Here is a 53,001-nt window from a genome sequence, read left to right on the forward strand (position 1 = left end):
ATGCGTTGCGGCTTGCACGCGGGCGCGCGCACCGCCACAACGGAGGGCGAACGACGGGGAACGGGTGGAGGACATGAGCGAACATTCGGCCACCGGCGCGTCCGGCCCGGCATCCGGCCGCCCTCCGCGGGTCGCGCTGTTCGTCACCTGCCTCGTCAACGTCATGCGCCCGGCGGTCGCCGAGGCGACGCGCGAGCTTCTCGTCGCCGCCGGCTGCACCGTCGACGTGCCGCTCCGCCAGACCTGCTGCGGCCAGCCCGCGTTCAACTCGGGCGACACGGCGGACGGGCGGGCGCTCGCGCGCCACCAGATCGCGGTCCTGGAGGGTTACGACCACGTCGTCGCCCCGTCCGGCTCCTGCATCGGCACGATCCGTCACACCTACCCCGAGACATTCGCGGACGACCCGGACTGGGGTCCGCGCGCGCGCGCCTTGGCCGCCCGCGCCTTCGAGATCACGAGCTTCCTCGTCGATGTGATGGGCTTCACCCCGGCGCCGACGCGCCACGCCGCCAGGGCCACCTATCACGACACATGCTCCGGCCTGCGCGAGCTTGGCATCCACGACCAGCCGCGCCGGCTCCTCGGCAGCGTCGAGAACCTCGACCTGGTCCCGCTGCCCGACGCCAATGTCTGCTGCGGCTTCGGCGGCACGTTCTGCGTGAAGTATCCCGCGATCTCCAACGCGGTGGTGGACGAGAAGGCGCGCGCGATCGAAGGAACCGGGGCGGACGTCCTTCTTGGCGGCGATCTCGGCTGCCTCATGAACATGGCCGGCCGGCTCGGGCGTCGTGGTTCCCCTGTCCGCGTGTTCCATACGGTGGAGGCACTGACCGGCCGGCTCTCCACGGCCGGCGTCGGCGAGGGGCCGAAGGGAACCCGTCGATGAGCGCCACCAGCCAGCGGGCCGAGCTCGACTTCCACGCCCGCACGAGCGAAGCGCTCGCCGACGAATGGCTGAAGGTCGCGATCGACCGCACCACGGGCACCGCGCGCACCAAGCGCGCGGCCATCGTCGGGCAATGGCCGGATTTCGCGGTGGCGCGCGAGCGCGGCAAGGCGATCAAGGACCACGTCGTCGCCAACCTCGGACACTACCTCGCCGAGTTCGAGCGCAACGCCACGGCCAGTGGCGCCACCGTCCACTACGCCGCCACCTCCGACGAAGCCTGCCGCATCGTCGTCGGTCTCTGCCGGCGCGCGGGTGCCCGGAGCGTGACGCGCTCCAAGTCCATGCTGGGCGAGGAGATCGGCCTGCCGCATGCGCTGGAGGCGGCCGGCATCGAGCGCGTCGAGACCGATCTCGCCGAGCACATCGTGCAGCTCGCGGGCGAGCGTCCCAGCCACATCATCTGGCCCGCGATGCACAAGACGCGCGAGCAGATCTCCGTCCTCTTCAGACAAGCTCACGCCGACCCGCACCGCGAGGAAACGCCCGAGGCGATGGCGGCCTCTGCGCGGCGGCACCTTCGCCGGCGCTTCCTCACCGCCGAGGTCGGCATCTCCGGCGCCAACTTCCTCGTTGCCGACACGGGCTCGGTCTGCACCGTGACGAACGAGGGCAACGCGGAGATGACGACGACCCCGCCGCGCGTCCACATCGTCACGGCAGGCATCGAGAAGCTGGTGCCCACGATGGGCCACGCGGCGATGATGCTGCGGCTCCTCGTGCGCTCGGCCACCGGCGCGGCGCTGACCCAGTACACGACCTTCCACACCGGGCCGAAACGGGCGGGCGATCTCGACGGGCCGGAGGAGTTCCACATCGTCCTCGTCGACAACGGGCGCACGCGGATGCTGGCCGACGCGGGCCTGCGCGAGATGCTGCGCTGCATCCGCTGCGGCGCCTGCATGAACCATTGCCCGGTGTTCAACCAGATCGGCGGCCATGCCTATGGCGGCACCTATCCCGGACCGATGGGGGCGGTGCTCACCCCCGTCTTCGACGGGCTGACGCACAAGACGCGCGACCTTGCCCACGCCTGCACCCTGAACGGGCGCTGCCGCGAGGTGTGCCCCGTCGACATCCCCTTGCCGACGCTCATCAAGGGATGGCGCGAGCGGAGCTGGCGCGAGGGGCTGGAGCCCGTTTCGATGCGCTCGGGGCTGCGCCTCTTCGCCTTCGCCGGCACCAGGCCGTGGCTCTACCGCTTCGGGACGGGGCTCGCCGCCCGCGCGCTGCGCCTCATGGGCGGGCGACGCGGCGTCATCGCCAAGCTTCCCGGTCTTGCGGGCGCCTGGACCCTCCACCGCGACATGCCCGCACCGCCCGCCGGTCCGACCTTTCTCGAGGCCGAGGCGGCGCGCGCGCGGAAGGGGGCAGCCCGTTGAGCGCGCGCGAGGCGATCTTTGCCGCCATCGAACGGGCGCTGGGCAAGCCGGCGGACCCCGCCGCCATCCGTGCGCAGGCCGATGCGCTTCTCACCGAGCCCGGCCGCGTGCGCCCGCACCTGCCGGACGGCGACCTCGTCGGCCTGTTCGAGGCGGCGGTGAAGCGCCTGCCGCCCGGCGCCTCGTGCGAACGGCTCGGGAGCTGGCGCGAGCTTCCCGCCGCCTGTGCCCGGCGCCTCGGCGACCTCGATCTCGAACCGGCCCTGAAGATCCAGCCCCTCCGCGACCTCGAAACACTCGACTGGGCGGGGGCGGGCCTCGTCCGCCAGGCCGATGTCGATGACCGCGTCTCCCTGTCGGTAGCGGAAAAAGGGATTGCCGAGACCGCGAGCCTCGTCGTGCGCTCCGGGCCCGCGATGGCGATCCTCGACGCCTTCCTGCCGCTGCATCACCTGGTGGCGCTGCGCACGGCCGACATCGTCCCCCATCTCGAGGATGCCGTGGCCGGCGCCGACCTCGCCCGCTCGCGCAACCTCGTGATCGTCACCGGCCCGAGCGGCACCACCGACATCGAGGGCAGCCTGGTGATCGGCGTCCACGGCCCGGCGACGCTGCACATCTTCCTGGTCGAGGGCTAGGAGACCGCGGCCCGACGCCTCAGCCCTCGAGACCCGCGATGGCGAGCGCGAGGTCGCGCGCCGAATAGGGCTTGCGCAGGACGCCGGTGCGCGGATCCTTCAGGGTCGCGGCGGACAGATCGTCGACGTTTCCGGTCGCGAACAGCAGCGCGAGGCCGGGCTGCAGCGCGCGCAGCGCCTGCGCCAATTCGTCTCCCCGCATGTCGGGCAGCGACAGGTCGAGCACCGCCACCTGGCAGGCCCCCTGATCGCGCAGCCCGCGCAAGGCCTCGTCCCCGTTGGAGAATTCGAACACGGCATAACCCGCGTCCTCGATCCACTCGGCCGTCAACGCGCGGATCATCGGATCGTCCTCGACCAGCATGACCTTGCCACCCGCCGGCGCATTGTGTTCGGAAACGGTCATCGCCGCCTTTCCCATTCGCATCGCGCAAACATGTTTATCGGGAACAATTATCAGGGGAAGCGCTTCCCGTCGCCCGCGCTGCAGTCACAAGGCCTTCATGACCAACCGTTTCGACAGCCCCCCGCCTTTCGACGGCCCGAGGCCGACGGTCCGGTCCAGCGCGGCTGGACGCCTGGACAGCCACGACGACATCTTCTTCGCCGCCGTCGAGACGACGCGCATGCCGATGACGGTGACCGATCCGCACCTGCCCGACAACCCCATCGTCTTCGCCAACAACGCCTTCATCCAGATGACCGGCTACGCGCGCGAAGAGATCGTGGGCCGCAACTGCCGCTTCCTGCAGGGCCCGGACACCGATCGCGCGCCCATCGCGGAGGTGCGGGCCGCGATCGATAGCCGCAGCCAGATCGCGACCGAAGTCCTCAACTACCGCAAGGACGGCTCGACCTTCTGGAACGCTCTGTTCATCTCGCCCGTCTACGACCCGGACGGGAAGCTCGTCTACTTCTTCGCCTCCCAGCTCGACGTGTCGCGTCGGCGCGACGCCGAGGAAGGCCTGCGCCAGGCCCAGAAGATGGAGGCGCTCGGGCAGCTCACCGGCGGCATCGCCCACGATTTCAACAACCTCCTGCAGATCGTCACCGGCTATGTCGAGGTGATCGCCAGCCAGCTGGAAAAGCCGGAGCTCGACCGCGCGCGGGCCATCCGCGCCGTGGACAACGTCCGGTCGGCCTCCGCCCGCGCCGTGACGCTGACGCAGCAGCTTCTGGCGTTTGCGCGCAAGCAGCGGCTGGAGGGACGTCTCGTCAACCTGAACGGCCTCGTCGCGAGCCTCAGCGAGATCGCGGACAGGACGCTCGGCGACCAGATCACGGTGGAGACCGACCTCGCCTCCGACCTCGCGACCTGCCGCATCGATCCGACGCAGGCCGAGGTCGCGCTCCTCAACATCCTCATCAATGCGCGCGACGCCATGTCGGCCTCCTCCGGCGGCACCGTGCGCATCCGCACCCGCAACCGGCAGATCTCGGTCGAGGACGCCACCGGCTACGACGGGCTGACGCCGGGCGCCTACGTTTCGGTATGCGTCGAGGACTCGGGCTCCGGCATGCCGCGCGAGGTGCTCCAGCGGGTGCTCGATCCGTTCTTCACGACGAAGGAGGAGGGCAAGGGCACGGGCCTCGGCCTGTCCATGGTCTACGGCTTCGCCAAGCAGTCGGGCGGCACGATCCATATCGAATCGCGCGAGGGCGAAGGCACGACGGTGGAACTCCTGTTCCCCGCCGCCGCGGGCGAGGAGCAGAAGTCGCTCCAGCGCGTGCGCAGCGTGGAGCGTCAGGGTCACGAGCGCATCCTCGTGGTGGACGACCGGGCCGAGGTCGCCGAGCTCGCGCGCGACATGCTGGAGGAGCAGGGCTACACGGTCACCGTCGAGACGACGCCGCTGGCCGCGCTGAAGCGCCTCCAGGCCGGCGAGGGCTTCGATCTCGTCTTCTCCGACCTCGTGATGCCGGGCGGCATGAACGGCGTGGTGCTGGCGCGCGAGGCGCGGCGGCTGCGGCCTCGCATCCGCATCCTGCTCACCACCGGCTATGCCGAGGCGTCGCTGGAGCGGACGGACGCGGGCGGCACCGAGTTCGATCTGATCAACAAGCCCTACTCGCGCCAGGACCTGACGCGGCGAGTGCGGATCGTGCTCGACGGTCCGACCGGCGTCGGCTGAACCGACGCCCGAAACCGATTCCGGTTTCCGCTGCGATGCGCTAGATCGACGGCCCATGTGGCAGCGAGCCGTCGAGATCCCATCCCTCCCCGAGGCGGCGGCGCGCCTGCGACCGCTCGGCGGCCTCGTCTGGCTGGATTCGGCAAGGCCGCACCCGCGCAACGGCCGCTGGTCGATCCTCTCGTGCGCCCCCTTCGACCGGCTGGAAGCGACGCTGCGCGGCGCCCAGCTGGGCGGTGCCCTCCTGCCCGGCGCGCCCTTCGAAGCGCTGGACACCGTTCTGGCGCGATACCGGCTGGAGACGGCGTCGGACGGCCTCCCCTTCGCCGGCGGGCTCCTCGGCACGATCGACTTCGAAGCGGGCCACCTCCTGGAGCGCCTCCACCGGCCGACCGGCTTCGACCCCGAGCGCCCGCTCCTCGGCTTCGGCCTCTACGACACGGCTCTCGTCTTCGACCACGCGGCGGGCTCCGCGCGGCTCGTGTCGGCGGGTTTCGGGCCGGGGCTCGACGCCTCGTCGCCCCTCTCGCTGCGCCGCGCACGGGCCGAGGCGCGCCTTACCCAGTTCGCACAGGCGCTGGCGCGTCCCGCAGCGCCGCTTGCCCCCCTCCCCACGCGCGCGCCCGAATGGACCTCCAGCCGCGACGCTAGAGCCTATGCGGCGGATGTGGAGGAGGTGAAGCGACGGATCCTCGACGGCGAGGTCTACCAGGCCAACCTGTCGCGCCGGCTTCGCGCTCCGCTGCCCCCCGGCTTCGACCCGTTCGCGCTCTACGGGCGCCTGCGCGCCGTCAACCCGGCGCCCTACGCCGCCTATCTCGAGGAGCCGCACCGCACGCTCGCCTCCGCCTCGCCCGAACTCTTCCTGCGGCTGCGCGGAACGGAGGTCGAGACGCGCCCGATCAAGGGCACGATCCGTCGCGAGGATGACGAGGCGGCCGACCGTGCGGCGGCAGAGGCGTTGCTCGCATCCGAGAAGGATCGGGCGGAGAACGTCATGATCGTGGATCTCCTGCGCAACGACCTGTCGCGGGTCTGCGAGGCGCACAGCGTCGAGGTGCCCGAACTCTGCGCGCTGGAATCCTATGCCGGGCTCCATCATCTCGTGTCCGCCGTCACCGGACGGCTGCGGCCGGGCGTCGGGGTCGGCGCGCTGATCGCGGCCTGCTTCCCCGGCGGGTCGATCACCGGCGCGCCGAAGATCCGGGCGACCGACATCGTGGCCGCGATCGAGGGCGCCCCGCGCGGCCTTTATTGCGGCTCCGTCGCCGCCCTGTCCTTCTGCGGCGCGGCCGACCTGTCGATCGCGATCCGCACGCTGGAATTCGAAGGGAACACCGTGTCCTTCGGGGCGGGCGGCGGCGTCACGGTGCTGTCGGACGGCCCCGGCGAATGGGCGGAGACCGAGACCAAGGCGGCGCGGATCCTCGCCGCGTTCGGGGCGCCATGATCCTCGTCCTCGACAACTACGACAGCTTCACCCACAACCTCGCCCGCTACCTTGAGCGGCTGGGCGAAGAGGTGGCCGTGGTGCGCAGCGACCGGATCGACCTTGCCGGCATCGCGAGCGCGCGCCCCAGCGCCCTCGTCCTCTCGCCCGGTCCCTGCGGGCCGGAGCAAGCGGGCGTGTGCCTCGACGCCGTCGCGGCCTTGTCCGGGCAGCTGCCGATCCTCGGCGTCTGCCTCGGCCACCAGGTGATCGGAGCGGCCTTCGGCGGACACGTGGAGCGCGCGCGCGAGCCGATGCACGGGCGCGTCTCGCATCTTCCGCACGAGGGCGCCGGCCTCTTCGCCGGTCTGCCCGCCCCGTTTGCCGCGGGACGCTACCATTCGCTGATCGTGCGCGAGAGCACGGGGATGGCGCGGCACCTTCATGTCGACGCCCGCTCGCCCGCGGGCGAGATCATGGCGCTCCGGCACCGGACGCATCCGACCTACGGCATCCAGTTCCATCCCGAATCCGTCCTGACCCCGCAGGGCGACCGCCTGCTCGCCCGCTTCCTCCGGCTTGCCGCCGACTGGAGCCGGGATCAGGCGGGAAGCTGACGCCCGATCCGGCGCCCGCTCGCCGTGAGACGGAACCAGCACGTGTCGCGCCAGCCGATGGCGGCCGAGACGAGGCCGAGCGCATGGAGTTCGAGGCAGTGGCGCAGCTCGTCGGTGGCGAGCTCGCCCGTGTGGAGCCCGACACTGTCGCGCGACGGGCCGTCGTCGAGGCGGCGCAGCATATGTCCTTGAGCCGGCGTGATCTGGCTGACGTGGTTCCTCATGGGCGCCTCCTTCGGGCGTTTCGCTCAAACCCCGAGAGGCCAGCGTTCCAGCGCAGGCTTGCGCGAGCGTGTGGCTGCATTGCGATCGTTTCGCGCCGGCCGGGAACCAGGACCCGCCCGCAGGCGTCATCACCCGAAGCCGTCAGCAAAGGGACGCGAAACCATGAGCGGAGAGACACACGGAACGACGACGCCCGCCGGCGGGACCGAAAAGCCGGACCGCGAGGCGCCGACGCCCGGCGCCGGGCCGCACGCCAAGCCGGAACTGACCAACGAGGACGCGACGCCCGGCGCCGGCAGCCTGCCCGAGACGGGCGAGGCTGGCGACGACGCCGGGGCGGGCTGAGGCCTTCCGAAGCCGATCCCGTTTCGCTCCCATCCCATTTTTCGAGGACGACCCATGTCGAACACCCATGACCAGGACGCCGCCAATCCGATCCTGCCCGAGCCGATCGGCGAGGACGGCATCGTCCAGACGGACGACACGTCCCACCCCGGCACCAAGGCTCCGCTGCCACCGATCGCCGAGGACAAGCCGACGCCCGGCAACCAGGAGCGGCCGATGACGCAGGAGGAGCAGCTGGACGAGGCCCTGGACGAAACCTTCCCGGGATCCGACCCGATCGCGCCCAGCCGGATCGACGGGCCCCTCTGACCGGCGATCCCTCCACACGCTTCCGGCCGTTCACGTCACCTGGAACGCGCTCGGGCAGATGTCGGCCAGGGTGCAGCGGTCGCAGGCCGGCCGCCGGTGGTGACAGACCTTCTGCCCGTGCAGCATCAGGACCTCGTGGTTGTCGTAGAGGTCCTGTGCGCTCCAGCCTTCGGGAAGCTGCGCGCGCAGCAACGGATGGGAGGGGCCGACCGCGACATGCGCCTCGATCAGCCCGAGGCGGATGGCGACGCGGTGATGGTGGCTGTCCACCGGCAGGGCGGGCATGCGCAACGTCGAGAAGGACAGGACTGCCGCGCTAGTCTTCGGCCCGACACCCGGAAGCGCCTCCAGCCAGGCCCGCGCTTCGGCGGGCGACATATCAGCCAGAAACCCGAGGTCGAGCCGTCCTGCCCGCTCGCGCACCCCTTTGAGGATCGCCTGGATGCGCGGCGCCTTCTGCTCGGGCCAGCGCACGCCGTGGATCAGCGTTTCGACCTCCGCCGTCGGCGCCTCGATGAGGTCGGCCCAGTCGGGATAGCGCTGACGCAGCGCCTTGAAGGCCCGGCCCGAATCGGCATTGCGCGTTCGATGCGACAGAAGCGAGGACACGAGCTCGCTCAAGGGATCGAGGTCGTGGAAGTAGCCGATCGGGCAGCCGTAGACGGCGCAGAGCCGGTCGTGGACGAGCCGGGCCTTGGCGACGAGATCGGCGGGCGCCGGGTCTAAGCCATGCGTCTCGTCGGGCACCTTCGGCGGTGCCGGTGGGCGGCGCGCGGAGCCGCGGCGCGCCGGGGCGTCCGCCGGATGGGGATGGTGGATCGGGTTCGGTGCCATCGCTCCGGAATCCGGGGGGATTCCCCTGGGTTCCGCCTCCCGCACCGCCTGCGGCAATCCGCCCGCGGTTGCGAAAATGCGTCAGTCCGGCTGCGGTCGCTGCCCTTCGAGGAGGGGGCGTTGCTCAGAGACCCGTTCGCCGAGGAAGTCCATCAGAGCGCGCACCCGCGGCACCTGGCGCAGATCCGCATGGGTGAGGAGCCAGAGATCGGTGGCAAAGCGCGCGTCGGGCTCGCCCAGGCGCCGCAGCGCCGGCCGGAGGTCGCCGACGAAGCACGGCAGATAGCCCTGCCCGAGCCCCGCCTCGATCGCCTCCGCCAGTCCCAGCACCGTGTTGACGCGATACCCGATCCGCTCCAGCGGCACGGTTCCGCCGACATGCCGGACCACGGCCATGCCCGCCATCGCGTCGCCGAGCGAGACCCAGTCCCCGGAAGGTCGGTCCCGCGCGCCGTAGAGCGCCCAGGCGATCCGGGCGCTCTTGCGCCCGACCAGCGTGTCGGGCGGCCGGTCGGTGGCGCGGATCGCGACGTCGGCGTCGCGCTTCGACAGGTTCAGCGCCGGATTGCCCAGCACCACGTCGAGGCGAACGGCGGGGCAGGCGCGGCGGAAGGCCGCGAAGAGCGGCGTCAGGAAGTGGATCAGCAGCGAATCGTTGGTGGTGACGCGCACCTCGCCGGACGGCAGCGGCTCCCGCCCCGCGAGCCGGAGCGCCGCGGCGTCCACCGCCTGACCCACCGTGCGCGCCACCGTGGCGATCTCCTCGCCGGCGCTGGTCGGCTCGAGCCGCGCGCCGTTGCGCTCGAACAGGGCGCAGCCCATGGCCGCCTCGATCTGGCGCAGGCGCCGGAACACGGTGGAATGGGCAACGCCGAGCCGATCGGCCGCCGCGGGCAGCGTTCCCGCCTCCGCCACCGCGCCAACCAGCCGAAGATCGTCCCAGGCCAACCTGTCGAGGTCCATCGCCGCTTATCCGTTCGATCGTCACTGCAAGCGCAGCATTGCACGGATGCAATCGCATTGCATCTGACGGACGTCGATCATTGCGATTATGTTGGCTTCAACACGAACACACAGGAGCCCGACATGACCCACGGCATCCATCACGTCACCGCCATCGCCGGTCCCGCCGCGCGCAACGTGCGCTTCTACAGTGACACGCTGGGCCTCCGGCTGGTGAAGCGCACCGTCAATTTCGACGATCCCGGCACCTGGCACCTCTACTACGGCGACGAGGCCGGATCGCCCGGCACGATCCTCACCTTCTTCCCGTGGGAGCATGCAGCGCCCGGCCGGCTCGGCGTCGGCGAGACGCAGGAGACCGTGTTCCGCGTGCCGGAGGGCTCGATCGGCTTCTGGACGCATCGCTTCATCGAGCGCGGCGTCGCGTTCGATCCGCCGGTGAAGCGCTTCGGCGAGACGGCGCTCGCCTTCCGCGACCCGGACGGCATGCACCTTGCGCTCGTCGCGGTGCCGGGCGCCGAGGCCGAGCCCGGCTGGACCGGCGGCGGGATCTCGCAGGAGGTCGCGATCCGCGGGTTCCATTCGGTGAGCCTGCTGCTCGAGGAAAAGGCGCCGACCGGCGCGGTGCTGACCGACGTCCTCGGCTTTCGCGAGCTTGGATCGGAGGGCTCGACGACGCGCTTCCAGGTGGACGGCACCTCCATCGGCGGGATCGTCGATATCCGGGCCGTCGGCGGCTTCCTGAAGCCCCGGCCGGGCGCGGGCTCCGTGCACCATGTCGCCTTCCGGGCGGCCGACGATGCGGCGGAGGCGGCGATGGCACGGCGGCTCCAGGAGACCCATCGCATCGCGGTGACGGAGCAGCGGGACCGCAACTACTTCCGCTCGGTCTATTTCCGCGAGCCGGGCCACGTCCTGTTCGAGATCGCCACCGACGTTCCGGGCTTTGCCGTGGACGAGCCGGCGGAAAGCCTCGGCAGGACCCTGAAGCTACCGGCGGGCCTCGAGGCGCAGCGCTCGCGTATCGAGAGCGTCCTGCCCGATCTCGGGACGGAACTCCCGGCGGCCTGACATCACGCGGGGCGGCACCGAGCCGCCCCGCTCACATTCGGAGGATGCCATGAGCCAGACGATCCAGACCCTGTCGCATATCCACCGCTTCGTCCCGGGTTCCGCGAACGATGAAGCGCCGCTTCTTCTCCTGCACGGGACGGGCGGCGACGAGAACGACCTTCTCGGCCTCGGCGCGGCGCTGGCCCCCGGCGTGGCGCTCCTGTCGCCGCGCGGCCAGGTGCTGGAGAAAGGCATGCCGCGCTTCTTCCGGCGCCTGGCCGAGGGCGTCTTCGACGAGGCGGACGTCGTCGCCCGGGCGGGCGCCCTCGCCCGGTTCGTAGACGAGGCGCGCGACCGCTACGGCCTCGCCGCGCCCGTCGCGGTCGGCTTCTCCAACGGCGCCAACATCGCCGCCGCGCTCCTGATGGGCGAGCCGGCCGTGCTCGCCGGGGCCGTCCTGATCCGGCCGATGGTGCCGCTCGCCGCGCCGCCGCGCTTCGATCTCGAAGGCAAGCCCGTCTTGATCCTGTCGGGCGCCGGCGATCCGATCGTGCCGGCGGAGAACGCCCGGCGCCTCGCGGCCATCCTGGAGGAGGGCGGGGCCGAGCTGCGACACGAGGTCCTGCCGGTCGGTCACGGCCTCACGCAGATGGACCTGACGCTGGCCCGGCGCTGGCTGGAAGCCTCCGGCCTCTAGACGTTAGGGGCGGGGGCGGGGGAGCAGGCGCGCCCCCGCCCCTGCGGCGTCCGGCTACAGGCCGGGCGTCTGGATCGCGGGGCGCCGCGCCCCAGTTTCCGGCGCGATGCAGCACGATCCCGGCCTTTCCTCCGTGCCCGAAGCCGCCGCCGCCCGAGGCAAGGGAGACCGCCTCCTCGTGCGGGGTCTCGCCAAGACCGTGCCGGGCGGGCGGCAGCTCTTTTCCGGCCTCGACCTCGGTGTTTCCGGGGGCGAGCTCGTGGCGATCGTCGGCGAATCGGGCACCGGCAAGTCGACGCTCCTCAATATCCTCGCCGGTCTCGACGACGCAGATGCCGGGCTGGTCGCGGTCGGGGGCACCGCTCTCGGGGATCTCGACGAGACGGCGCGCACGAAACTGCGGCGCGAGCGCATCGGCTTCGTGTTCCAGGCCTTCCACATCCTGCCCTATCTGACGCTCGGCCAGAACGTCGCGCTGCCGCTCGCCCTCGTCTCGCCCGATGCCGCACGGGCCAAGGGGGAAGCGGAACGGCTCCTCGCCGCCGTGGGGCTCGGCGGCCGCGCGGACGACTACGCGCGCGACCTGTCGGGCGGCGAGCTGCAGCGCGTGGCGATCGCCCGCGCCCTCGTCCACCGCCCCGCGCTGATCCTCGCCGACGAGCCGACCGGCAATCTCGATCCCGAAACTGCAAGCCGGATCCTCGCGCTCTTCGCAGGGGCCGTGCGCGAGGGCGGCGCGGCGGCCGTGATCGTCACCCATTCGCCCGCGACCGCGGCGGTCGCCGACCGTGTCCTGACACTGACCGCCACGGGCCTGAAGGCCGCCCGTGGCTGACGCGGGTCTTGCCCAGGCCCGGCTCGCGCTGCGCTGGCTGATCGGCGGCGAGGGGCGCGCTCACCCCGCGCGCTTCGTGCTCACGGCGCTGGCCATCGCGGTCGGCGTGGCACTCGGTTTTGCGGTTCATCTCGTCAACGGTTCGGCGCTCGCCTCATTCGAGGGCGCGGTGCGCTCGGTCAACGGCGCCGCCGACCTCCAAGTGCGCGCGGCCAGCCCGCTGGGTTTCGACGAGGCGGCCTATGGACCGGTGGCGCTCGCGAGCGGCGTTGCGGACGCGAGCCCCGTCGTCACGCTCGATGCCAGCGCCGGCGCCGCGTCCTTCACGCTTCTCGGGCTCGATGTGCTTCGCGCCGCCCGCGTCACGCCGACGCTCGTGGGGCTGAACGCGCAAGGGGTGGACCAGAACCGCTCGGCAGTCTTTTCCACCGACGCCCTCTTCCTGTCGCGCGCGGCTCTCGCCGCCATTGGCGCCAGGATCGGCGAGACGATCGACGTATCGGCGAACGGGCGCACCGTGCCCCTGCGCATCGCCGGCACGCTGGACGGGGCGGGCGACGCGCAGCGGCTGGGCACGATCGACATCGCGGCCGCGCAGTGGCGCTTCGATCGGCTGGGGCGGCTCGACCGGATCGACCTCGCCATCAGCGACCGCCGGGCGGCCGAGGACGTGCTGCCCGCGCTCCTCCCCGCCAATGCCAGTCTCGGGACGGACGAGACGGAGGCTCGCCAGGGCTCGGCGCTGAGCCGGGCCTACCGCGTCAACCTCGACATGCTGGCCCTCGTGGCGCTCTTGACCGGCGGCTTCCTCGTTTTCTCGGCGCAGGCGCTCTCCGTCGCCCGTCGCCTGCGCACCTTCGCGCTCCTGCGCACGCTCGGCCTGCCGCGCGGCGGGATCATCGCGGCGGTGACGCTGGAAGGGCTCGCGATCGGGATCATAGGCTCCGGCTTCGGCTTGGCTCTCGGCTACGGGCTGGCGGCGCTGGCGTTGCGGCTTCTCGGCGGCGATCTCGGCGCCGGCTACTTCGAGGGCGGCGCGGCGCGCGTCGTGTTCCAGCCGGTCGCCGGTTTCGCCTTCTTCGCGCTGGGGCTGCTCGCCGCCCTTCTCGGCAGCGCCCTGCCCGCGCGCGCCGCCTCGCGCGCGGCCCCGGCCGCAAGCCTCAAGAACGCCGGCGACATGATCGACCCGCGTTCGCGCGTGCCCGTCCTGCCGGCCGCCGTGCTTCTCGCGGCGGGCGTTCTGGCGAGCCTCGCGCCCCCCGTGGCAGGCCTGCCCATCCTCGGCTTTGCCGGCATGGCGCTGATGCTGGCGGGCGGTGTCGCGGGGGTGCCCTGGGCCGCGCGCCAGCTCCTGAAGCCGCTCCTCGCCCGGGCGCCCGCAGCGGTGCCGGCCCAGCTTGCCGTGCGCCACGTCCAGGGCAGCCCCGGCGAGGCCGCCACGGCGCTCTGCGGCATCGTCGCCTCCACCGCGCTCGTGATCGCCATGGCCACGATGGTCACGAGCTTTCGCACGGCCGTCGACGACTGGCTCGGCGACGTGCTGTCGGCCGACCTCTACCTTCGAGCATCGGCGGGAGGCGCCTTCGACCCGGAGGCGCAAGCGCGCCTCATGACGGTGCCGGGCGTCGGCGCCTTGCGCTTCAGCCGGCAGATCCCCTTGTCCATCGCGCCGGACCGCCCGCCGGTCACCCTGATCGCGCGCGACATCGGCGACGGCGAGGCCGGCGGCCTTCTGCGCTCGGTCGAGACGACGGACACGCCGGCACCGGCGGGCACGGTGCCGGTCTACGTCTCTGAGCCCGCCAGCCGGATTTACGGCTGGCGACCGGGTGCGACGATCACGCTGCCGGTCGGGCAGAATGCCGCCTTCTTCGTCGCCGGCATCTGGCGCGACTATGCGCGCCAGCAGGGCGCGGTGGCGATGGCGAGCGCCGACTACACCGCGCTGACCAGCGATCCGACGCGCGACGAGGCGGCGGTGACGCTGGCGCCGAACGCCGCGGCGGACGAGGTCGGGCGCGCCCTCCTCGCCGCACTCCCGCCGGGCCGCCAAGCCAACCTCGCCCGGCCGGCGGAGTTGCGCGCCTATGCGCTCGACCTCTTCGACCGCTCCTTCACCGTGACCTACGTGCTCCAGGCGGTCGCCATGCTGGTGGGCCTGTCCGGCGTCGCCGCGACGATCTCGGCCCAGACCCTGGCGCGCACCCGCGAGTTCGGCATGCTGCGACACCTCGGGGTGTCCCGCGGGCAGATCCGCGCGATGCTGGGACTGGAAGGAGCGTTGCTCGGCAGCGTCGGCGCCGTGTCCGGCATCCTCCTCGGCCTCGCGCTCTCGCAGGTGCTGATCCACGTGATCAATCCGCAGAGCTTCAACTGGACCATGGACACCCGCGTGCCGGGGGCGACGCTCGTTCTCGTCGCCACCGTGCTGGTGCTGGCGGCCGCCGTCACGGCGGTTCTGGCCGGGCGGCGGGCAACGGCGCAGGATGCCGTTCAGGCCGTCAGGGAGGATTGGTGATGCGCGCGTTCCTGGCCCTCCTCCTGTCGATCGCGCTGCTTCTTCCGGCGGGCGCCCAGGAATTTCCGGCCGTGCGCCCGGGCGTGCCGCTGGCCTTTCCCGCCGACCACGGTGCGCACCCCGACTTCCGCACGGAATGGTGGTACGTCACCGGCTGGCTGGAGGCGGCGGACGGCGAGGAGCTCGGCTTCCAGGTCACCTTCTTCCGCACGCGGCCGGGCATCGACCCCGCCAATCCCAGCCGCTTCGCGCCCGCCCAGGTGCTCTTCGCCCATGCCGCCCTGTCGGATCCGAAGCTTGGGGCCCTGATGCACGGCGAGCGGTCGGCGCGCGAGGGCTTCGGGCTGGCGGAGGCGAAGGTGGGCGACGCCGACATCGCCATTCGCGACTGGCACCTGGCGCGCGCGGCGGACGGGCGCTGGACCGCCGAGGTCACGACACCCGACTTCGCCTATTCGCTCGGCTTCCGCCCGACGCAGGACATCTTCCTGCAGGGCGAGGCGGGCTTCAGCCGCAAGGGCACCGGCGAGGGCGAGGCGAGCTACTACTATTCCATGCCGCAGCTGGAGGTGACGGGCACGCTCACCCGCGAGGGACGCACGATCGAGGTCACCGGCCGCGCCTGGCTCGACCGCGAATGGTCCTCGCAGTTCCTGTCACCGGAGGCCACCGGCTGGGACTGGACGGGTCTGAACTTCGACGACGGCTCGGCGCTCGTCGCCTTCCGCATCCGGGGCCGCGAGGAGGACACGCTCTATGCCGGCGGTTCCTGGCGCCGGCCGGACGGGACGATCGTTCGCCTCGGGCCCGGCGACATCCGCTTCGAGCCGCAGCGCCACTGGCGCTCCGAGCGCACCGGCGCGACCTATCCGGTGGCGCAGGTGCTCACCGTCCGCCTGCCCGAGGGCGAGCGGCGCCTGCCGTTGACGCCGCTCTTCGACGACCAGGAACTCGACGGGCGAGCCGGCGGCCTGCCCGTCTACTGGGAGGGTGCGGTGAGGACGGAAGGCGGCCGAGGCTATCTCGAACTCACCGGCTACACCACGCCGCTATCCCTCTAGCGTCAGAGCGCGACCTCGAAGGTTGCCGCCGTCTTCGCCCGGATCTCGTCGAGCGTCACGCCGTCGGCGAGCTCGATCAGGGTCAGCCGCTCCGGCCCCTTGCGCTCCACCGTGAAGACGCCGAGGTCCGTGATCACGAGGTCGGCGACGCGCGCGCCGGTGAGCGGCAGGGTGCAGGCGGGCAGAAGCTTCGATTCGCCCTTGGCCTCGTGCTCCATCACGACGACGACGCGCTTGACGCCGGCGACGAGATCCATCGCCCCGCCCATGCCCTTCACCATCTTGCCCGGGATCATCCAGTTGGCGAGATCGCCGTTGGCCGCCACCTGCATGGCGCCGAGGATGGAGAGGTCGATATGCCCGCCCCGGATCATCGCGAAACTGTCGGCCGAGGAGAAGAAGCTCGTCATCGGCAGTTCGGTGATGGTCTGCTTGCCGGCGTTGATGAGGTCGGCGTCTTCCTCGCCTTCATAAGGGAAGGGCCCCATGCCGAGCATGCCGTTCTCGGACTGGAGCACCACCTCGATTCCGTCCGGAATGTGGTTGGCCACCAGCGTCGGGATGCCGATACCGAGGTTCACGTAGAACCCGTCCTCGAGTTCGCGGGCGGCGCGGGCCGCCATCTGGTCGCGCGTCCAGGCCATCAGACGTCCTCCCCTGCGCCGGCCGGTGCGCCGGCCGTCTCGCGCGGCCGCACCGTGCGCTGCTCGATATGCTTCGAAGGGTTCGCCACATGGACGATGCGCTGCACGAAGATGCCGGGCGTGTGGATCGCGTCGGCGTCGATCGAGCCGACCGGTACCATGTGCTCCACCTCGGCCACGGTGATGGCGGCCGCCGTCGCCATCATCGGATTGAAGTTGCGCGCCGTCTTCCGGTAGACGAGGTTGCCTTGCGCGTCGCCGGTGTGGGCATGAACGAGCGCGAGATCCGCGACGAGCCCGCGCTCCATGACGTAGGTCTCGCCGTCGAACTCGCGCACCTCTTTGCCTTCCGCGATCAGCGTGCCGACGCCGGTCTTGGTGAAGAAGGCGGGGATGCCGGCGCCCCCGGCGCGGATGCGCTCGGCGAGCGTGCCCTGCGGGTTGAACTCGAGCTCGAGCTCGCCCGACAGGTACTGCTGGGCGAAGAGCTTGTTCTCACCGACATAGGACGAGATCATCTTGCGGATCTGGCGCGTGGCGAGGAGCCGGCCGAGGCCGATCCCGTCGACGCCGGCATTGTTGGAGATCACCGTCAGGCCTTTGACGCCGGACGCCTGGACCGCGTCGATCAGCGCTTCGGGAATGCCGCACAGGCCGAAGCCGCCGGCCATGACGATCATGTCGTCGCGCAAGGCCCCCGCCAGGGCCTCCGTCGCCGTCGAATAAACCTTCCGCAAGTCGCGCCTCCCGTCGCCGGCCGTCTCCGACGGCCCGAATGAGGGTAAAGCTAGGGCTTGCCGGCTTGGTGCGGCGAGTCGTATTTCTACGGCATGGCCTCACACCCCGGCTCCTTCGGCGAATCCGACGCTGCCCCACGCTTCGCGCTGGCCGAGCTGCCGGTACCTCTCGTCTTCGCCACCCATCGCATCATCCGCGACTGCAATGCCGCGTTCGCCGCGCTCTTCGGCTTCGAGCGCGAAGACCTCGTCGACACCAGCTTCTCGCGCCTCTACCCCCAGCTCGACGACTTCGTGCGCACGGGCGAGATGTGGCGCGCCCATCTGCCGGGCGGCCAGGTCTATCAGGACGAGCGCATCATGCGCGGCGCCATGGGCCGGCGCTTCTGGGCCCGCGTCAACGGGCGCTCGCGCCACGCCGCCGATCCGTTCGCGGAGGCCGTCTACTGTTTCGAGCCGCTGAACCGCCCGGTGACGGACGCGACCCTGAAGCTCACCGGGCGCCAGCGCCAGATCCTCGCGCTGGTGGCCAAGGGGCGCACCAATGCCGAGATCGCCGGCGCCATCGGCCTGTCGCAGCGCACGGTGGAGGCGCACCGCCTGCGGTTGTCGCGGGCGGTCGGCGTGCGCAACGGAGCCGAGCTGGTCGCCTGGTTCCTGGCGGACGGCGGCTGACGCGTCAGCGCGCGGCGAGCCGCACCAGGCGGCCGAGGCCGGCTTCCGGCTTGCCCATCCGCTGACGCAGCGGCAGGGACGCGACGGCGCGCACGGGCTGCGTCGGCACGCTCCACTGGAAGGCGGGCCCCGCGGCCGATCCGAAGGCGGCGGGGTAGCCCGCACCGGGAGTCTTGCGGGCGCGCGGGTGCGGATGAATGGTGGCGGTCATGGGCATGGCTCTCTCCTGCGGATGCGTGGAGGGTTAGGCCCCGGCCGTTTCGCTGCGATGTCGCCGATGTTTCGTGCGGCGCCCGCGAAGATAAGGTTTGGCGACGGGGCGAAATCCGCTATGCCGACGCGATCCTTCGCAACAGGCCAAGCGCCCCGGTGACGGGGCCCGGAGACAGCTTCATGACGATCCGCGTTCACAAGGGAGACCTTCCCGACCTCGCCCGCTACACGGGGTCGGTGGCGATCGACACGGAGACGCTGGGCCTCGACACGCGGCGCGATCGGCTCTGCGTCGTGCAGCTCTCCTCCGGCGACGGCACCGCCGACATCGTTCAGATCGCCAAGGGTCAGCGGGAGGCGCCGAACCTGTGCGCGCTCCTCGCCGACACCACGAAGCGCAAGATCTTCCACTACGCCCGCTTCGACATCGCCGCGCTCTACCATGCCTTCGGGGTGATGACGCAGCCCGTCTTCTGCACCAAGATCGCCTCGCGCCTGACGCGCACCTACACCGACCGGCATGGTCTGAAGGATCTGTCCAAGGAGCTCATCGGCGTCGACCTGTCGAAGCAGCAGCAGTCCTCGGACTGGGCGGCCGAGACGCTGACGCCCGCGCAGCTCGACTACGCCGCCTCCGACGTCCTCTATCTCCACGACCTGATGGGCGTGCTTCTGAAGAGGCTGGAGCGCGAGGACCGGTTGGAGCTCGCCGAGGCTGCCTTCGCCTTTCTTCCCACGCGCGCCAAGCTCGACCTTCTCGGATGGGACGAGGAGGACATCTTCTCCCACTCGGTCGCCCGCACCTGATCGCGGCGATGTAAACGGTCGCTCGCGAAATCGTAAGTTCGCAAGACGATTTCGCCTGTCGGCGTTAACGCTTCGGCAGGACTTTTTCCGAACGTTCGAATCAATTGTCGCAAATGGATTCCGGCTCCCTTGAGAGCCCCTGGCCTAAACGTTGTCCCGTCGCCCGAGGAACCGGCGGCGGGGGTCAACGAGGGGAATCGGGACCATGCAGACGATCGAACTTCGCCACGAATTGTCGGAAACCCGCCACGCGCTGCAGGAGCGCCGCTCGTTCTGCGACCGGGCCCGCACCGACCGCCTGGTGGCGCTGTGGGCCGCCGGCCACCTCGGCCTCGGCGACGACAAGGCCGACGCCTATGCCGACCAGGTGGTGCGCGCGGGAGTGGCGATGCCGGGCGGACGCGGCGGTTTCGATCGCATCGCCGCCGACCTCGCGGCGACGCCGATCCACATCGAGACGATCCGCTCGCGCTACGCCATCGCCATGGCCGATCTCGACCGCCCGTTCGGCATCCAGACCGTGCACTCCATCGCGCTCGGCGCCTGACCGATCTCAGGCAGGGGCGGCGGTGATGCGGGCCAGCGCCGCTCCGGCCTCCAGGTAGGCGCCGGGTTCGGCCGTCAGCGCGATGACGCCGGCGGCGTGCGCCGTCACCTGCGTCTCCATCTTCATCGCCTCCATCACGGCGACGACGTCGCCCGCCGCAACTTCTGCGCCGTCCTCGACGCGCCAGCCCTGCAGCGTGCCGGCGACGGGCGCGGCGAGAAGACCGGTGTCCGCCGGTTCATCCGCATCCGCCGCCCTGGGCGTCCCGGCGGGGCTGCCAAGCCGCGACAGGAATGCGGCCGGCAGGCCGAGCTCGTGGCGTCGCCCGTCGATCTCGACGGGCACGCGCAGCATGGCGGGTCCCTCCACCGGCTGGGGCCGCGCGGCGGCCGCGAGGTCTCCGGCGAAATCGGTCTCGATCCAACGCGTGTGGACGCGGAACGCCTCGCCCGCGAAATCGTCCGTCTCCACCACCAGGCGGTGGAAGGGAAGGACGGTGGCGACGCCCTCCACCCTGAACTCGGCGAGCGCGCGCCGGGCTCGGCGCAGCGCGATGGCGCGCGTCGGCCCGGTGACCACGAGCTTCGCCATCATGGAATCGAAATGGCCGGGGATCGTGGAGCCCGACACGACGCCGGCATCGACGCGCACGCCCGGCCCCGCCGGCGGCTCGAAGACGACGACCGGGCCCGGCGTCGGCAGGAAGCCGCGGCCAGGATCCTCGGCATTGATGCGGAACTCGATCGAATGGCCTCGCGGCTCGGGCGTCTCGGTGATCCGCAGCGGCTCGCCGTCGGCGATGCGCAGCTGCTCGACCACGAGATCGAGCCCCGTCGTCTCCTCGGTCACAGGGTGCTCCACCTGGAGCCGCGTGTTGACCTCCAGGAACGAGATCGAGCCGTCGGCCCCGAGCAGGAACTCCACCGTCCCCGCACCGACATAGCCGGCTTCCGCGCAGACCGCCCGCGCACCCTCGTGGATGCGGGCGCGCTGCTCGTCGGTGAGGAAGGGCGCGGGCGCCTCCTCCACCAGCTTCTGGTTGCGACGCTGGAGCGAGCAGTCGCGCGTGCCGACGACGAGGACATGGCCGTGCTTGTCTGCAAGGATCTGCGCCTCGACATGGCGGGGCCGGTCGAGGAAGCGCTCCACGAAGCACTCGCCCCGCCCGAAGGCGGCCTCCGCCTCGCGCGTCGCGGAGGCGAAGAGCTCCTCGACCTCGTCGAGCTTCCAGGCGACCTTCATGCCGCGCCCGCCGCCGCCGAACGCCGCCTTGATGGCGATCGGCAGGCCATGCGCCTGCGCAAACGCCAGCGCTTCGGCACCGTCCTTCACCGGCCCGTCCGAGCCCGGCACGAGCGGCGCGCCGACGCGCGCGGCGATCTCGCGCGCGCGCGTCTTGTCGCCCAGCGCCTCGATCACGGCCGCGTCCGGCCCGATCCAGGCGAGGCCCGCCTCGGCGACGGCGCGCGCGAATTCGGGCCGCTCCGAGAGGAAGCCGTAGCCGGGGTGCACGGCGTCGGCGCCGGACGCCGCCGCGATGGCGAGGAGCTTGTCGATATGGAGATAGGTCTCGGCCGGCGTGTCGCCGCCAAGGCCATGGGCTTCGTCGGCAAAGCGCACATAGGGCGCGTCGGCGTCGCAATCGGCGTAGACGGCGACCGAGCGGACCCCGTGGTCGCGGCAGGCTCTGGCGATGCGCAGCGCGATCTCGCCGCGGTTGGCGATCAGGACTTTTTTCATGGGCGACCTACCGGGGACTCGGGTTCGATCTCGGCGAAGGGCCGGATCACGTTGAAGCGGATGCGCGCGCCGACGGGGATCTGCCCGGCGAGGTCCAGGTGGTGCTCGGCGAGCGTGGCGATCACCGGATAGCCGCCGGTCAGCGGATGGTCGGCGAGGAACAGCACGGGCTGACCGTTGTGCGGCACCTGGATCGCGCCGTTGGCGGTGCCCTCGCTCGGCAGCTCGGCCTTCGGGTCGCGCCGTTCGATCGGCATCGCGCCCTCGATGCGCAGGCCGACGCGGTTGGAGAGCGGCGTCACCGTCCAGTCCTGGCGCATCAGCGTCTCGATGCCGGCGGCCGTGAACCATTCGGTGCGCGGGCCCATGACGACGTCCAGCACCACCGTCTCGCCGGGTGCCGGCCGGCGGTCCGGTGGCGCCTGCGCCTCGCCCACGGCGGAGCCGCCGGTGCGGGGCAGGACAGTGAGCCGGTCCCCCGCGGCGACCGGCGCGGGTCCGAGGCGGGCCAGCGAATCCGCGGAGGCCGAGCCGAGGACGGGATCGACGGCGAAGCCGCCGCGAGCGCCGAGATAGGTGCGAAGGCCGCGCGTCGGCGCCCGCAGCGTGACGCGGTCGCCCGCCTCCAGCGCGACGGCGGCATGGGCCGGCGCGACCTGCCGCCGTCCGGCTGCGTCGCGGATCTCAAGCGCGGCGTCCGTGCCGGCGATCGCGACGACGGCCGGGCCGTCCGCCTCGAAGGCGAAGCCGCCGGCGACGATCTCCAGCGCCGGCGTGCCGGGCGCGTTGCCGACGAGGCGGTTGACGGCGTGAAGGCTGGCGCGATCGAGCGCACCGGAGGCCGAGACGCCCTCGGCCGCCCGGCCCGGTCGTCCGTCGTCCTGGAAGAGCGGCGGCATCGGCGCGGCGGTGATGCGGAACGCGGTTCCCGCGTGGCATCCGATCGCGGCCGGCCCGCCGCGCGCCGCCTCCACGGCGGCGATCGCGTCGAACGCCGCGCGATCCATGAGACGCGTGAATCTCACCCGCGTGCCCGGCTGGAACAGGGTCGAGGGATCGCGCGCGAGGTCGAACATCTTGAGAGGCGTCGTGCCGATGAGCTGCCAGCCGCCCGGGCCTTCCTGCGGGTAGACGCCGGCGAATTGCCCAGCCAGCGCCACGGTGCCGGCGGGAATGCGGGTGCGCGGGCTTTGCCGCCGTGCGACGTGGAGCGCCGGATCGCCGCCGACGAGATAGCCGAAGCCCGGCGCGAAGCCGGTGAAGGCGACCGTGAATTCGGAGGCGACGTGGCGGGCGATCACCTCGTCCGGTGCGAGGCCCGTGAGCCGGGCGACGTCGTCGAGGTCCTCGCCGTCATAGAGCGTCGGGATCTCGACGAGGCGCTCCGACGGGGCGGCCTCGGCCGTGATGTCGCGGGCGCGAAGGTCCGCAGCGAAGGCTCGGAGGTCGGGCGACGTGCCCGCGCGAAAGCGCACGAGAAGCGTTCGGGCCGCCGGCACGATCTCCTCGATCGCCGCGATCGGCTCGGCTTCCAGCGAGGCGAAGAGGGCCAGCGTCTCGTCGAGGTCGGCCAGTTCGACCAGCACCGAACGCAGGCTGACGGGAAGAATGCGCATGCGCCCTCCCCGTCAGGCCGCGACGAAGCTTCGAATGGCGATGCCGTCGGCTTCCAGCCGCTCGCGCACGGCTCTTGCGATCGCCACCGCGCCGGGGCTGTCGCCGTGGACGCAGATGGAATCGGCTTGCAGGCGCACGGTGGAGCCGTCGATCGCCTCGATCTCCCCGGTGGCGGCGAGGCGCGCCATGCGGGCGGCGACGACCGTGGGATCGTGGATCACCGCCCCGGCCTCGCGGCGCGAGACCAGCGTGCCCGCCGGCGTATAGGCGCGGTCGGCGAAGGCTTCCGACACGGTCGCGAGACCCGCATCCTCGGCGAGCGCCACGAGGGGCGCGTTGGCGAGGCACATGAGGACCAGCGAGGGATCGGCCGCCAGGATCGCCTCCACCACGTCGCGGCCCTGGCGGGGATCGGCCACGATCGTGTTGTAGAGGGCGCCGTGCGGCTTGACGTAGGTGACGCGCGTGCCCGCCACCGCCGCCAGGCTCTTCAGGGCACCGATCTGGTAGATCACGTCGGCCCGAAGGTCTTCGGAGGCGACGTCCATGTTGCGCCGGCCGAAACCACCGCGGTCGGGATAGGAGACGTGGGCACCCACTGCGACGCCGCGCGCGGCCGCCGCCCTCAAGGTCCGCAGGATCCCCGCCGGATCGCCCGCGTGAAAACCGCAGGCGACGTTGGCGGAAGAGACGAGGCCGAGCATGGTCTCGTCCTCGCCCATGGTCCAGGCCCCGTAGCTTTCGCCGAGGTCGCTGTTGAGGTCGATCGAACGCATCGCGGTCTCTCCCGAGGTTACATGCTGAGGAAGGCGAAGATCGGGCCGATGGACTTGTAACCCATCCACCAGGTCAGGGCGCAGGTGAGGATGCCGAGCACGCTGAGCCAGACGGGGTGGCGGTAGCCAGGCATGAGATCGGCGCGCGCCCAGGCGGCATAGAGGAAGATCGTCAGTCCGATGGGCAGGATCAGCCCGTTGAAGCCGCCGACGAAGACGAGGAGCGCGGCCGGCGCCGTGCCGATCGACAGGTAGGCGACGAGCGAGACGGCGATGAAGACCACGGTCGACCAGGCGCGGCCCCGTTCGGTCAGTCGCGGGTTGAACGTGTTGAAGAAGGTGACGGAGGTATAGGCCGCGCCGATGACGCTGGTGATGGCGGCCGCCCAGAAGATGAGGCCGAACAGACGCAGGCCGAGTTCGCCCGCGGCCGCCTGGAAGGCCTGAGCCGCCGGATTGGCGGCCTGTCCGGACAGGTCGAGCGTGATGCCGCTCGCGACGACGCCCAGCACCGCCAGGAACAGGACGAAGCGCATGAGGCCGGTGACCGCGATGCCCGACAGGGCCGCGCGCGTCACCGGGCCGAGGTTCTCCACGCCCACCGTGCCCTTGTCGAGGAGGCGGTGCGCGCCGGCATAGGTGATGTATCCGCCCACCGTACCGCCGACGATAGTGGTGATCGTGGCGAAGTTGATCTCGTCCGGCCACACGGTCTGGCGCAGCGCCTCGCCCACCGGCGGGCTGGAGGTGAAGGCGACGAACAGCGTCAGCGCGATCATCAGGATGCCCAGCACCACGATGATCCGGTCCACCGCGACGCCGGCGCGCTTGGACGAGAAGATCCCGATGGCGACGAGAGCGGACAAGGCACCGCCGATCTTCGGGTCGAGGCCCAGAAGCGCGTTGAGGCCGAGCCCGGACCCGGCGATGTTGCCGATGTTGAAGATCAGGCCGCCGAAGATGACGAGAACGGCCAGGAGATAGCCCGCGCCGGGAATGGCGGCATTGGCGATGTCGGAGGCTCGCATGCGCGAGACGGCCACGATACGCCAGATGTTGAGCTGTACCACGAAGTCGATCAGCACGGAGGCGAGGATGCCGAAGGCGAAGGCTGCCCCCATGGTCGCCGTGAACGTCGCGGTCTGGGTGATGAAGCCGGGTCCGATGGCCGACGTCGCCATCAGGAACACGGCGGCGACGAGGGAAGCGCGGCGGTCGGCGGCGGCGTCGCCCAGGCGGGGCGACTGCGGCGCGTCGAGCCGTGTGGAGGGGGCTGGATCCATCGTCATGCTCCCATGGGGGCGCGGCGCGCCGTCAGGATTGAGGCCGAATTGCGAAGACAGCTTGTGACGATTGAACGACCACGTCAATATTGTTGAACGATTTTGGTGTTCTTGTTCTTCAATCTGTTCACCGCAGAGGCATCATGCGCCTTTTCCGCTCGTGCTGTGCAGGCATCCTGCACAAACCCCGGGCGCGAAGGCCAGCGCTCGACGCGCGCCGGCTTGCCGCGCGCGCCGGCTTGCCCGATGGTCGCCGCGATCGCGTACGAGGGAGGAGCACGGACATGAAGCGCCGAGGGACGAGACGGGACCGCTCCGGTCCGCCGCGCGGCGTTCCGCGTTGAGCGCCATCGCCCCTTCGCCCCCGGCGCTGACGGCGCGCATCGCCGAAGCCCTGCGCGACCGGATCATCGCGGGCGAGCTCCTGCCCGGCCAGCGCCTCTCCGAGGGAGCGCTCGCCACCGATCTCGCCGTGTCGCGCAACACGCTGCGCGAGGCCTTCCGCCTGCTCACCAAGGACGGGCTCCTGCGGCACGAGCCGAACCGCGGCGTCTTCGTCACCGTTCCCGACCATGCCGCCGTGATCGACATCTACCGCGTCCGTCGGCTGGTGGAGTGCCGCGCGTTGGCCGAGGCGCCGGCGGGCCACCCCGCGATCGCGCGCATGCGCGCCGCGGTGGAGGCGGCGCTCACCGGGCGCGCGGCGGGCGACTGGCGCACCGTGGGCAGCGCCAACATGGCCTTCCACGCCGCGATCGTGGATCTTGCCGACAGCGCGCGCCTTGCAGCCTTCTACGCCCAGGTCGCGGCCGAACTGCGCCTCGCCTTCGGCCGTCTCGACGCCGCGGAAGCGCTGCACGCGCCCTTCATCGACGGCAACCGCGCGATCCTCGCGGAGCTGGAAGCCGGTCGCGCAGGGGAAGCGTCGCGCCTTCTCGCCGACTATCTCGCACAGGCCGAGCGGATCATCCTCGCCGCGCTGTCGCGGAAGGGAGCGTCCGGGGCGAACGGCTAGCCGCCGGAGGCGACCCCGCCGCGCCCGCTTGCGTTTCGGGCGAGGCTACGGGTTTTTTCGGGCCACCGCGACCTTCGAGCGCGGCAAGGGTTGGAACCCGGTCCCCGCCCGACCCTTCCACGATGAGTCGCGCCACGCCGCACGGCCGAAGCCGGCTCCATGCGACACGGCGCATCAGCGGGGATCGACGACCATGAACGACACACCCTTGTCCCGCCGCACGGTTCTCGGCGGCGCGGTTCTCGGCGCCGCGGCCATGGCGGCCCCGGCCGTCGCGCAGACGCAAGGCGCCCAAACCGGCTCCTCCGGGGATGGCACGCCGCGCCTCAGCGATCCGCGCAGCAAGTACACGAGCGAGCCCTTTCCCGAGCAGAAGCAGCCCTGGCCGGGCCTCCAGTCGAAGATGACGCCGGTGCCCGACTGCGGCGAGGCGAGCTACCGGGGATCGGGCCGCCTCGCCGGACGCCGCGCCCTCGTCACGGGCGGCGATTCGGGCATCGGCCGCGCCGCCGCGATCGCGTTCGCCCGCGAGGGCGCCGATGTCGCCATCAACTACCATCCCGACGAGGAGCCGGACGCGCAGGACGTCGCCCGGCTGATCCGGGACGCCGGCCGCAAGGCCGTGCTCCTGCCGGCCGACATCCGCACGCTGGACGCCTGCGAGAGGGTGGTGTCTCAAGCGATTGCCGAGCTCGGCGGCCTTGACCTTCTCGTCAACAACGCCGCCTACCAGCAGTCCAAAGAGGACATCCTGGAGATCTCCGACGAGCAGTTCGTGCGGACCTACGAGACCAACGTCTTTCACGTCTTCCGGTTTTCGAAAGCGGCGATCCCGAGCCTGCCGCCGGGCTCCGTGATCATCAACACCGTGTCGGTGAACTCCTATGATCCCGGCGAGGAGCTGATCGACTACGCTTCCACCAAGGCCGCCATCCTCAACCTGACGAAGGGCATGGCGAAGCAGCTGGCCAAGAAGGGTATCCGGGTCAACGCCGTGTCGCCCGGCCCTGTCTGGACGCCGCTCCAAGTGGCGGGCGGCCAGATCGAGGGCACGATGGGCGAGTTCGGACAGGACACGCCGCTCGGCCGCGCCGGCCAGCCGGCGGAACTCGCCTCGCTCTACGTGGCGCTGGCCGAGGACGGCGCGAGCTTCTCGACCGGCACCGCGGTCGGCGCCCATGGCGGCAAGGGCAACCCCTGACGCCCGTCGCCGGCCTCGTCAGACCAGGCGCTATCCGACGCCCGGCCCGGTGAGGATATGGCGCGGAGCACCGGGGTCGAGCAACACGGCGTCCGGTGCCCCCTAGGCGGCGAGGCGCAGCGCGTGCGTGCCGTTCGCCGCCTGGAGGACGCCGTAGTTCTCGGCCTGGAGTGAAGGCTTCGGCAAGCAGTGGATCGCCGGCTCGTCGTCCACCGCGAGGATCGTCGCCCAGCTCGGGCGTAGAACCTAGGGGAGCCTTGCGGGCAAGCGGTCCCCGACGCGATCAGGCGGGTGGCGCGGCGGCCTGCCAGCGGAACGCGTCGATCAGGGCGCGCAGGGCCTGCGGCACCTGACGGCTGGGATAGAACAGGTGGCAACCGGAAAACGGCGCGCACCAGTCGTCCAGCACCCGGATCAGGCGTCCGTCGGCAATCTCGTCGGCGACGTCGTGCTCCATCATATAGCCGAGCCCCGCGCCGGCGCGCACCGTGGCGGCGGCCACGGTCTCGTCGTTGACGATGAGCTGCCCGCCGACCCGGACGTTGACGGCCTGGCCGTCGCGCTCGAACTCCCACGGCAGAAGGCCGCCGCCGCCGATCAGGCGGTAGTTGACGCACGTATGGTTCCGGAGGTCGGCGGGTGTCTCCGGCGCCGGGTGCACCGTGAAATAGCCCGGCGTCGCCACCACCACGGTTCGCAGGTCCGGCCCGACGCGCACCGCCACCATGTCGCGCTCGACGCTTTCCCCCAACCGGATGCCGGCGTCGAAGCCGCCCGCCACGAGATCCACGAGCCGGTCGTCGACCACCACCTCGACGGCGATGTCGGGGTGATCGAGAAGGAAGCGCGGCAGGCGCGGTGCGAGGATCGTGCGTGCGGCATACTGGAAGGTCGCAAGGCGCAAGGTTCCGGACGGCGCGTCGCGCCAGTCCGCCAGCATCGCCAGCCCGCGCTCGACCTCCTCGAGCGCAGGGCCGAGCGAGGCGAGAAGCCGCTCGCCGGCCGCGGTCGGCGCGACGCTGCGCGTCGTGCGCGCCAGGAGGCGCACGCCGAGCCGCCGTTCCAGGGCGCGCATGGTGTGGCTGAGGGCGGAGGGCGACAGGCCGAGCTCCGCGCCGGCGCGGGTGAAGGAGCGCGTCCGGGCGATGGCCGCGAAAACCGCCAGGTCGTCGAGATCGCCGCGCCGCATCGATGAGCCACCCTCACAAACCCTTGCCGTCGGGGCACGGTAATCGAAGGCGAAGGCGGTCGCTATGTTCTCGTGGATCTTTCGAGGAGAGACACGAATGGACCTCACCCATTTTCGCACGCTCGGCCGTTCCGGCCTTCTGGTCAGCCCGCTGGCGCTCGGCACCATGACGTTCGGCGCCGGCCGCTGGGGCCCCGACGAGGCCGGGGCCGCGGCGATCTTCGACGCCTATGTCGAGCTCGGCGGCAACTTCACCGATACCGCCGACATCTATTCCGGCGGATTGAGCGAGACGTTGCTCGGCCGCTTCATCGCCGAACGCGGGCTTCGCGACCGCATGGTGATCGCCACCAAGTCCGGCTTCCCGCGCGGCGGCGCCACGCCGCTTGCGGGCGGCAACGGCGCGCGCAACATCCGCAACGCCTTGGAGGGCTCGCTGAAGCGCCTGCGGACCGACTATATCGACCTGTACTGGACCCATGTCTGGGACCGGACGACGCCGCCCGAGGAGGTGCTGCGCGCCCTCACCGACGCGGTGCGGCGGGGCGACATCCTGCACTACGGCTTCTCCAACGCCCCTGCCTGGTACGTCGCCCGGATCGCCACGCTCGCGCGGGCGCACGGGCTGCCCGAGCCGATCGGCCTGCAATACGCCTATTCGCTGATCGACCGGGGGGTGGAGCTGGAGCTCGTGCCGGCGGGCGAGGCGCTCGGGATGGGGCTCGTGGCCTGGAGCCCGCTCGCCGCCGGGTTGCTGACCGGCAAATACGGCCGGGACAAGCTCGACGCGGCGGGTCCTGCCGGGAGCCTTCCGAACGGGCCGGACGAGACAGGGTCCAAGGGCAACCGGCTCGACGGCGACAATCCCTACGGCGGCATGCTGTTCACGGCCGGCAATTTCGACGTGGTCGACGTCCTGCGCGCCGTGTCGGAAGAGGTCGGCCGCTCGATGGCCGAGGTGGCGCTCGCCTGGGTCACCCGGCGCAAGGGCGTCTCCTCCGTCCTGATCGGTGCGAGCCGCGCCGATCAGGTGAAGCGCAACGTCGCCTCGCTCGACGTGGCGCTGTCGGACCGCCACGAGGCGAGGCTGGACGCCGCAGGCGCGCTGCCGCCGATCAACCCCTACTTCATCTTCGAGCTGCCGCGCGAGCGCATCTTCGGCGGCTACCGCGTCACGCCCTGGACCTGAAACCGGCGCTCGGCCGCCCGGCCGAGCGTCAGCATGACGCCGGCTCCCAGGACCACCGCGACGGCGGCATAGACGATGACGCCGTGCGGACCGATGCCGTCGATCAGGAGGCCGCCCACCAGCGCGCCGCTGGCGATCGCCACCTGGAAGGACGAGGACAGGAGCGCGCCCGAGCTCTCCGCAAGGTCGGGCGCCGCCCGCGCGTTCCAGATCGAGACGGCGACGGGGAAGCCGCCGAAGGCGAAGCCCCACAGGGCGACGGCGGCGAAGGCCGCGGCCGGCGTCCCGCCGAACAGCACCAGAACGAGCGAGGCCGTGCCGATCAGGAGCGCCACGCCGCCCGCCGCCCACGCCGGGCTGCGCGCCGCAACGAAGCCGGCCACCGGATTGCCGAGGAAGCCGCCGACGCCGAAGGCGAGGAGCGCCAGCGAGATCGTGGCGACGTCGAGCTGCGGCACCACCTCGAGGAAGGGCCGGATGAAGGTGAATCCGGCAAAATGGCCCGATACCACGATGATGACGGTGGCAAAGCCGATCAGCACCGAGCGCCGCGAAAGCGCCGCGCGGAACGAGGCAAGGCCCGGGGCGCCGGCCGAGGGCAGGCTCGGCAGCACGAGGAGCTGCACCACGAGCGAGACCGCGCCGAGGGCGGCGGCCGCCAGGAACGTCGCACGCCAGCCCCAGAGCGCGCCGAGCGCGGCGCCGAGCGGCGCTGCCACCACGGTCGCCACCGAGACGCCCATGACGATGATCGACATGGCCCGCGGCACATCGGCGGGCGGCACGAGACGCAGCGCCAGGGCCGTCATCATCGCCCAGAAGCCGCCGAGCGCGAAGCCGAGGATGGCGCGCGACAGGAGCAGCACCTCGATGCTGCCGGCAAACGCCGTCAGGACGCTGGAGACGACGAGCATCGCCATCAGCGCCCAGACGATGGCGCGGCGGTCGAGCCGGCCGGAGCCGAGCACCAGAAGTGGTCCGGCGAAGGCGGCGACGACCGCCGTCGCGGTGATGGCCTGGCCGACCGCGCCGTTGGAGACGCCGAGCTCGGCCGCCATCGGGGTCAGGAGGCTGACGGGCAGGAACTCCGCCGTCACGAGACCGAAGACGCCGAAGGACAGGGAGAAGACCGCCGGCCAGGCGGCGCGCGCGGTGGGCGATGCGGGGTCGGCCCCGGAGGCGACGAGGGGGCAGGCGATCTCGGACATGACGGCGGATCCCGTTATGATGCGGTGCAACAAGGTTGGGCCAACCTAGTCTTCCTGGCTTGGCGTTTCCATGCTAGGAACGCCATTATGCTTGACCGATCGTCCAAATCGCACGCCGCATCGGGCGCCGACCCGCTGACCGACATGCTACGCGGACTGCGGCTCGACGGCGTCGAATACGGTCGCTGCCGTCTGTCGGGCGACTGGAGCTTCCATTATCCGGCGCAGGGGCACGCGTATTTCCACTTCGTGGCGGGCAAGGGCTGCTGGCTTCTCGGCCCGGACGGGGGATGGAGCGAGCTGACGGCGGGCGACGCCGTCCTCGTGCCGCGTGGGGCGGCCCACACGCTGGCGAGCACGCCGGGCATCGAGCCGCGCGCCTTTCCCCGCCGCGAGTGCCTTCCCGTGTGCGACAGCGTCTTCACCTACGAGGAGGCGGAAGCCCGGGAGACGGACGGCGTCTGCATCCTGTTCTGCGGCACGATGCGCTTCAACCTCGACGGGCTCCATCCGCTGCTGCAGATGATGCCGGACCTGATGCGGGCCAAGGAACTGATGCAGTCGGAACCGGCGATCCCGCATCTTCTCGACGCGATGGTCGCCGAATGCGGCCTCAACCGCGTCGGCGCGAGCGGCATCCTGGCGCGCCTCGCCGACGTGATGGCGGCCCAGATCATCCGCTCCTGGGTGGAACACGGCTGCGGCGATTCGGCCGGCTGGATCGCCGCCGTGCGCGACGCCGAGGTCGGACGGGTGCTGGCGGCGATCCATGCCGAGCCCGAGCGCGACTGGACGGTGGCGGAGATGGCCTCCCTCATGGGCGTGTCGCGCTCCGGCTTCGCCGCCAAGTTCACCGCGATCGTCGGCGCGACGCCGGCCCACTACGTCACGCAGGTGCGCATGCACCAGGCCCGGCAGTGGATCTCGGCAGAGCGCATGCGCATCGCCGAAGCCGGGCGGCGCCTCGGCTACGAATCGGAGGCTTCCTTCAGCCGCGCCTTCAAGCGCGTCATCGGCACGGCGCCGGGGCGGCTGCGCCTGCAGGCCGGCGGGACCGAGCGCCTCTGAGCGCGGAGAATCTCAGGCCTGCGCGCGCCGCCAGCCGGCAGCCAGGAGCCCCGCGCCGATCATCAGCGAACCCCCGACGCGGTTGACCGCGCGCTGGACGCGGGGCTTGCGGATCGATCGGCGCGCCATGGAGGCGAGCAGGCCGTAGAGCGCCGCGTTCACTGTTGCCAGCACGAGGAAGGTGACTTCGAAGATCGCCATCTGTCCGAACAGGGGCCGCGAGGTGTCGAGGAACTGGGGCAGGAAGGCGACGAAGAAGAGGATGCTCTTCGGGTTGAGGGCGGTGACGACATAGGTGTGGAGGAAGATGCGCATCGGGCGCTCGCCCGCGTTCGCCTCGCCCTCCTCGGACCCGGCGGCGCCCTGCGGGACGGGGGCGCGCCAGAGCTTGATCCCGAGATAGACGAGATAGGCCGCGCCGATCCATTTCAGCGCCGTGAACAGGGCCGCCGAAGCGGTGAGCAGCGCCCCGAGACCCAGCATGGAGGCGGTCATCGCGGTGAAATCGCCGAGCGCCACGCCCGCGACCGTCGAGCCCGCCGCCCGGCGACCGTGGCCGAGCGCATAGGAGATCACGAGAAGGATCGTCGGGCCGGGGATCGCCAGGAGAACGGCGGAGGCGGCGACGAAGGCGAGCCAGTGTTCGAGCGACATGAACGGGTCTCCGGTTGAAGCCCGAGCAATCCATCGCGCCGGCCAGAGCGCAAGCCCTCGATACGCGAAACGTCTCCGGGGCGCGGACGCCGCGTCAGACCGGCGGCCAGGTGCGCAGCGTCATGCCGACGACGCGGCGCAGATCCTCGGCGCTCGCGCCGCTCGCCGCCTGGACCGAGAGCCCTTGCGCCACCGCCATGACATAGCGCGCCAGATCCTTCGGATCGGTCTCGGGCGGCAGGTCGCCCGCCGCCTTCCACTCGCAGATCCGGCGGCACAAGGCCGCCTCGCTTTCCGTGCGGCGGTCGCAGAGTTCCTGGCGGATGGTCTCCGAGGCCTCGCTGCAGACCAGCGCGCCCTGCACCATGAGGCAGCCCTTCGGGGCGTCCTCGTCCTCGCCGACACCGGCGAAGGCGAGCAGCATCCGCTCCACGGCGCGGCGCGAGGTCGGCTCGCCGAGCGCGCTGCAGGACAGGTCCTGCCGACGCGCGGCATAGCGGTCGAGCGCCTTGCGGAACAGCTCCTCCTTGTTGCCGAACACGGCATAGAGGCTGGGCTTGGCGATCCCCATGGCTTCCGTCAGGTCGGAGAGCGAGGTGCCCTCGTAGCCCTGACGCCAGAACAGCTCCAAAGCGCTGTCCAGGGCCTCGTCGGGATCGAACGCCCGCGGACGACCGGCACCCATCGCGTGCTCTCCTTGCTTCCTGTCCCGGCTCGAACCGGCCGGGATCTATTTTTATACCTGTCGGTAAAATAGTCCGTTGACAGCGGGAAACCAAGCCCCTAACTCATTCCATACCGATCGGTAATGAACTGACGAGGTTCACGACCGGACGGGTCGCTCCTCCCATGAGCGATCCCGCATCCAGACCCATGCCGCCGTTCCTTTCGGGCCGGCGGGGGGGCGACGCCCGGCCGCCGGCCGCGCGCCTCCCCGATCTCAAACGACGAGACACCGCTCGCCTCCGCGCCCTCCCCCGGGCGTGGCCGGGAGAGCGCGCGCCTTCCGCAAAGGAGACCACGCCATGACCCGCATTCTTCTCACCGCCACCGCCGCCGCGCTTCTCCTCTCGACCGGGCTCGGCTCCGCCGCCGGCCTCGTGCCGGGCTCCGACCAGTCCGTTCGCGAGGAACAGGCGGCTGCCGACTGGTCCGTGGTGGTCGGGCCGGCCGCCACACGGGAGACCGGCGAAGAGGCCTACGGCTACCCCGTCCGCGCCAGGGACCGCGCCGCGGACGAACGGACGCCGGGCGAGGTTCCGGCTCCCAAGGCGGTGCCGACCGGAAAGATCGTCCCCGGCTCCGACAGCTTCTGACGGCCGACGGACCCATGGAAAAAGCCCTGCGCGACGCCGCGGCGTTGCGCGGGGGCACCCGATGACCGCGCCCCCGAGCGGTCTCGACGGACCCGCAGAGAAGGAACGCCCCGATGTCGCTGTGCCTTTCCGCCAACGCCTCTCCGCTTCCGCCCTCCTCGCCCGGACGGTGGAAAGACCTCGGCTCGCGCCTGCGCCGCATGGCCCTGGCCTTCGCAGTTCCGCAGGATGAGGGTGACATGCTGCCGGCACCGCCTCCCGGTCGGCTCGCCGTGATCCGCGAGCGCCATCAGGGCGCGGGTCGACCGCCCCGTGCCGGCGGCGACGAGGTCAGCACCCTTCTTCTCTGAAGCATGGGAGAACCGCACGGACGGGCCCCGGCCGACGATGGGTGGGATCAGCAGGCGCCGGGCGAGGATCGGCGGCGCCGCGAGCCGTAGACGGCGCACGGCCCGAAGGACCTTCGCGCTGCGCATCGCAAGGCTTGGCGCGCACCCGTGCGGCGGCGGGCGCCGGGCGCCCGCCGGGGCAGGGTTTCAGCCCTTGCGGCTCTGCCGCGCGGCGTAGCGCGCGTCGCGCTTGGCCTTCTGGGCGGCCTGGTCGGCCATCGCCTGGGCGATCAGCTTGTCGCGCTCGGACACGGCCGCCTGTTCGGCGGCTTCGGCCGCGGCCGCCGCCTCGGCAGCGCGGGCCGCCTCGAGCTTCGCATCCTCGGCTCTTTGCTGCTCGCGCTTGGCCGCTTCGCGCTCCTCGCGGGCCGCGACGAGAGCCGCGTGCTCCTCGCGCCGTGCCTGGGCTTCCGGATCGTTCTGCTTGGCCTTCATCTTCTCGAGGAGAGCCGCCTTGGCTTCCTTGGCCGCGTTCCGGCGATCGATGAAGTCCGTGCCTACCTGTTTCAAAGTCTGTCTCACTCGCATCTCAAGGGAATGCCGGCACCGTGGCTGTGGTTTCGGCTCGGCCGACCATGCCGCCGCTGCCGGCCGGGTTCAAGAGGGCTGGACCGGACCATGACTTGTGGTCCGGTCGCCATCGCGGTCAGGCGTCGCGCGCGGCCATGTAGGAGTCAAGCTTCTTTCGGGAGGGCCCGTAGCGCTTGATGATCGTCTTGGCCTCGCCGGGAGGAATTCCGTACTTCCGGGCAAATGCCTCAGGATCGTAGGGTTCCTCGCCGGACGCCGTGTGGGCCGTGTCGCCCGCCGTCTTCTTCGCAACCATGAGGGTGCAGCTTTCTCCGCGTCAATTTGCGGAAGGGAGGGGGTCGTTCGCCTCTGCGGAGCGCGCCTCGGGCGACGCATCGTCGGACGCGCCCTTGGACGCCGCCTTCGCCGCCGCCTTCTCCGCCTTCTTGGCGGCCTTGGCCTTTTCGCGCTCGCGGCGTTCGAAATCGAAGTTCGGTTTCTTCATGGGCAACTCCCCGGCCGCTGGTTGAATACCGCTCATATGGGAAGCCGATCGGCAAAATGCGAACCTTCTGCGCCGAACGGGATCGGCAAATGCAAAGAAGGCGCCGGGTCCGGGGCCCGACGCCTTCGATAGTTGGGGCCAACGCAACACGCCTCAACCACTGACGCGATTGAAACAGGTCGGCCTTAAGATACGGTTCCCGAAGGCTCGATCCGTTCGTTCGATGCCGGCCGATCAGGACTTCTTGCCGGCGGGCGTCGTGCCGCCCTTCAGGCTCGGCGCCGCAGCGATCGTCTTTTCGACGACCTTCTTCGGCTTCCTGGCTTCCTTTCCGCCGCGATTCTTCTCACCCATGACGATCTCCTAACGACGTTGCGCCGACAGCATGCCACGACAGCGGGCCGGAGCGACAATCAATTCGCGAAGGCCCTCCCGCGGCCGAACCCCGGCTACCGCGCGTCGGCGAGGAGACGCAGCACCTGGCCGGGGCGCTCATGCTCGACGAGCTCGCCGGCGAAGCGCTCCGCGAGGCCCGCGAAGCCGTCGATGTCGGTGAAGACGAGGGCGCGCGGCGCGTGGAACGGCCCGAGACGCACCGTGCCGGCCTGGACGGCGAGAACGGGATCGCCGGTTTCGGGCGCCAGGCACGCGTCGATGCGCGAGACCGAAGCCTCGATCCCGCGTCGTGCGATCTCCGCCTCGATGCGGCCGGCGACGTCGTGCCACGCGAGCGAGGACGCCGCCTCATGCCAGAACACCGGCTCGTCGAGCCGGAACGGCAGCGCGGCGGCATAGGTGTCGAGCCAGGAGGCGCGGGTGGCGGCCATGGCGAGCTGGCGTGCCTCGACCTCCCCGTCCGGCAGATCCCAGTCCTCGACCGGCGTTAGCGCGATGCCGAGAAGCAGGGCGGACAGATCGCCCTCCGCCTCCCCGACGTGCGGGAGTGCGGCGTCGGCGAGTGCGGCGTCGGCGCGCGCGGAGGCGTCGCCGGCCGCCGCCCCCTCGATCAGCCCCGACAGGCCGTCGACGAGCCGGGAGACCGCGGCCGGCCCGATGCCCGCAAGGTCCACCGCCGCGGGCGCGAGCACCACGGGCAGGATCGCGATCGCCGCGTTTTCCGGAAACACGCCGGATTCTCGCAAGGACGACCCGAGCGTCCCGAGGCTTACCGGGTCCGCCACGAAGCGACGGATCTCCGCCGCCTCGCCGGCGACCGGAAAGAGGATCGGCTGCAGGTCGAACGCCGTTTCCTCGCCGGACGGCGACGTCGCGGTCAGGCCGGCCCAAGCGCCCTGCGCGAAGACCTCGCGCCGGAACGCCTCGAAGCCGCCTTCGAGGAACGCGTCGAGCTCGGGTTCGAGCTTCGCCCACGCCGCGTCGAAGCCTTCGAGGGCGAAGTCGAGCTCCACCGGTTCTTCAGCGGAAAAGGCGGCCGCGGCGGTGAAGAGCGCGCGCTCCGTCGGCGTCTTGCCGCGCTTCTGCGCCTGCCGCGCGAGCTTGGCCGCGAAGCGGCGATCCTGCCTGTTGGTCATGCCGCGTCTTTCGTTGTCCCGGCCCATGCGCCGCCGGGGCTCGTTACCACCTCGCGCAGGCCGAGGCACCCCCGGGGGTGCGGCGCAGCCCGCGCGTTGCCATCAAACCGCCCGCAACGCCCCGTCTTTCCCTGGTCGCAATGCCGGACCCAAAGGATGGAACCCATGCGCCTGCCCGCCGTCACGATCTCCCTCGGACTTGCGATCGCCGCCCTGTCGGCATCGGTGGCTTCCGCCTCCAGCCCGGACGCCTGGGCCGAGTTCGACGCGCGGGTGACGAAGGCCTGCGTCGCGGCGAGCGGCATCCGGAACGCGCGCCCCTCCCCGATCGTCGGCTTCGACGACCGCGTGGGAACCGTCGCCATGCTGGTGTCCGATCGCAAGCGGGGCGGATCCGCGCCGAAGCTCTGCCTCTACGACAAGCGGGCGCGCAAGGCGTTCGTCGACGAGGCGGCGGACTGGTCGGCGCCGCCGCAGCGGTGAGGCCGGCGGTTCAGCCGAGCGCGACCGGCGTCCCGCCGATCCAGACGCCCTTGAGCTCCAACGCCTCGTCGATCCAGACCATGTCGGCGCGGCTTCCCGGCCCGAGGCGCCCGTGGGTGGCGGCAAGCCCCAGGAACTCGGCGGCATGGGTAGAGCAGAGGCGGAGCGCCTCCTCCAGATCGAAGCCGAGCGTGCGCACGAGATAGTGCAGCGCCCCGATCATCGAGAGGTCGGAGCCGGCGAGCGTGCCGTCGGCGAGCGTCAGGCGTCCATTCTCGCGCCGGGCTTCGCGCCCATTCAGCTCGAACACGTCGCGGGGCGAGCCGACGGTCGGCATCGCGTCGGTGACCGCGATCAGCGTCCTCGGTCCGCGCTTGGCCCGGAGCGCCGCCCCGAGCGCGGCGGGATGGACATGATGTCCGTCCGGAATGAACCCGCACCAGACGTCTGGCGCATCCAGCGCGGCGCCGACGAGACCCGGCTCGCGGTTGCCGAGCTGGCTCATCGCGTTGAAGAGATGGGTGACGCAGGAGGCTCCGGCAGCGAAGGCTCGGTGCGCCGTCTCGTAGCTGGCGTCGGTGTGGCCGAGGGACACGCGGATGCCGGCCGCCGCCAGGGCCGAGATCTGCGCCGCCGTGACGCTTTCCGGCGCGACGGTGAGAAGGAACGGGCGCACGCGCGAGGCGCACAGGGCCTCGAGGTCGGCATCATTCATACGCCGGATCAGCGCCGGATCGTGCGCGCCCTTGCGGGCCACAGACAGGAACGGCCCCTCGACGTGGATGCCGGCGCAACCAGGCACGCCGCCCCGCATCGCAGCCTCGACGGCCTCGATCGCGGCGAAGGTGACCTCCGGCCGGTCGGTGATCACGGTGGGCAGGAGCGCCGTCGAGCCGAAGCGGGCATGGGCGGCGCAGATTGCGCGGATGCCCTCGACGTCGGGTGCCTCGTTGAAGAGGACGCCGCCGCCGCCGTTGACCTGGATGTCGACGAAGCCCGGCGCGAGAAGGCCGCCGTCGAGCCGCACGGTCGCGACATCGGGGCCGAGCTCGCTTGGGGGCACGATCGCCGCGACACGGCCGCCCTCTGCCACCAGCGCTGAGGATGCGTGGCGGGTTGCCCCGTCGAAGATGTCGGCGCCAAGATACGCAACCGTCATCACAGCGTCTCCGTCACCTTCTTGAGGCCGCGCGGCACGTCGGGGTCGTGGCCGCGCGCCCGCGCGACGCCCTCGACGAAGCGATAGAAGGATACGAGCATCGACAGGGGCTCGGTCAACGGGTGACCGGTCTGGGCGTGAGGCAGCCGCGTGCCCGCGCCCGCCTCGCCCACCGTGAAGAGCGCGGCGCCCGAGTTCGCGACGCGGGTGCAGATTTCGGCGAGGCCCGGCCGCGCCGCATCGTCCGGCACGAAGGCGAGGACGGGAAAACCCTCCTCGACCAGCGACACCGGCCCGTGCAGCACCTCGGCGCCGGAATAGGCCTCGGCATGCAGCACGGAGGTTTCCTTCAGCTTCAGCGCCGCCTCGCTGGCGACCGCGAAACCCGGGCCGCGCCCGAGCGCATAGAGCGAGCGGGCGCCCGCCGCCGTCTCGAGCGCCGGCGACCAATCCTGGTTGAGGGCCTCGGCGAGCTGGTCCGGCAGGGCCCGCAGCGCCGCCTTCAGCGTTTCGTCGGCGCTCCAGGCGGCCAGCAGCGACAGCGCCCCGACGACGGAGGTGACGAAGCTCTTGGTCGCCGCGACGCTGCGCTCGGGCCCGGCGCGCAAGGGAAGTTGCCAATGGGCGGCCTGCCCCAGCGGCGAACCCTCGACATTGACGAGTGCGATCGTCTCGGCGCCGCCGTCCCGCGCCGCCCGGAGGAGCGCCACGATATCGGGGCTCTTGCCGGACTGCGAGACGGCGAGCGCCGCCTGCCCCTCGAGATGCAGCCGCGTGCCGTAGACGGATACGACCGAGGGGCCGAGCGAGGCGACCGGCCGGCCGGTGAGGATCTCGGCCGCATACTTGAAATAGGTCGCCGCGTGGTCGGACGACCCGCGCGCGACGGTGACGGTGACGGCGGGGGAGAGGTCGGCAAGGCGCCTTGCGATGACTTCCACCGCCTCGCCCGACCCATCGAGAAAACGGCGGACGGCCTCCGGGATTTCGGCGATCTCGCGGGCCATGAGGCTGGTGTCGGTCATGGGGCTCCTCCTCCGGACAGGCTGAGTTCGGCGACGAAGTCGTAGGCGTCGCCGCGATAATGGGACTGGGTGAACTCGACGGGACGCCCTTCCTCGTCGAAGGACACACGGATGATGGAGAGCGCGGCCGTGCCCGGCGCCACGTCGAGCAGCGCCGCCTCGTCGGCCGGAAGGTTGGCCGCGCCGATGCGCTGCAGCGCCCGAACCGGATGGCGGCCGGCGGCGCCCATCGCGGCGTAGAGCGAGGTTTCGACGAGCGCGGGATCGGGCAGGATGGTGGCGGGAACGCAGGCGCGCTCGACCGCCAGCGGCACCCCGTCGGCGCGGCGGAGACGATGGATGCGGCAGACGAGATCGCCCGGCGAAAGGGCGAGCTGCATGGCCTCCGTCGGCGTCACCCGCTCCAGGCTGCGCAGGAGCCAGTCGGAGGTCGTGCGCCGTCCGCGCGTCGCCATGTCCTCCGAGAACGAGGTGAGATGGGAAAGCCCCTGCTGAAGCTTGCGCCGGCCGCCCGAGACGAAGGTTCCCGAGCCCTGCCGCTGCTCGACGACACCCTCGCCCGCCAGGCCCGCCAGGGCCTTGCGCACTGTCACACGTGAGACACCGAGGCTTTCCGCGAGGTCGCGCTCGGGGGGAAGGGCGTCAGCGGGCTTCAGATCGCCCGTCTCGACGGCGGCGCGGATCAGGGCCTGGAGGCGGAGGTAGAGCGGTCCCTCGCCGGGCTTCAGCGCGCCGATCTTGAGGAGCGCGCTCATGCGCGCCCGCCCGCGGCGCGGTGAATGGCGCGGGCGAGATCGATGCCGCCCTCCATCGCGTCCCCCTCCGGCTCCACCAGGATCGCCCGGAGATCGGCGGCAAGGCGCGGACGGTAGCGCGGCGCCTGGCCGCCGAGAAGCGCAAGCGCGGGCGCGCCGAGCGCGGTCATCCGGCGCAGCATGGGTTCGATGTCGGCGAGCGAATCCGCGACGAGACGGTCCGCCACCGGGTCGCCGCCTTCCGCGAAATCCCAGACGAGGGGGGCAAGGCTGCCGAAGTCGCGCGGCAGGGCGCCCGTCGCGAACTCGACGACGGCTTCCGCCGAGCCGCCGAAGCGCGCGAGGACGGCGTCGCAGAAGGGCGTGCGGGGCCGGGCCCCGTCGAGCGCGAGAAGCGCCTGCGCCAGGGCGCGGCGGCCGAGATCGGCGCCGCTGCCCTGGTCGGACACGAGCATGCCCCAGCCGCCCAGCAGCGTCTGCGCGCCGCGCGCTCGCACGCAGTAGGCGGTTCCCGTTCCGAGGATCGCGATGCCCCCCTCGCCGCCCGCGAACGCCCCGCGACAGGCGGTGACCGCGTCGGTCTCGAGCCCGAAGGCGGCAAACGGCAGGTGGCGCGCGTGCAGCGCTTCGGCGACCGAGGGCACGTTGGCGCCGGCGAGGCCAAGGCCGGCGTGGCAGCGCGCGAGATCGGGGGGCCCGAGCCCTCCCACTTCCAGCGCGCGCTCGACTGTCGCGACGATCACAGCAAGCGCCGCGTCAAGCCCGGCGAAGACGTTGGCCGTGCCTCCTGTCGCTTCGCCGACGAGCGAGCCGTCGATGCCGCGCACGCGCACGCGGCAGTTCGTGCCACCGCCATCGACCCCGACGAGCAACGCTTCGGACATGCCCCGCTCCTTAGCGACCAAAACAATACCAATCGAGCTATACGGGACGCGAGGATTCACCGCCAGCCTTTTCTTCGCCTCCGCGATCCCAGCCGATCCCGCGGAAATCAGTGCCCGGGTATCGAAATCGCTCAAACGATGCCGGGTTTTTCCGCAACTGCGAAGAGCGTTGTAAAACTTTGCAGGCGCTTCTGGACAAATGGTTTTAGGTTGGTACGATCCGGCCCAAGAAAATGCAGGGAGGGGTCGGCACCACCGAACCCCGTGATTCGACGGTCAGGGTTCGCAGCGGTCGCCGCCTTCGGGGGCGCGCCGATCGCCCCCTCGTGCTCCGTCGTCGCGCGGCCGGTGATCCGGCCTTCCTGCTTGTGCAGCAAGGTCGCCGCCGCGGGGCGCACCGGCCGGATAGGGAGTGCGAGCTTGGCGACAGGTCTTCGCCGCACCGAACAGCGCGACCCGGCTTCCCAGGGGATCGACGCCTGCGTGCCGGAAGAGGTGCTCGCGCGCCTCCTCTCCGGCCAGGTGCGTGCGCTGGGTGCCGTGGAAGCTGCCCTGCCGGAGATCGCGCGGGCGGTCGCCATCGCGGCATCGGCGTTGGAGCGCGGCGGACGCCTCGTCTATCTCGCCGCCGGCAGCCCGGCCCTGATCGCGCTCGCCGACGCACTCGAAATTCCCCAGACCTACGGCGAACCGTCGGAACGCTTCCCCACGATCCTCGCCGGCGGCCTCGGCATCGTCCGCGACTTCGCCGGCGGCCCGGAGGACGACGCCGCCGCCGGGCGGCGGGATGTGGCGGCGGCCGGCATCGGCCCGGCGGACTGCGTCCTCGCGGTCTCCGCCAGCGGCTCCACCCCGTTCGTGACGGCGGGTCTTGCCGCCGCCCGCGCCGCGGGCGCGGCGACGATCGCCATCGCCAACAACGCCGGCGCGCCGCTTCTCGCCGGGGCCGACGTCGCCATCCTTCTCGACACCGGTCCCGAAGTGGTCGCCGGCTCGACGCGCATGGGCGCGGGAACGGCGCAGAAGGCGGTCCTTAACATGATCTCGACGGCGCTGGCCGTTCGGCGCGGCCATGTCCACGACGGGCACATGGTGAGCCTTCGCGCCGACAACGCCAAGCTGCGCGAGCGCGCCACGCGCATGGTGGCGGACGCGGCCGCGGCGACGCCGGAAGCTGCCGCCGCTGCGCTTCGAGATGCCGGGGGCGAGGTGAAGCCCGCCGTGCTCATCGCCGCCGGCGCCTCCGACCTTTCCGACGCGCGGGCACGCCTTGCCCGCGCGGACGGCAACCTGCGACGGGCGCTCGACACGCTCGGACGATAACGAAAACCCCCGGCGCGTCCGGGAGGGCAACAGGAGACGGCCATGACGACGAGCATCCTCAAGGCGACGGTGGCGCTTTCAGCCCTCCTCGCCCTTTCCGGCACCGCGCTTGCGCAGACCACGCTGACCATCGAGAGCTGGCGCAACGACGACCTCGCCACCTGGCAGGAAAAGATCATTCCCGCCTTCGAGGCGCAGCATCCCGGCATCAAGGTGACCTTCGCGCCGACCGCGCCGACGGAATACAACTCGGCGCTCGCCGCCAAGCTCGACGCGGGCTCGGCCGGCGACCTCGTCGCCTGCCGTCCGTTCGACGCCTCGCTCGGCCTCTTCCAGAAGGGGCAGCTCGCCGACCTCACGAGCCTGCCCGGCATGGAGAACTTCACGCCGGCCGCCCGCACCGCCTGGGCGACCGACGACGGCTCGCAGACCTTCTGCGTGCCGATGGCCGCCGTGCTGCACGGCTTCATGTACAACAAGAAGGCCTTCGAGGAGCTCGGGCTCCAGCCGCCGAAGACCGAGACCGAGTTCTTCGCCCTCCTCGACAAGATCAAGGCGGACGGAACCTATGTGCCGCTCGCCATGGGCACCAAGGACCAGTGGGAAGCCGCGACCATGGGCTACCAGAACATCGGCCCGAACTATTGGAAGGGCGAGGAGGGCCGCAAGGCGCTGATCGCGGGCACGCAGAAGCTGACCGATCCGGACTGGGTGAAGCCGTTCGAGACGCTGGCGAAGTGGGGCCCCTACATGGGCGACGGCTTTCAGGCGCAGACCTATCCCGACAGCCAGAACCTCTTCACGCTAGGGCGCGCGGCGATCTACCCCGCCGGCTCCTGGGAGATCGCGACCTTCGAGGCGCAGGCCGACTTCGAGATCGGCGCCTTCCTGCCGCCGGTCCAGACCGCCGGCGACACCTGCTACGTCTCGGACCATCCGGACATCGCGCTCGGCCTCAACGCCGCCTCCAAGAACGCGGACGCCGCCAGGACCTTCCTGTCGTGGGTGGCGAGCCCCGAGTTCGCGACGATCTACGCCAACGCCGCGCCGGGCTTCTTCCCGCTGATCGACAAGCCGGTGACGCTCAAGAACGCGCTCGCCAAGGAGATCGTCGGCTGGCGGGGCGAGTGCCAGTCCTCGATCCGCTCGACCTACCAGATCCTGTCGCGCGGCACGCCCAATCTCGAGAACGAGACCTGGACGGCGTCGGCCAACGTGATCAACGGCACCGAGACGCCGGCGCAGGCCGCCGAGAAGCTCCAGAAGGGCCTCGACAGCTGGTACAAGCCGGCCGCCGCGAAGTGATCGCCTGAACCATGTCGGGAGGCGGCGTCCGCGCCGCCTCCCCCCACCCCGACCGGACAAGCCTTGAGGCGCCCCCGATGACGCAAGACCCCAAGGTGGATCTGCCGAAGGCTCGCACGCGCTGGCACATCGCCGTGTTCCTGGCCCCCGCGCTTCTCGTCTACACGATCGTGATGCTCGTTCCGCTGATGCAGACGCTGCTCCTGGCGCTCGAAAACGTGCGCGAAGGCCAGCGCGTCTTCGTCGGCCTCGACAACTTCCGCACGCTCTTCGGCGACCCGCGCTTCTCCGAGGGGTTCTGGAACGCGCTTCGAAACAACGTCTATTTCTTCGTCCTTCACATGCTGATCCAAAATCCGATCGGCATCGCGCTGGCGGCGCTTCTCTCGGTGCCGCGGCTTCGCGGGGTCGCGCTCTACCGCACCGCCCTCTTCCTGCCGACGATCCTCTCCTTCGTGATCGTCGGCTTTCTGTGGAAGCTCCTTCTCTCGCCGCTCTGGGGCGTCGCGCCGAACCTTCTCGCCTCGGTCGGGCTGAAATCGCTCTTCGCGCCCTGGCTCGGCCAGGAGGCCTACGCGCTGACCACGGTGTCGCTCGTCTCGATCTGGCAGTTCGTCGGCATCCCGATGATGCTGATCTACGCCGCCCTCATCACCATTCCGAAGGAGGTGATCGAGGCGGCCGAATGCGACGGGGTCACCGGTTTCCGCCAGTTCTTCAAGATCAAGCTGCCGCTGATCCTGCCGACGATCGGGCTGGTCGGCGTCCTGACCTTCGTCGGCAACTTCAACGCCTTCGACCTCGTCTACGCCATGCAGGGGGCGCTGGCCGGGCCAAACTTCTCGACCGACATTCTCGGCACCTACCTCTACCGCATCTTCTTCGGCTTCCAGCTGCAGGCGGGCGACCGCTACATGGGCGCGACGGTGGCGACGGCCATGTTCCTGATCATCCTCGTCGGCGTGTGCTTCTACCTTTTCGTCATCCAACGGCGCATGCGCCGCTACCAGATGTGAGGCGGCGGCCGATGACCCCGAAAGCCCCGACCCAGCGCCTGCGCCTCGGCCTCGTCCACCTCGCGCTCTGCCTCTACGGCCTGATCTCGGTCCTGCCGGTGCTCGTGATCGTCATGAACTCGTTCAAGACGCGCCGCGCGATCTTCGCCGCCCCGCTCGAGCCGCCGCTGCCGACGACGGCGAGCCTTGCCGGCTACCGCACCGTGATCACGCAGGGCGACTTCCTCCTCTACTTCCAGAACAGCCTCACCGTGACGCTCGCCACCCTGTTCCTCGTGCTCCTGTTCGGCGCGATGGCGGCCTTCGCGCTGTCGGAATACCGCTTCCGGCTCAACAGTTTCCTCGGCCTGTTCCTGGCGCTCGGCATCATGGTGCCGATCCGGCTCGGCACCGTCGCCATCCTCCAGATGATGGTCTCGGCCGGCCTCGTGAACACGCTGACGGCGCTCGTCCTCGTCTACACCGCGCAAGGGCTGCCGCTCGCCGTCTTCATCCTCTCGGAGTTCATGCGGGGCGTGTCGGACGACCTGAAGAACGCCGGGCGCATCGATGGCCTGTCGGAATACCGCATCTTCTTCGTGCTCGTGCTTCCCCTCGTCCGGCCGGCGCTCGCCACCGTCGCGGTCTTCACGATGATCCCGATCTGGAACGACCTCTGGTTCCCGCTGATCCTCGCGCCCGGCGAGAGCACCAAGACGGTCACGCTCGGCGCCCAGATCTTCCTCGGCCAGTTCGTCACCAACTGGGAGGCGGTGCTCGCCGCCCTGTCGCTGGCGATCCTGCCGATCCTCGTCCTCTACCTCGTCTTCTCCCGCCAGCTCATCGCCGGCATCACCGCCGGAGCCGTGAAATGACCGCCCCTCTGAAGGTCTTCGTGATGGGTCTCGGCCAGATGGGCCGAAGCCACGCCCTCGCCTACCACACGGACCCCGGCTTCGAGATCGTCGGGCTGGCCAACCGTTCGCCGGTTGCCCTGCCGGACGAACTCGCCGGCTATCCCCTGCTCGAAAGCTTCGAGGCGGGCCTCGCGCTGAAACCCGACCTCGTGTCGATCGCCACCTACACCGACAGCCACGCCGATCTCGCGATCCGCGCGATGGAAGCCGGTGCCCACGTCTTCGTCGAGAAGCCGCTCGCCGGCACGGTCGAGGATGCGCAGCGCGTCGTCGATGCGGCCAGGCGTACGGGGCGAAAGCTCGTGGTCGGCTACATCCTGCGCCACCACCCGTCCTGGGTGGAATTCATCGCGCGCGCGCGGGATCTCGGGGGCCCTTACGTCTTCCGCATGAACCTCAACCAGCAGTCCGCCGGCGCGGCCTGGGAGATCCACAAGCGACTGATGGAGACGACCTCGCCGGTGGTGGACTGCGGCGTCCACTATCTCGACGTCATGCTGCAGATCACCGACGCCGCGCCCGTGGAAGTGCGCGGCATGGGCCTGCGCCTCTCCGACGAGATCGCCGAGACACAAGTCAACTACGGCCATCTCCAGGTGCTGTTCGCGGACGGCTCGCTCGGCTGGTACGAGGCGGGCTGGGGGCCGATGATCTCGGAGACCGCCTTCTTCGTGAAGGACGTGATGAGCCCGAACGGCTCGGTCTCGATCGTCATGGACGAGGGCGCGAAGTCTGCCGACATCGACACCCACACCAAGACCCAGCGCCTGCGCATCCACCATGCCGCGCGCGGGCCCGACGGGCGCTTCGCCCAGCAAGACGAGATGGTCTCGATGGCGGGCGAGCCCGACCACCAGGCGCTCTGCGACGCCGAGCAGCGCTTCGTGCGCCGAGCCATCCGCGAGGACATGGACCTCGGCAGGCATATGGACGACGCCGTGCGCTCGCTCGCCGTGGTGCTCGCTGCCGACCGATCCATGCGCGAGGGAAAGGCGGTGCGGCTGTGAACGCTCCCGAACAATCCCTCAAGCTGTCGCACATCGTGAAGACCTATGGCCCGGTCGAGGTGCTGAAGGGCGTCGATCTCGACGTGCGACGGGGCGAGTTCGTGGTCTTCGTCGGGCCGTCCGGCTGCGGCAAGTCCACGCTCATGCGCATCATCGCCGGGCTGGAGACGCAGACGGCGGGCACCGTCGAGATCGGCGGGCGCAACGTCGATGCCACGGTGCCGGCAAAACGCGGTATCGCCATGGTGTTCCAGTCCTACGCGCTCTATCCGCACCTGACGGTCGCCGGCAACATGACGCTGGCGCTGAAGGAGGATGGGGTCTCGAAGCCCGAGCGCGAGGCGCGTGTCGAGAAGGCCGCGAACCTCCTGCAGCTCTCGCCCCTCCTCAAGCGCCGCCCGGCGGAGCTCTCCGGCGGCCAGCGCCAGCGCGTCGCGATCGGGCGCGCCATCGTGCGCGAGCCGACGCTGTTCCTGTTCGACGAGCCGCTGTCGAACCTCGACGCCGCCTTGCGCGTCGCGACGCGCCTCGAGATCGCCAAGCTCCATCGCACGCTCGGCGCCACCATGATCTACGTCACCCACGACCAGACCGAGGCGATGACGCTCGCCGACCGGATCGTGGTCCTGAACGCGGGCATGGTGCAGCAGGTCGGCCGGCCGATCGACCTCTACAACCGGCCGGACAACCTCTTCGTCGCCGGCTTCATCGGATCGCCGAAGATGAACTTTCTGACCGGCCGGATCGCCGAGGAGGCCGACGCCATGACGGTCGGCATCCGGCCGGAGCACCTGAAGGTCGATCCGCAAGGGGTCTGGGCCGGCACGGTGCGCCACGCCGAGCATCTCGGCTCCGATACCTATCTCTACGTCGTCCTCGGCGACGGGCAGGAGGTGACGGTGCGCATCCCGGAGGAGACCCCGATCGCGGTGGACGACGCGGTCCGACTGTCGCCCCTGCCCGGGCGCATCCACCGCTTCGACGCCGCGGGACTGACGATCCCCAGCGCATGATCGCCTGCTTCGACATCGGCGGCTCGGCGATCAAGGCCGCGCTCGCCCGCTCGCCCGCCGACATCGAGATCCTCGGCGACACTCCGACGCCACGTCACGACTTCGACGCCTTCGCCGACCTCCTGGACGAGGCGATCGCACGCGGCGGGCTGCCGGACGGCGCACCGGCCGCCTTGTCCATCACCGGCGTCGTCGATCCCGCAAGCGGCGCGATCAAGGCCGCCAACATCCTGTGCATCGACGGGCGGCCGCTCGGGGCGGACCTCTCGCGGCGTCTCGGCCGCCCGGTCCTCGTCGCCAACGACGCGGACTGCTTCGCGCTGGCCGAAGCGATCGAGGGCGCGGGCGCGGGACATCGCGTGGTCTTCGGCGCGATCCTCGGCACCGGCGTCGGCGGGGGCCTCGTGATCGACGGACGATTGCTACAAGGTGCCGGCGGCTTTGCCGGCGAATGGGGCCACGGGCCGATCGCGGCCACGCGCGCCGGCACGCCGCCCGCCGACCTGCCGCGCTGGCCCTGCGGCTGTGGCCAGACCGGCTGCGTCGATACGGTCGGCGGCGCGCGCGGGTTGGAGCGGCTGCACAGGCATCTCCATGGGCTGGAGCGCAGCAGCCGGGAGATCGCGGACGGATGGCTGGGCGGCGATGCCGCGGCCACGCGAACGATCGACGTGTGGACCGACCTCGTCGCCGACCCGCTCGCGCTCGTCGTCAACATCGTCGGTGCCGACGTCGTGCCGGTGGGTGGGGGCCTCGGCAAGGTGCGTCCGCTGATCGAGCGGCTGGACGCGGCCGTGCGTGCTCGCATCCTGCGTCGCGCATCGACGCCGCTCGTCGTGCCCGCGCAATGCCGGTTGGAACCCGGCCTGATCGGCGCCGCCATCCTCGCGCTCCGGGACAACGCCGATGCCGCTGCTTGAGGTCTGCGTAGGCGATCCCGAAAGCTTGCAGGCCGCGGTCGCGGGAGGCGCGGACCGGATCGAGCTTTGCTCTGCGCTGGAACTCGGCGGCCTGACGCCAACGCCGGGCCTCCTGGCACTCGCGGCGCACGTTCCCGTGCCCGTCTACGCCATGGTGCGCCCGCGTGGCGGCGACTTCGTCTTCCGATGCGGAGAAAGGAACGCCATGCTCGCCGACATCGCGGCGATCCGGGCGGCGGGGCTGGCGGGCGTCGTCCTTGGCGCCTCGCGGCCGGACGGGACGCTGGACAGGGAAACGCTGGCAGACCTCGTCGCGGCGAGCACCGGTCTCGGGCTGACGCTCCACCGCGCCTTCGATCTCGTGCCCGACATCGAGGCCGCCGTGGAGACGGCCGTGGCGCTCGGCTTCGAGCGCATCCTCACGTCGGGCCGCGCTGCGAAGGCGCCGGACGGCGTCGCAGACCTTGAGCGCGCGCACCGGGCGGCGGCGGGTCGTATCGCGATCATGGCGGGCGCGGGCCTGTCGGCGGACAACGTCGCCGCGCTCCTGCGCGCGATGCCGCTCGGCGAGGTGCATGCCTCCTGCTCGCGGGTCGCCGGCACCCACGATCCGCGCGCTGCCGCGCTCGGCTTCGGCGACACGGCGCCGCGCCGGACCCATGCGGACGAGGTCCGGCGCATGAAGGCGGCTCTCGCCGCCATCCGTTGAGGCCGGCTCAGCCGGCCTTGCGCAGGGTCGCCGCCTCCGGGTCGTAGGCCCGGCCGAAGCGGTTGGCGAGGAAGTCGGACAGCGCGATCTCCTCCTGCCGCACGAAGCCTGTCGTCGGCAGCTTGCCCTCGGCGAGGAGATCGAGAACGCCCGTGATGCCGGCCGCCGTCGTGATCTGGATCGCGCTCATGCGCCGGCCGGCGACGACCCCGGCATAGATCTTATTGGCGTAGGTCTCCTGGAGATAGCGCCCCTCGCGCCAGCCGCAGACCGTGACGAACACCACCACCACGTCCTGCATCGTCGCCGGCAGCGCGTTCTCGAAGAGGTCCTTCAGGACGTCGCGCCGGTTCCGCAGATTGAAGTCGTTGAGAAGCGCCTTGATGATCGCCTGGTGGCCGGGATAGCGGATGGTGCGGTAGTTCATGGTTCGCACGCGGCCTTCCAGCGTCTTCGCCAAGGTGCCGAGCCCGCCCGACGTGTTGAAGGCCTCGTAGGTCACGCCGTCGAGCGAGAACTCCTCGCGCTCCTCCATCGCCGGCACGCTGATCAGCCGCCCCTCCACGATCGCCTCGCAGGGTTCGATATACTCGTTGATCAGCCCGTCCGTGCTCCAGGTCAGGTTGTAGTTCAAGGCGTTCGACGGATACTGCGGCAGCGCGCCGACGCGCATGCGCACGGAGTCCAGGCTGTCGAAGCGGGCGGCGAGGTCGTTGGCGACGATCGAGATGAAGCCGGGCGCGAGGCCGCATTGCGGGATGAAGGCGCTGGACGCCCCCTCCGCCAGCGTCTCCACCATCCGCGTCGTCGCGACGTCTTCCGTCAGGTCGAGATAGTGGACGCCGGCCTCCCGCGCGGCTTGCGCGATCCGGCCCGTCAGGTGGAAGGGCGCGGCCGAGAGCACCGCGAAGCGTCCCCGGAGCGCCTCCACCACTTCGCCGTGATTGAGGATGTCGAGCGCCAGGCCGTCGATCGCCGGATGCTTGTCCAGCTTGGCCAGCTGCTCGGGGCTGCGGTCGGCCACCGTGACCTGCCAGTCGCCCGTCGCCGCCAGCATCAGCGCGATCGCGCCGCCGATCTTGCCCGCCCCGATCACCACAACGCTCTTCATGCCGTCCTCCAGCCGTTTCCGCATCAAGGCAGTGTAAAGGCCGGCATGGCGGATAGAAGCTGCGGATTGCGCGATCCGTCGGCGCATTCTAGACAGATCGACGACGAACTCATGCGAAGCGACCGGTTTCGATGGATCTGACGGCCAAGGACCGCGAGCTTCTGGCACTGCTCGGCGAGAACGCGCGGGCCCCTGTCGCCACGCTCGCCAAGCGCCTCGGCATCTCGCGCACCACCGCCCAGGCGCGGCTTGAGCGCCTGGAGCGGATCGGCGTCATCGCCGGCTACGGCCTGCGCCTGTCGGAGGCCTATGCGTCGAGCCTCGTGCGCGCCCATGTGCTCGTGACGATCGCGCCGAAGTCGCTCACTGAGGTGACGGCGGCGATCGGACGGGTCGAGGCCGTCACCGAGCTTCACTCGGTGAGCGGGGCCTTCGACCTCATCGCCATGGTGGCCTCGCCCTCGATCGCCGAGCTCGACCGGCGGATCGACGAGATCGGCGCGATCGATGGCGTGGAGCGCACCCAGTCCTCGATCATCCTCTCGACGCGCATCGCGCGCTGAAGGTTCCGGCTCGTCAGGCCGGACCGGCGTCGATGCGGATGCGCAGGATCGCGTAGGGCGGCTTCTGGAGATCTTCGCCGCCGTTGTATTCGGGGCGTCGATTGACCTGCGCGGCCGAGACGTAGAGCCAGCGCTCCGTGGTGATCACGATCGTGTCCGCCCAGACGAGGCGCGGGTCGGAGGCGAGCACCTCCACCGTGCCGTCCGGCAGTCGGCGCCCCACCGCGTTCTGCTCCTGCAGCGTGAGATAGACACGGTCCTGCGCATCCGCGCCGAGCCCGCCCGTCATCCCCTTCTCGCCGAGATCCTCGACGCCGGCCGCCACCATGGCGTCGGACTGCGCGGCGTCGAGAAGACTGTCGGCGTCGACGCCGTAGAGGCGCCGCCCCATCAGGGGCGCGTAGTAGAGGCGCCGGCCGTCGGGGCCGAGCGCGATGCCGTTCGCCCCGCCCTCGACGGGTTGCGGCTTGCCCTCGCCGGCGTTTCGCAGCACCGGGCAGTGTTCCACGAACTTCTGTACGCCCTTCTGCGAGCGGGTCGAGGCATGCTGGCCGAGACGACGCACCACGCGCCCGTTGTCGAGATCGACGGCAAGGATCGCCCCCTGCCCGCGCTGCCCCTGGTCGGTGACGAAGGCGCGCGCCCGGCCGCCGGCGATGTCGACCCGCAGATCGTTGAGCGAGGAGGTCGGCTCGACGCCGGGATCGAGCGGCACGACGCGCAGCACCTCGCGGGTCTCGATGTCCATCTGAACGAGCTTGGCGGCGCCCGGAACGGGCGGACCGGACCCTTCGGGCAGTCCGGCATCCAGGAGCCAGAGCTTGCCCTCGCCGTCGAAGACGCCGTTCGGCACGTGGAACAGCGTCGCCTGCGGGCGCTCCGGGTCGGGCCGGTTGGCGGCCTCGTCCGGAAACGCCGCGACCGAGCCGTCGGGGGCCACCTCGCCGAGCGTGAAGGGCTCGCGGCCGGTGAAGCGCGGCATCATCACGAAGACGCGGCCCGCGGGCGAGATCGCAAGGCCCGTCGGCGTCGAGGGCGCGTCGGCGAGGATCGCGAGCTCCATCTCGCCGGCCTCGCGCGCGGCCGTGGCCGTCCCGCCCGTGGACGCGGCGGGAGCGGGCGAGCGCTCGGCCAACGCCCGGCCGGCGAACGGCAGGGCGGCCGCCCCGGCCAGGGCGGAGACGAGAAGACGGCGACGGGCGATCGTCATGCGGCGTCCCTTTCGAACGAACGGCGTCAGAGGCCGAGGCCTCGTGCCTCGAGGTCGATGGCGTGGATGGACGAGCCGGAGGCGACGAAGAGACGGCGCCCGTCCTTCCCCCCGAAGGCGACGTTGGCAGCCGGGCCGGGCGTCGCGATCCGGCCGAGCCATGTTCCGTCGGGGTCGTAGACGCGCACGCCGTCCTCGCAGGCGGCGTAGAGACGGCCGGTCGTATCCATCGCGAGCCCGTCGGGAACGCCGCTCGTCAGCTCGGCGAAGCGATATCCCTCGCCGGGACGCCCGTCCGCCTGGATCGGGAAGGCGACGATCTCGCGGGGCCCTTCCGGGTTCAGCCCGGCGCCGGCATCCGCGACGTAGAGCGTGCGCCCGTCCGGCGAGAAGGCAATGCCGTTCGGCTGGTCGAGCGTGTCCACCATGGCGTCGAGGCGGCCCGTCGGGTCGATGCGGTAGACGCGGCGCGCCGCCTGCTCCGGCTCGGCCTGGAGCCCTTCGTCGGGTTGGCGGATGCCGAAGACCGGATCGGTGAACCAGATCGCGCCGTCGGGCGCCAGTGCGGCGTCGTTGGGGGCGTTGAGCGGCTTGTCCTCGAACCGGTCGGCGAGCACCGCGAGGCTCCCGTCCGCCTCCCGTCGCACCACGCGGCGCGTGCGGTGCTCGCAGGTGACGAGCCGACCCTGCGCATCGAGGACGTTGCCGTTGGCGTTGTCGGAGGGATCGCGCAACGGGTCCGCGGTGCCATCGTCGCGCAGGACGCACAGGCGGTTGCGCCGGACGTCGCTGAACACGAGGCCGCCGAGTGCGGGCGCCC

The 53,001-nt window shown here is 71.0% G+C and carries 59 protein-coding genes (1 of these 59 only partly in view); 32 read left to right on the forward strand and 27 right to left on the reverse strand.

All coding sequences use genetic code 11. The features are described from left to right. Positions 1-73: 73 nt before the first annotated feature. The 3 genes from AUL34_RS20155 to AUL34_RS20165 are packed head-to-tail and all read left to right on the forward strand — an operon-like array spanning position 74 to position 2,969. Positions 74-889, forward strand: a complete 816-nt coding sequence (locus AUL34_RS20155; RefSeq protein WP_061938029.1) for a (Fe-S)-binding protein — start codon at positions 74-76, stop codon at positions 887-889. Continuing rightward, complete coding sequence (locus AUL34_RS20160) at positions 886-2,331, forward strand: LutB/LldF family L-lactate oxidation iron-sulfur protein (protein WP_061938032.1); 1,446 nt, start codon at positions 886-888, stop codon at positions 2,329-2,331. Before AUL34_RS20155 ends, AUL34_RS20160 begins: the two co-directional genes overlap by 4 nt. Next, on the forward strand, positions 2,328-2,969 hold the full coding sequence (locus tag AUL34_RS20165) for an LUD domain-containing protein (RefSeq protein ID WP_061938035.1): 642 nt from the start codon (positions 2,328-2,330) through the stop codon (positions 2,967-2,969). Before AUL34_RS20160 ends, AUL34_RS20165 begins: the two co-directional genes overlap by 4 nt. A gap of 19 nt (positions 2,970-2,988) precedes the next feature. Here the strand turns inward: AUL34_RS20165 and AUL34_RS20170 are convergent, their stop codons facing one another. Continuing rightward, positions 2,989-3,375 (reverse strand): response regulator, encoded by a 387-nt coding sequence (locus AUL34_RS20170; protein ID WP_192845799.1) that lies wholly within the window; start codon positions 3,373-3,375, stop codon positions 2,989-2,991. A 97-nt stretch (positions 3,376-3,472) separates the two neighbouring features. On the opposite strand from AUL34_RS20170, the gene AUL34_RS20175 reads away from it, so the two are divergent. Genes AUL34_RS20175 through AUL34_RS20185 form a run of 3 tightly spaced genes read left to right on the forward strand, consistent with a single transcriptional unit; the run spans position 3,473 to position 7,147 of the window. Continuing rightward, positions 3,473-5,101, forward strand: coding sequence for a hybrid sensor histidine kinase/response regulator (locus AUL34_RS20175; protein WP_061938041.1), 1,629 nt, complete (start codon positions 3,473-3,475; stop codon positions 5,099-5,101). Between the two features lie 55 nt (positions 5,102-5,156). Beyond that, on the forward strand, positions 5,157-6,551 hold the full coding sequence (locus AUL34_RS20180) for an anthranilate synthase component I family protein (RefSeq protein WP_061938043.1): 1,395 nt from the start codon (positions 5,157-5,159) through the stop codon (positions 6,549-6,551). Beyond that, positions 6,548-7,147 (forward strand): aminodeoxychorismate/anthranilate synthase component II, encoded by a 600-nt coding sequence (locus AUL34_RS20185; protein WP_061938046.1) that lies wholly within the window; start codon positions 6,548-6,550, stop codon positions 7,145-7,147. The genes AUL34_RS20180 and AUL34_RS20185 overlap by 4 nt, the downstream gene beginning before the upstream one ends. On the opposite strand, the gene AUL34_RS20190 is transcribed toward AUL34_RS20185, so the two are convergent. Continuing rightward, the gene (locus AUL34_RS20190; RefSeq protein ID WP_156421030.1) at positions 7,132-7,371 is read right to left on the reverse strand and encodes a hypothetical protein; all 240 of its coding nucleotides are present in this window, start codon (positions 7,369-7,371) and stop codon (positions 7,132-7,134) included. The genes AUL34_RS20185 and AUL34_RS20190 overlap by 16 nt on opposite strands. 163 nt (positions 7,372-7,534) lie before the next feature. Between AUL34_RS20190 and AUL34_RS20195 the strand changes: the two genes are divergently transcribed. Beyond that, positions 7,535-7,717, forward strand: coding sequence for a hypothetical protein (locus AUL34_RS20195; protein ID WP_061938052.1), 183 nt, complete (start codon positions 7,535-7,537; stop codon positions 7,715-7,717). A gap of 54 nt (positions 7,718-7,771) precedes the next feature. After that, entirely contained in the window at positions 7,772-8,026 is a 255-nt protein-coding gene (locus tag AUL34_RS20200) for a hypothetical protein (RefSeq protein ID WP_061938056.1), read from the forward strand. A gap of 30 nt (positions 8,027-8,056) precedes the next feature. On the opposite strand, the gene nth is transcribed toward AUL34_RS20200, so the two are convergent. Then, a complete protein-coding gene (nth, locus tag AUL34_RS20205; RefSeq protein ID WP_082653541.1) occupies positions 8,057-8,860 on the reverse strand; it encodes an endonuclease III in 804 nt (267 codons plus the stop codon). An 81-nt stretch (positions 8,861-8,941) separates the two neighbouring features. Next, positions 8,942-9,823 carry a LysR family transcriptional regulator gene (locus tag AUL34_RS20210; protein WP_061938059.1) on the reverse strand — a complete coding sequence of 294 codons (882 nt, stop codon included), beginning with the start codon at positions 9,821-9,823 and terminating at the stop codon, positions 8,942-8,944. A 123-nt stretch (positions 9,824-9,946) separates the two neighbouring features. Between AUL34_RS20210 and AUL34_RS20215 the strand changes: the two genes are divergently transcribed. The 5 genes from AUL34_RS20215 to AUL34_RS20235 all read left to right on the forward strand — a co-directional run bounded on the left by AUL34_RS20215 (position 9,947) and on the right by AUL34_RS20235 (position 15,987). Then, entirely contained in the window at positions 9,947-10,894 is a 948-nt protein-coding gene (locus AUL34_RS20215) for a VOC family protein (protein ID WP_061938238.1), read from the forward strand. Positions 10,895-10,943: 49 nt separating this feature from the next. Then, a complete protein-coding gene (locus tag AUL34_RS20220) occupies positions 10,944-11,573 on the forward strand; it encodes an alpha/beta hydrolase (protein ID WP_061938062.1) in 630 nt (209 codons plus the stop codon). 106 nt (positions 11,574-11,679) lie between these two features. Further along, entirely contained in the window at positions 11,680-12,408 is a 729-nt protein-coding gene (locus AUL34_RS20225) for an ABC transporter ATP-binding protein (protein ID WP_082653542.1), read from the forward strand. Next, complete coding sequence (locus AUL34_RS20230) at positions 12,401-14,926, forward strand: FtsX-like permease family protein (protein ID WP_061938066.1); 2,526 nt, start codon at positions 12,401-12,403, stop codon at positions 14,924-14,926. The genes AUL34_RS20225 and AUL34_RS20230 overlap by 8 nt, the downstream gene beginning before the upstream one ends. After that, positions 14,926-15,987, forward strand: coding sequence for a lipocalin-like domain-containing protein (locus AUL34_RS20235; protein WP_061938069.1), 1,062 nt, complete (start codon positions 14,926-14,928; stop codon positions 15,985-15,987). Before AUL34_RS20230 ends, AUL34_RS20235 begins: the two co-directional genes overlap by 1 nt. A 2-nt stretch (positions 15,988-15,989) precedes the next feature. On the opposite strand, the gene AUL34_RS20240 is transcribed toward AUL34_RS20235, so the two are convergent. Beyond that, positions 15,990-16,631 carry a 3-oxoacid CoA-transferase subunit B gene (locus AUL34_RS20240; protein ID WP_061938072.1) on the reverse strand — a complete coding sequence of 214 codons (642 nt, stop codon included), beginning with the start codon at positions 16,629-16,631 and terminating at the stop codon, positions 15,990-15,992. Next, positions 16,631-17,368, reverse strand: coding sequence for a CoA transferase subunit A (locus tag AUL34_RS20245; protein WP_061938075.1), 738 nt, complete (start codon positions 17,366-17,368; stop codon positions 16,631-16,633). Before AUL34_RS20245 ends, AUL34_RS20240 begins: the two co-directional genes overlap by 1 nt. 93 nt (positions 17,369-17,461) lie before the next feature. Here AUL34_RS20245 and AUL34_RS20250 point away from each other — a divergent pair, with 93 nt between their 5' ends. Further along, a complete protein-coding gene (locus AUL34_RS20250; protein ID WP_061938078.1) occupies positions 17,462-18,043 on the forward strand; it encodes a LuxR C-terminal-related transcriptional regulator in 582 nt (193 codons plus the stop codon). A gap of 4 nt (positions 18,044-18,047) precedes the next feature. Here the strand turns inward: AUL34_RS20250 and AUL34_RS20255 are convergent, their stop codons facing one another. Further along, the gene (locus tag AUL34_RS20255) at positions 18,048-18,260 is read right to left on the reverse strand and encodes a hypothetical protein (protein WP_061938081.1); all 213 of its coding nucleotides are present in this window, start codon (positions 18,258-18,260) and stop codon (positions 18,048-18,050) included. 176 nt (positions 18,261-18,436) lie between these two features. On the opposite strand from AUL34_RS20255, the gene AUL34_RS20260 reads away from it, so the two are divergent. Together AUL34_RS20260 and AUL34_RS20265 are read left to right on the forward strand one after the other, a co-directional pair. Then, positions 18,437-19,063 carry a ribonuclease D gene (locus AUL34_RS20260; RefSeq protein WP_061938084.1) on the forward strand — a complete coding sequence of 209 codons (627 nt, stop codon included), beginning with the start codon at positions 18,437-18,439 and terminating at the stop codon, positions 19,061-19,063. Positions 19,064-19,268: 205 nt separating this feature from the next. Then, on the forward strand, positions 19,269-19,610 hold the full coding sequence (locus AUL34_RS20265) for an ATPase inhibitor subunit zeta (protein ID WP_061938087.1): 342 nt from the start codon (positions 19,269-19,271) through the stop codon (positions 19,608-19,610). Positions 19,611-19,616: 6 nt separating this feature from the next. Here AUL34_RS20265 and AUL34_RS20270 read toward each other — a convergent pair whose 3' ends face one another. Genes AUL34_RS20270 through AUL34_RS20285 form a run of 4 tightly spaced genes read right to left on the reverse strand, consistent with a single transcriptional unit; the run spans position 19,617 to position 25,032 of the window. Next, positions 19,617-21,350, reverse strand: coding sequence for a biotin carboxylase N-terminal domain-containing protein (locus AUL34_RS20270; protein ID WP_061938090.1), 1,734 nt, complete (start codon positions 21,348-21,350; stop codon positions 19,617-19,619). Continuing rightward, positions 21,347-22,966 carry a carboxyltransferase domain-containing protein gene (locus tag AUL34_RS20275; protein ID WP_061938093.1) on the reverse strand — a complete coding sequence of 540 codons (1,620 nt, stop codon included), beginning with the start codon at positions 22,964-22,966 and terminating at the stop codon, positions 21,347-21,349. The genes AUL34_RS20270 and AUL34_RS20275 overlap by 4 nt, the downstream gene beginning before the upstream one ends. A 12-nt stretch (positions 22,967-22,978) precedes the next feature. Further along, on the reverse strand, positions 22,979-23,743 hold the full coding sequence (locus tag AUL34_RS20280) for a LamB/YcsF family protein (protein WP_061938096.1): 765 nt from the start codon (positions 23,741-23,743) through the stop codon (positions 22,979-22,981). Positions 23,744-23,760: 17 nt separating this feature from the next. Further along, entirely contained in the window at positions 23,761-25,032 is a 1,272-nt protein-coding gene (locus AUL34_RS20285; protein ID WP_082653543.1) for an NRAMP family divalent metal transporter, read from the reverse strand. A gap of 334 nt (positions 25,033-25,366) precedes the next feature. Here AUL34_RS20285 and AUL34_RS20290 point away from each other — a divergent pair, with 334 nt between their 5' ends. Both AUL34_RS20290 and AUL34_RS20295 read left to right on the forward strand, forming a co-directional pair. Next, positions 25,367-26,041 (forward strand): GntR family transcriptional regulator, encoded by a 675-nt coding sequence (locus tag AUL34_RS20290; protein WP_061938099.1) that lies wholly within the window; start codon positions 25,367-25,369, stop codon positions 26,039-26,041. A 193-nt stretch (positions 26,042-26,234) separates the two neighbouring features. After that, on the forward strand, positions 26,235-27,242 hold the full coding sequence (locus AUL34_RS20295; RefSeq protein ID WP_061938102.1) for an SDR family oxidoreductase: 1,008 nt from the start codon (positions 26,235-26,237) through the stop codon (positions 27,240-27,242). A gap of 283 nt (positions 27,243-27,525) precedes the next feature. Here the strand turns inward: AUL34_RS20295 and AUL34_RS20300 are convergent, their stop codons facing one another. Next, a complete protein-coding gene (locus AUL34_RS20300; RefSeq protein ID WP_061938105.1) occupies positions 27,526-28,431 on the reverse strand; it encodes a LysR family transcriptional regulator in 906 nt (301 codons plus the stop codon). Between the two features lie 97 nt (positions 28,432-28,528). On the opposite strand from AUL34_RS20300, the gene AUL34_RS20305 reads away from it, so the two are divergent. Further along, positions 28,529-29,620, forward strand: a complete 1,092-nt coding sequence (locus tag AUL34_RS20305) for an aldo/keto reductase (protein WP_061938107.1) — start codon at positions 28,529-28,531, stop codon at positions 29,618-29,620. Here AUL34_RS20305 and AUL34_RS20310 read toward each other — a convergent pair. Further along, positions 29,596-30,828: an MFS transporter gene (locus AUL34_RS20310; RefSeq protein WP_061938110.1), complete on the reverse strand. Its 1,233-nt coding sequence runs from the start codon at positions 30,826-30,828 to the stop codon at positions 29,596-29,598. The two genes, AUL34_RS20305 and AUL34_RS20310, sit on opposite strands and share 25 nt — an antisense overlap. 87 nt (positions 30,829-30,915) lie before the next feature. Here AUL34_RS20310 and AUL34_RS20315 point away from each other — a divergent pair, with 87 nt between their 5' ends. Next, entirely contained in the window at positions 30,916-31,896 is a 981-nt protein-coding gene (locus AUL34_RS20315) for an AraC family transcriptional regulator (protein WP_061938113.1), read from the forward strand. A gap of 12 nt (positions 31,897-31,908) precedes the next feature. On the opposite strand, the gene AUL34_RS20320 is transcribed toward AUL34_RS20315, so the two are convergent. Both AUL34_RS20320 and AUL34_RS20325 read right to left on the reverse strand, forming a co-directional pair. Beyond that, positions 31,909-32,550 (reverse strand): LysE family translocator, encoded by a 642-nt coding sequence (locus AUL34_RS20320; protein ID WP_061938116.1) that lies wholly within the window; start codon positions 32,548-32,550, stop codon positions 31,909-31,911. A gap of 94 nt (positions 32,551-32,644) precedes the next feature. Continuing rightward, positions 32,645-33,235 (reverse strand): TetR/AcrR family transcriptional regulator, encoded by a 591-nt coding sequence (locus AUL34_RS20325; protein ID WP_061938119.1) that lies wholly within the window; start codon positions 33,233-33,235, stop codon positions 32,645-32,647. Between the two features lie 340 nt (positions 33,236-33,575). On the opposite strand from AUL34_RS20325, the gene AUL34_RS20330 reads away from it, so the two are divergent. After that, a complete protein-coding gene (locus tag AUL34_RS20330; protein WP_061938122.1) occupies positions 33,576-33,866 on the forward strand; it encodes a hypothetical protein in 291 nt (96 codons plus the stop codon). Positions 33,867-33,979: 113 nt separating this feature from the next. After that, positions 33,980-34,216 (forward strand): hypothetical protein, encoded by a 237-nt coding sequence (locus tag AUL34_RS20335; protein ID WP_061938125.1) that lies wholly within the window; start codon positions 33,980-33,982, stop codon positions 34,214-34,216. A gap of 186 nt (positions 34,217-34,402) precedes the next feature. On the opposite strand, the gene AUL34_RS20340 is transcribed toward AUL34_RS20335, so the two are convergent. From AUL34_RS20340 to AUL34_RS20350, 4 genes are all read right to left on the reverse strand, one after another. Beyond that, on the reverse strand, positions 34,403-34,765 hold the full coding sequence (locus tag AUL34_RS20340; protein ID WP_244492659.1) for a DUF6481 family protein: 363 nt from the start codon (positions 34,763-34,765) through the stop codon (positions 34,403-34,405). A gap of 136 nt (positions 34,766-34,901) precedes the next feature. Next, entirely contained in the window at positions 34,902-35,081 is a 180-nt protein-coding gene (locus AUL34_RS20345; protein ID WP_061938131.1) for a DUF3606 domain-containing protein, read from the reverse strand. A gap of 21 nt (positions 35,082-35,102) precedes the next feature. Further along, the gene (locus tag AUL34_RS22685; RefSeq protein ID WP_192845800.1) at positions 35,103-35,270 is read right to left on the reverse strand and encodes a hypothetical protein; all 168 of its coding nucleotides are present in this window, start codon (positions 35,268-35,270) and stop codon (positions 35,103-35,105) included. Positions 35,271-35,719: 449 nt separating this feature from the next. Next, complete coding sequence (locus AUL34_RS20350; RefSeq protein WP_061938134.1) at positions 35,720-36,802, reverse strand: hypothetical protein; 1,083 nt, start codon at positions 36,800-36,802, stop codon at positions 35,720-35,722. 165 nt (positions 36,803-36,967) lie between these two features. On the opposite strand from AUL34_RS20350, the gene AUL34_RS20355 reads away from it, so the two are divergent. Further along, positions 36,968-37,285 (forward strand): hypothetical protein, encoded by a 318-nt coding sequence (locus tag AUL34_RS20355; protein WP_061938136.1) that lies wholly within the window; start codon positions 36,968-36,970, stop codon positions 37,283-37,285. A 10-nt stretch (positions 37,286-37,295) separates the two neighbouring features. On the opposite strand, the gene nagA is transcribed toward AUL34_RS20355, so the two are convergent. The 5 genes from nagA to AUL34_RS22965 form a co-directional block, all read right to left on the reverse strand. After that, positions 37,296-38,444 (reverse strand): N-acetylglucosamine-6-phosphate deacetylase, encoded by a 1,149-nt coding sequence (gene nagA, locus AUL34_RS20360; protein ID WP_061938139.1) that lies wholly within the window; start codon positions 38,442-38,444, stop codon positions 37,296-37,298. After that, positions 38,444-39,469 carry an SIS domain-containing protein gene (locus tag AUL34_RS20365; RefSeq protein ID WP_061938142.1) on the reverse strand — a complete coding sequence of 342 codons (1,026 nt, stop codon included), beginning with the start codon at positions 39,467-39,469 and terminating at the stop codon, positions 38,444-38,446. The genes nagA and AUL34_RS20365 overlap by 1 nt, the downstream gene beginning before the upstream one ends. Beyond that, positions 39,466-40,224, reverse strand: a complete 759-nt coding sequence (locus tag AUL34_RS20370) for a GntR family transcriptional regulator (RefSeq protein ID WP_061938145.1) — start codon at positions 40,222-40,224, stop codon at positions 39,466-39,468. The genes AUL34_RS20365 and AUL34_RS20370 overlap by 4 nt, the downstream gene beginning before the upstream one ends. Then, complete coding sequence (locus AUL34_RS20375; RefSeq protein ID WP_061938148.1) at positions 40,221-41,108, reverse strand: BadF/BadG/BcrA/BcrD ATPase family protein; 888 nt, start codon at positions 41,106-41,108, stop codon at positions 40,221-40,223. Before AUL34_RS20375 ends, AUL34_RS20370 begins: the two co-directional genes overlap by 4 nt. Before the next feature lie 131 nt (positions 41,109-41,239). Continuing rightward, a complete protein-coding gene (locus tag AUL34_RS22965; protein WP_244492660.1) occupies positions 41,240-41,485 on the reverse strand; it encodes a hypothetical protein in 246 nt (81 codons plus the stop codon). Positions 41,486-41,528: 43 nt separating this feature from the next. On the opposite strand from AUL34_RS22965, the gene AUL34_RS20380 reads away from it, so the two are divergent. The 8 genes from AUL34_RS20380 to AUL34_RS20415 all read left to right on the forward strand — a co-directional run bounded on the left by AUL34_RS20380 (position 41,529) and on the right by AUL34_RS20415 (position 49,297). Next, on the forward strand, positions 41,529-42,431 hold the full coding sequence (locus AUL34_RS20380; protein WP_061938151.1) for an N-acetylmuramic acid 6-phosphate etherase: 903 nt from the start codon (positions 41,529-41,531) through the stop codon (positions 42,429-42,431). Between the two features lie 42 nt (positions 42,432-42,473). Then, positions 42,474-43,736, forward strand: a complete 1,263-nt coding sequence (locus tag AUL34_RS20385; protein ID WP_061938163.1) for an ABC transporter substrate-binding protein — start codon at positions 42,474-42,476, stop codon at positions 43,734-43,736. Positions 43,737-43,813: 77 nt separating this feature from the next. Further along, positions 43,814-44,752, forward strand: a complete 939-nt coding sequence (locus AUL34_RS20390) for a carbohydrate ABC transporter permease (protein WP_061938166.1) — start codon at positions 43,814-43,816, stop codon at positions 44,750-44,752. A gap of 11 nt (positions 44,753-44,763) precedes the next feature. Continuing rightward, on the forward strand, positions 44,764-45,606 hold the full coding sequence (locus AUL34_RS20395) for a carbohydrate ABC transporter permease (RefSeq protein ID WP_061938169.1): 843 nt from the start codon (positions 44,764-44,766) through the stop codon (positions 45,604-45,606). Continuing rightward, positions 45,603-46,655, forward strand: coding sequence for a Gfo/Idh/MocA family protein (locus tag AUL34_RS20400; protein WP_061938172.1), 1,053 nt, complete (start codon positions 45,603-45,605; stop codon positions 46,653-46,655). Before AUL34_RS20395 ends, AUL34_RS20400 begins: the two co-directional genes overlap by 4 nt. Then, the gene (locus AUL34_RS20405) at positions 46,652-47,668 is read left to right on the forward strand and encodes an ABC transporter ATP-binding protein (RefSeq protein ID WP_061938175.1); all 1,017 of its coding nucleotides are present in this window, start codon (positions 46,652-46,654) and stop codon (positions 47,666-47,668) included. The genes AUL34_RS20400 and AUL34_RS20405 overlap by 4 nt, the downstream gene beginning before the upstream one ends. After that, on the forward strand, positions 47,665-48,588 hold the full coding sequence (locus AUL34_RS20410; protein ID WP_061938178.1) for an ROK family protein: 924 nt from the start codon (positions 47,665-47,667) through the stop codon (positions 48,586-48,588). Before AUL34_RS20405 ends, AUL34_RS20410 begins: the two co-directional genes overlap by 4 nt. Further along, a complete protein-coding gene (locus AUL34_RS20415) occupies positions 48,575-49,297 on the forward strand; it encodes a copper homeostasis protein CutC (RefSeq protein ID WP_061938181.1) in 723 nt (240 codons plus the stop codon). The genes AUL34_RS20410 and AUL34_RS20415 overlap by 14 nt, the downstream gene beginning before the upstream one ends. A 7-nt stretch (positions 49,298-49,304) precedes the next feature. On the opposite strand, the gene AUL34_RS20420 is transcribed toward AUL34_RS20415, so the two are convergent. Then, a complete protein-coding gene (locus tag AUL34_RS20420) occupies positions 49,305-50,408 on the reverse strand; it encodes a saccharopine dehydrogenase family protein (RefSeq protein ID WP_061938184.1) in 1,104 nt (367 codons plus the stop codon). A gap of 131 nt (positions 50,409-50,539) precedes the next feature. On the opposite strand from AUL34_RS20420, the gene AUL34_RS20425 reads away from it, so the two are divergent. After that, positions 50,540-50,971 (forward strand): Lrp/AsnC family transcriptional regulator, encoded by a 432-nt coding sequence (locus AUL34_RS20425; RefSeq protein ID WP_061938187.1) that lies wholly within the window; start codon positions 50,540-50,542, stop codon positions 50,969-50,971. Positions 50,972-50,984: 13 nt separating this feature from the next. Here the strand turns inward: AUL34_RS20425 and AUL34_RS20430 are convergent, their stop codons facing one another. Further along, positions 50,985-52,181 carry an SMP-30/gluconolactonase/LRE family protein gene (locus tag AUL34_RS20430; protein WP_061938190.1) on the reverse strand — a complete coding sequence of 399 codons (1,197 nt, stop codon included), beginning with the start codon at positions 52,179-52,181 and terminating at the stop codon, positions 50,985-50,987. 26 nt (positions 52,182-52,207) lie between these two features. Then, positions 52,208-53,001: the 3' portion of an SMP-30/gluconolactonase/LRE family protein gene (locus tag AUL34_RS20435; RefSeq protein ID WP_061938193.1), read on the reverse strand. Its footprint extends 190 nt past the window's final position; the window shows 794 of its 984 coding nt (coding positions 191-984); its start codon lies off the right edge, out of view; its stop codon occupies positions 52,208-52,210.

The sequence above is a fragment of the Aureimonas sp. AU22 genome, from assembly GCF_001463745.1.
Taxonomy (GTDB): Bacteria; Pseudomonadota; Alphaproteobacteria; order Rhizobiales; family Rhizobiaceae; genus Aureimonas.

Bases quoted from the DNA above. Each gene is read 5' to 3' on its own strand.
- AUL34_RS20160 (WP_061938032.1), top strand. From the start codon at position 886: ATGAGCGCCACCAGCCAGCGGGCCGAGCTCGACTTCCACGCCCGCACG.
- AUL34_RS20400 (WP_061938172.1), top strand. From the start codon at position 45,603: ATGACCGCCCCTCTGAAGGTCTTCGTGATGGGTCTCGGCCAGATGGGC.
- AUL34_RS20335 (WP_061938125.1), top strand. From the start codon at position 33,980: ATGTCGCTGTGCCTTTCCGCCAACGCCTCTCCGCTTCCGCCCTCCTCG.
- AUL34_RS20300 (WP_061938105.1), bottom strand. From the start codon at position 28,431: ATGCGGCGCGGCGATCTCGACGACCTGGCGGTTTTCGCGGCCATCGCC.
- AUL34_RS20370 (WP_061938145.1), bottom strand. From the start codon at position 40,224: ATGAGCGCGCTCCTCAAGATCGGCGCGCTGAAGCCCGGCGAGGGACCG.
- AUL34_RS20220 (WP_061938062.1), top strand. From the start codon at position 10,944: ATGAGCCAGACGATCCAGACCCTGTCGCATATCCACCGCTTCGTCCCG.
- AUL34_RS20325 (WP_061938119.1), bottom strand. From the start codon at position 33,235: ATGGGTGCCGGTCGTCCGCGGGCGTTCGATCCCGACGAGGCCCTGGAC.
- AUL34_RS20350 (WP_061938134.1), bottom strand. From the start codon at position 36,802: ATGACCAACAGGCAGGATCGCCGCTTCGCGGCCAAGCTCGCGCGGCAG.
- nagA (WP_061938139.1), bottom strand. From the start codon at position 38,444: ATGACGGTTGCGTATCTTGGCGCCGACATCTTCGACGGGGCAACCCGC.
- AUL34_RS20305 (WP_061938107.1), top strand. From the start codon at position 28,529: ATGGACCTCACCCATTTTCGCACGCTCGGCCGTTCCGGCCTTCTGGTC.
- AUL34_RS20185 (WP_061938046.1), top strand. From the start codon at position 6,548: ATGATCCTCGTCCTCGACAACTACGACAGCTTCACCCACAACCTCGCC.
- AUL34_RS20415 (WP_061938181.1), top strand. From the start codon at position 48,575: ATGCCGCTGCTTGAGGTCTGCGTAGGCGATCCCGAAAGCTTGCAGGCC.
- AUL34_RS20240 (WP_061938072.1), bottom strand. From the start codon at position 16,631: ATGGCCTGGACGCGCGACCAGATGGCGGCCCGCGCCGCCCGCGAACTC.
- AUL34_RS20365 (WP_061938142.1), bottom strand. From the start codon at position 39,469: ATGACCGACACCAGCCTCATGGCCCGCGAGATCGCCGAAATCCCGGAG.
- AUL34_RS20385 (WP_061938163.1), top strand. From the start codon at position 42,474: ATGACGACGAGCATCCTCAAGGCGACGGTGGCGCTTTCAGCCCTCCTC.
- AUL34_RS20170 (WP_192845799.1), bottom strand. From the start codon at position 3,375: ATGACCGTTTCCGAACACAATGCGCCGGCGGGTGGCAAGGTCATGCTG.
- AUL34_RS20215 (WP_061938238.1), top strand. From the start codon at position 9,947: ATGACCCACGGCATCCATCACGTCACCGCCATCGCCGGTCCCGCCGCG.
- AUL34_RS20280 (WP_061938096.1), bottom strand. From the start codon at position 23,743: ATGCGTTCGATCGACCTCAACAGCGACCTCGGCGAAAGCTACGGGGCC.
- AUL34_RS20375 (WP_061938148.1), bottom strand. From the start codon at position 41,108: ATGTCCGAAGCGTTGCTCGTCGGGGTCGATGGCGGTGGCACGAACTGC.
- AUL34_RS20425 (WP_061938187.1), top strand. From the start codon at position 50,540: ATGGATCTGACGGCCAAGGACCGCGAGCTTCTGGCACTGCTCGGCGAG.
- AUL34_RS20345 (WP_061938131.1), bottom strand. From the start codon at position 35,081: ATGGTTGCGAAGAAGACGGCGGGCGACACGGCCCACACGGCGTCCGGC.
- AUL34_RS22685 (WP_192845800.1), bottom strand. From the start codon at position 35,270: ATGAAGAAACCGAACTTCGATTTCGAACGCCGCGAGCGCGAAAAGGCC.
- AUL34_RS20330 (WP_061938122.1), top strand. From the start codon at position 33,576: ATGACCCGCATTCTTCTCACCGCCACCGCCGCCGCGCTTCTCCTCTCG.
- AUL34_RS20225 (WP_082653542.1), top strand. From the start codon at position 11,680: ATGCAGCACGATCCCGGCCTTTCCTCCGTGCCCGAAGCCGCCGCCGCC.
- AUL34_RS20410 (WP_061938178.1), top strand. From the start codon at position 47,665: ATGATCGCCTGCTTCGACATCGGCGGCTCGGCGATCAAGGCCGCGCTC.
- AUL34_RS20430 (WP_061938190.1), bottom strand. From the start codon at position 52,181: ATGACGATCGCCCGTCGCCGTCTTCTCGTCTCCGCCCTGGCCGGGGCG.
- AUL34_RS20390 (WP_061938166.1), top strand. From the start codon at position 43,814: ATGACGCAAGACCCCAAGGTGGATCTGCCGAAGGCTCGCACGCGCTGG.
- AUL34_RS20295 (WP_061938102.1), top strand. From the start codon at position 26,235: ATGAACGACACACCCTTGTCCCGCCGCACGGTTCTCGGCGGCGCGGTT.
- AUL34_RS20200 (WP_061938056.1), top strand. From the start codon at position 7,772: ATGTCGAACACCCATGACCAGGACGCCGCCAATCCGATCCTGCCCGAG.
- AUL34_RS20255 (WP_061938081.1), bottom strand. From the start codon at position 18,260: ATGCCCATGACCGCCACCATTCATCCGCACCCGCGCGCCCGCAAGACT.
- AUL34_RS20355 (WP_061938136.1), top strand. From the start codon at position 36,968: ATGCGCCTGCCCGCCGTCACGATCTCCCTCGGACTTGCGATCGCCGCC.
- nth (WP_082653541.1), bottom strand. From the start codon at position 8,860: ATGGCACCGAACCCGATCCACCATCCCCATCCGGCGGACGCCCCGGCG.
- AUL34_RS20260 (WP_061938084.1), top strand. From the start codon at position 18,437: ATGACGATCCGCGTTCACAAGGGAGACCTTCCCGACCTCGCCCGCTAC.
- AUL34_RS20180 (WP_061938043.1), top strand. From the start codon at position 5,157: ATGTGGCAGCGAGCCGTCGAGATCCCATCCCTCCCCGAGGCGGCGGCG.
- AUL34_RS20190 (WP_156421030.1), bottom strand. From the start codon at position 7,371: ATGAGGAACCACGTCAGCCAGATCACGCCGGCTCAAGGACATATGCTG.
- AUL34_RS20285 (WP_082653543.1), bottom strand. From the start codon at position 25,032: ATGACGATGGATCCAGCCCCCTCCACACGGCTCGACGCGCCGCAGTCG.
- AUL34_RS20420 (WP_061938184.1), bottom strand. From the start codon at position 50,408: ATGAAGAGCGTTGTGGTGATCGGGGCGGGCAAGATCGGCGGCGCGATC.
- AUL34_RS20250 (WP_061938078.1), top strand. From the start codon at position 17,462: ATGGCCTCACACCCCGGCTCCTTCGGCGAATCCGACGCTGCCCCACGC.
- AUL34_RS20235 (WP_061938069.1), top strand. From the start codon at position 14,926: ATGCGCGCGTTCCTGGCCCTCCTCCTGTCGATCGCGCTGCTTCTTCCG.
- AUL34_RS20155 (WP_061938029.1), top strand. From the start codon at position 74: ATGAGCGAACATTCGGCCACCGGCGCGTCCGGCCCGGCATCCGGCCGC.
- AUL34_RS20195 (WP_061938052.1), top strand. From the start codon at position 7,535: ATGAGCGGAGAGACACACGGAACGACGACGCCCGCCGGCGGGACCGAA.
- AUL34_RS20275 (WP_061938093.1), bottom strand. From the start codon at position 22,966: ATGCGCATTCTTCCCGTCAGCCTGCGTTCGGTGCTGGTCGAACTGGCC.
- AUL34_RS20395 (WP_061938169.1), top strand. From the start codon at position 44,764: ATGACCCCGAAAGCCCCGACCCAGCGCCTGCGCCTCGGCCTCGTCCAC.
- AUL34_RS20175 (WP_061938041.1), top strand. From the start codon at position 3,473: ATGACCAACCGTTTCGACAGCCCCCCGCCTTTCGACGGCCCGAGGCCG.
- AUL34_RS20315 (WP_061938113.1), top strand. From the start codon at position 30,916: ATGCTTGACCGATCGTCCAAATCGCACGCCGCATCGGGCGCCGACCCG.
- AUL34_RS20310 (WP_061938110.1), bottom strand. From the start codon at position 30,828: ATGTCCGAGATCGCCTGCCCCCTCGTCGCCTCCGGGGCCGACCCCGCA.
- AUL34_RS20265 (WP_061938087.1), top strand. From the start codon at position 19,269: ATGCAGACGATCGAACTTCGCCACGAATTGTCGGAAACCCGCCACGCG.
- AUL34_RS20270 (WP_061938090.1), bottom strand. From the start codon at position 21,350: ATGAAAAAAGTCCTGATCGCCAACCGCGGCGAGATCGCGCTGCGCATC.
- AUL34_RS20320 (WP_061938116.1), bottom strand. From the start codon at position 32,550: ATGTCGCTCGAACACTGGCTCGCCTTCGTCGCCGCCTCCGCCGTTCTC.
- AUL34_RS20210 (WP_061938059.1), bottom strand. From the start codon at position 9,823: ATGGACCTCGACAGGTTGGCCTGGGACGATCTTCGGCTGGTTGGCGCG.